Source organism: Pseudotabrizicola formosa (genome assembly GCF_002900965.1).
GTDB classification, from domain to species: domain Bacteria; phylum Pseudomonadota; class Alphaproteobacteria; order Rhodobacterales; family Rhodobacteraceae; genus Pseudotabrizicola; species Pseudotabrizicola formosa.
This window is the reverse complement of sequence record NZ_PJOM01000002.1, coordinates 912187-969857: the sequence shown is the minus strand read 5'-3', so window position 1 is coordinate 969857 and position 57671 is coordinate 912187. Positions and strand designations below refer to the sequence as shown.

49 protein-coding genes (2 of these 49 only partly in view) are annotated in these 57671 nt (G+C 64.1%); 31 read left to right on the top strand and 18 right to left on the bottom strand.

The genetic code is table 11. The annotated features are described in order from the left end of the window. A protein-coding gene (locus CXR43_RS08600; RefSeq protein ID WP_103333576.1) for an Mth938-like domain-containing protein crosses the window boundary here: on the top strand, positions 1 to 17 show its 3' portion. 352 nt of this gene lie to the left of the window's left edge; only the last 17 of its 369 coding nucleotides appear in the window; its start codon lies off the left edge, out of view; the stop codon is at positions 15 to 17. Positions 18 to 80: 63 nt separating this feature from the next. On the opposite strand, the gene CXR43_RS08595 is transcribed toward CXR43_RS08600, so the two are convergent. From CXR43_RS08595 to miaA, 6 genes are all read right to left on the bottom strand, one after another. Then, positions 81 to 2162 (bottom strand): dipeptide ABC transporter ATP-binding protein, encoded by a 2082-nt coding sequence (locus CXR43_RS08595; protein ID WP_103333575.1) that lies wholly within the window; start codon positions 2160 to 2162, stop codon positions 81 to 83. Between the two features lie 90 nt (positions 2163 to 2252). After that, complete coding sequence (locus tag CXR43_RS08590; RefSeq protein ID WP_103333574.1) at positions 2253 to 3404, bottom strand: ABC transporter permease; 1152 nt, start codon at positions 3402 to 3404, stop codon at positions 2253 to 2255. 12 nt (positions 3405 to 3416) lie between these two features. After that, a complete protein-coding gene (locus tag CXR43_RS08585; RefSeq protein ID WP_103333573.1) occupies positions 3417 to 4502 on the bottom strand; it encodes an ABC transporter permease in 1086 nt (361 codons plus the stop codon). A gap of 102 nt (positions 4503 to 4604) precedes the next feature. After that, complete coding sequence (locus CXR43_RS08580) at positions 4605 to 6230, bottom strand: ABC transporter substrate-binding protein (RefSeq protein ID WP_103334131.1); 1626 nt, start codon at positions 6228 to 6230, stop codon at positions 4605 to 4607. A gap of 273 nt (positions 6231 to 6503) precedes the next feature. Continuing rightward, on the bottom strand, positions 6504 to 7328 hold the full coding sequence (locus CXR43_RS08575) for an AraC family transcriptional regulator (protein WP_103333572.1): 825 nt from the start codon (positions 7326 to 7328) through the stop codon (positions 6504 to 6506). Between the two features lie 145 nt (positions 7329 to 7473). Next, a complete protein-coding gene (gene miaA / locus CXR43_RS08570; protein WP_103333571.1) occupies positions 7474 to 8337 on the bottom strand; it encodes a tRNA (adenosine(37)-N6)-dimethylallyltransferase MiaA in 864 nt (287 codons plus the stop codon). A gap of 174 nt (positions 8338 to 8511) precedes the next feature. On the opposite strand from miaA, the gene pyrH reads away from it, so the two are divergent. The 13 genes from pyrH (at position 8512) to lpxB (ending at position 20920) form a co-directional block, all read left to right on the top strand. Beyond that, positions 8512 to 9246: a UMP kinase gene (gene pyrH, locus CXR43_RS08565; RefSeq protein WP_103333570.1), complete on the top strand. Its 735-nt coding sequence runs from the start codon at positions 8512 to 8514 to the stop codon at positions 9244 to 9246. Positions 9247 to 9362: 116 nt separating this feature from the next. Beyond that, on the top strand, positions 9363 to 9926 hold the full coding sequence (gene frr / locus CXR43_RS08560) for a ribosome recycling factor (RefSeq protein WP_103333569.1): 564 nt from the start codon (positions 9363 to 9365) through the stop codon (positions 9924 to 9926). Positions 9927 to 10026: 100 nt separating this feature from the next. Further along, positions 10027 to 10767 (top strand): polyprenyl diphosphate synthase, encoded by a 741-nt coding sequence (gene uppS / locus CXR43_RS08555; RefSeq protein WP_267134634.1) that lies wholly within the window; start codon positions 10027 to 10029, stop codon positions 10765 to 10767. Further along, complete coding sequence (locus CXR43_RS08550) at positions 10764 to 11564, top strand: phosphatidate cytidylyltransferase (RefSeq protein WP_103333568.1); 801 nt, start codon at positions 10764 to 10766, stop codon at positions 11562 to 11564. Before uppS ends, CXR43_RS08550 begins: the two co-directional genes overlap by 4 nt. A gap of 3 nt (positions 11565 to 11567) precedes the next feature. Then, positions 11568 to 12758: a 1-deoxy-D-xylulose-5-phosphate reductoisomerase gene (dxr, locus tag CXR43_RS08545; RefSeq protein WP_103333567.1), complete on the top strand. Its 1191-nt coding sequence runs from the start codon at positions 11568 to 11570 to the stop codon at positions 12756 to 12758. Positions 12759 to 12815: 57 nt separating this feature from the next. Next, positions 12816 to 14153, top strand: coding sequence for an RIP metalloprotease RseP (rseP, locus tag CXR43_RS08540; RefSeq protein ID WP_103333566.1), 1338 nt, complete (start codon positions 12816 to 12818; stop codon positions 14151 to 14153). 71 nt (positions 14154 to 14224) lie between these two features. Next, positions 14225 to 14362, top strand: coding sequence for a hypothetical protein (locus CXR43_RS17880; RefSeq protein WP_168219784.1), 138 nt, complete (start codon positions 14225 to 14227; stop codon positions 14360 to 14362). A 194-nt stretch (positions 14363 to 14556) separates the two neighbouring features. Further along, complete coding sequence (bamA, locus tag CXR43_RS08535; protein WP_103333565.1) at positions 14557 to 16941, top strand: outer membrane protein assembly factor BamA; 2385 nt, start codon at positions 14557 to 14559, stop codon at positions 16939 to 16941. Further along, positions 16941 to 17588, top strand: coding sequence for an OmpH/Skp family outer membrane protein (locus tag CXR43_RS08530; RefSeq protein WP_103333564.1), 648 nt, complete (start codon positions 16941 to 16943; stop codon positions 17586 to 17588). Before bamA ends, CXR43_RS08530 begins: the two co-directional genes overlap by 1 nt. A gap of 100 nt (positions 17589 to 17688) precedes the next feature. Continuing rightward, the gene (gene fabZ, locus CXR43_RS08525; RefSeq protein WP_103333563.1) at positions 17689 to 18162 is read left to right on the top strand and encodes a 3-hydroxyacyl-ACP dehydratase FabZ; all 474 of its coding nucleotides are present in this window, start codon (positions 17689 to 17691) and stop codon (positions 18160 to 18162) included. Between the two features lie 3 nt (positions 18163 to 18165). After that, positions 18166 to 18963 carry an acyl-ACP--UDP-N-acetylglucosamine O-acyltransferase gene (gene lpxA / locus CXR43_RS08520; protein ID WP_103333562.1) on the top strand — a complete coding sequence of 266 codons (798 nt, stop codon included), beginning with the start codon at positions 18166 to 18168 and terminating at the stop codon, positions 18961 to 18963. Further along, complete coding sequence (locus CXR43_RS08515) at positions 18960 to 19772, top strand: LpxI family protein (RefSeq protein WP_103333561.1); 813 nt, start codon at positions 18960 to 18962, stop codon at positions 19770 to 19772. Before lpxA ends, CXR43_RS08515 begins: the two co-directional genes overlap by 4 nt. After that, positions 19769 to 20920 carry a lipid-A-disaccharide synthase gene (gene lpxB / locus CXR43_RS08510; protein ID WP_103334129.1) on the top strand — a complete coding sequence of 384 codons (1152 nt, stop codon included), beginning with the start codon at positions 19769 to 19771 and terminating at the stop codon, positions 20918 to 20920. Before CXR43_RS08515 ends, lpxB begins: the two co-directional genes overlap by 4 nt. Here the strand turns inward: lpxB and CXR43_RS08505 are convergent. Further along, the gene (locus tag CXR43_RS08505) at positions 20905 to 21642 is read right to left on the bottom strand and encodes a DsbA family protein (protein WP_103333560.1); all 738 of its coding nucleotides are present in this window, start codon (positions 21640 to 21642) and stop codon (positions 20905 to 20907) included. The genes lpxB and CXR43_RS08505 overlap by 16 nt on opposite strands. A gap of 91 nt (positions 21643 to 21733) precedes the next feature. On the opposite strand from CXR43_RS08505, the gene CXR43_RS08500 reads away from it, so the two are divergent. From CXR43_RS08500 to CXR43_RS08480, 5 genes are all read left to right on the top strand, one after another. Then, complete coding sequence (locus CXR43_RS08500) at positions 21734 to 22903, top strand: pyridoxal phosphate-dependent aminotransferase (protein ID WP_103333559.1); 1170 nt, start codon at positions 21734 to 21736, stop codon at positions 22901 to 22903. Positions 22904 to 22955: 52 nt separating this feature from the next. Beyond that, a complete protein-coding gene (locus tag CXR43_RS08495; protein WP_246831316.1) occupies positions 22956 to 24158 on the top strand; it encodes an N-acetylmuramoyl-L-alanine amidase in 1203 nt (400 codons plus the stop codon). Between the two features lie 108 nt (positions 24159 to 24266). Next, the gene (locus CXR43_RS08490; protein WP_103333557.1) at positions 24267 to 26831 is read left to right on the top strand and encodes a penicillin-binding protein 1A; all 2565 of its coding nucleotides are present in this window, start codon (positions 24267 to 24269) and stop codon (positions 26829 to 26831) included. A gap of 96 nt (positions 26832 to 26927) precedes the next feature. Further along, complete coding sequence (gene prfB / locus CXR43_RS08485; RefSeq protein ID WP_103333556.1) at positions 26928 to 28052, top strand: peptide chain release factor 2; 1125 nt, start codon at positions 26928 to 26930, stop codon at positions 28050 to 28052. 79 nt (positions 28053 to 28131) lie between these two features. After that, complete coding sequence (locus tag CXR43_RS08480) at positions 28132 to 28923, top strand: DUF2189 domain-containing protein (RefSeq protein ID WP_435530789.1); 792 nt, start codon at positions 28132 to 28134, stop codon at positions 28921 to 28923. A 66-nt stretch (positions 28924 to 28989) separates the two neighbouring features. Here CXR43_RS08480 and CXR43_RS08475 read toward each other — a convergent pair whose 3' ends face one another. The 4 genes from CXR43_RS08475 to bcp form a co-directional block, all read right to left on the bottom strand. Further along, complete coding sequence (locus CXR43_RS08475) at positions 28990 to 29520, bottom strand: bactofilin family protein (RefSeq protein ID WP_103333555.1); 531 nt, start codon at positions 29518 to 29520, stop codon at positions 28990 to 28992. Beyond that, complete coding sequence (locus CXR43_RS08470; RefSeq protein WP_103333554.1) at positions 29510 to 30850, bottom strand: M23 family metallopeptidase; 1341 nt, start codon at positions 30848 to 30850, stop codon at positions 29510 to 29512. Before CXR43_RS08470 ends, CXR43_RS08475 begins: the two co-directional genes overlap by 11 nt. A 180-nt stretch (positions 30851 to 31030) precedes the next feature. Then, positions 31031 to 31852 (bottom strand): ferritin-like domain-containing protein, encoded by an 822-nt coding sequence (locus CXR43_RS08465; RefSeq protein WP_103333553.1) that lies wholly within the window; start codon positions 31850 to 31852, stop codon positions 31031 to 31033. Continuing rightward, positions 31852 to 32325, bottom strand: coding sequence for a thioredoxin-dependent thiol peroxidase (bcp, locus tag CXR43_RS08460; protein WP_103333552.1), 474 nt, complete (start codon positions 32323 to 32325; stop codon positions 31852 to 31854). Before bcp ends, CXR43_RS08465 begins: the two co-directional genes overlap by 1 nt. A 127-nt stretch (positions 32326 to 32452) precedes the next feature. Between bcp and CXR43_RS08455 the strand changes: the two genes are divergently transcribed. From CXR43_RS08455 to CXR43_RS08415, 9 genes are all read left to right on the top strand, one after another. After that, on the top strand, positions 32453 to 35842 hold the full coding sequence (locus tag CXR43_RS08455) for an AsmA-like C-terminal region-containing protein (RefSeq protein ID WP_246831315.1): 3390 nt from the start codon (positions 32453 to 32455) through the stop codon (positions 35840 to 35842). A gap of 14 nt (positions 35843 to 35856) precedes the next feature. Beyond that, positions 35857 to 36888, top strand: a complete 1032-nt coding sequence (gene queA, locus CXR43_RS08450) for a tRNA preQ1(34) S-adenosylmethionine ribosyltransferase-isomerase QueA (RefSeq protein WP_103333551.1) — start codon at positions 35857 to 35859, stop codon at positions 36886 to 36888. 133 nt (positions 36889 to 37021) lie between these two features. Then, positions 37022 to 38275, top strand: coding sequence for an MFS transporter (locus CXR43_RS08445; RefSeq protein ID WP_103333550.1), 1254 nt, complete (start codon positions 37022 to 37024; stop codon positions 38273 to 38275). 51 nt (positions 38276 to 38326) lie between these two features. Beyond that, positions 38327 to 38914: a DUF924 family protein gene (locus tag CXR43_RS08440; RefSeq protein ID WP_103333549.1), complete on the top strand. Its 588-nt coding sequence runs from the start codon at positions 38327 to 38329 to the stop codon at positions 38912 to 38914. A 75-nt stretch (positions 38915 to 38989) separates the two neighbouring features. After that, positions 38990 to 40387, top strand: a complete 1398-nt coding sequence (lpdA, locus tag CXR43_RS08435; protein ID WP_103333548.1) for a dihydrolipoyl dehydrogenase — start codon at positions 38990 to 38992, stop codon at positions 40385 to 40387. A gap of 83 nt (positions 40388 to 40470) precedes the next feature. Beyond that, positions 40471 to 41631, top strand: a complete 1161-nt coding sequence (locus CXR43_RS08430; RefSeq protein ID WP_103333547.1) for an MFS transporter — start codon at positions 40471 to 40473, stop codon at positions 41629 to 41631. A gap of 95 nt (positions 41632 to 41726) precedes the next feature. After that, on the top strand, positions 41727 to 44591 hold the full coding sequence (gene uvrA / locus CXR43_RS08425; protein ID WP_103333546.1) for an excinuclease ABC subunit UvrA: 2865 nt from the start codon (positions 41727 to 41729) through the stop codon (positions 44589 to 44591). A gap of 353 nt (positions 44592 to 44944) precedes the next feature. After that, on the top strand, positions 44945 to 45565 hold the full coding sequence (locus tag CXR43_RS08420; protein ID WP_146036496.1) for a VPLPA-CTERM sorting domain-containing protein: 621 nt from the start codon (positions 44945 to 44947) through the stop codon (positions 45563 to 45565). Positions 45566 to 45858: 293 nt separating this feature from the next. Further along, positions 45859 to 46623 (top strand): VPLPA-CTERM sorting domain-containing protein, encoded by a 765-nt coding sequence (locus CXR43_RS08415; protein WP_103333544.1) that lies wholly within the window; start codon positions 45859 to 45861, stop codon positions 46621 to 46623. A gap of 69 nt (positions 46624 to 46692) precedes the next feature. Here CXR43_RS08415 and CXR43_RS08410 read toward each other — a convergent pair whose 3' ends face one another. Then, the gene (locus CXR43_RS08410) at positions 46693 to 48192 is read right to left on the bottom strand and encodes a CoA-acylating methylmalonate-semialdehyde dehydrogenase (RefSeq protein ID WP_103333543.1); all 1500 of its coding nucleotides are present in this window, start codon (positions 48190 to 48192) and stop codon (positions 46693 to 46695) included. A 91-nt stretch (positions 48193 to 48283) separates the two neighbouring features. Here CXR43_RS08410 and CXR43_RS08405 point away from each other — a divergent pair, with 91 nt between their 5' ends. From CXR43_RS08405 to coaD, 3 genes are all read left to right on the top strand, one after another. After that, entirely contained in the window at positions 48284 to 49201 is a 918-nt protein-coding gene (locus CXR43_RS08405; protein ID WP_103333542.1) for a LysR family transcriptional regulator, read from the top strand. 51 nt (positions 49202 to 49252) lie between these two features. Continuing rightward, entirely contained in the window at positions 49253 to 49687 is a 435-nt protein-coding gene (locus CXR43_RS08400; RefSeq protein WP_103333541.1) for a CBS domain-containing protein, read from the top strand. An 87-nt stretch (positions 49688 to 49774) separates the two neighbouring features. Then, entirely contained in the window at positions 49775 to 50275 is a 501-nt protein-coding gene (gene coaD, locus CXR43_RS08395; RefSeq protein ID WP_103333540.1) for a pantetheine-phosphate adenylyltransferase, read from the top strand. A gap of 13 nt (positions 50276 to 50288) precedes the next feature. Here coaD and CXR43_RS08390 read toward each other — a convergent pair whose 3' ends face one another. The 6 genes from CXR43_RS08390 to CXR43_RS18040 all read right to left on the bottom strand — a co-directional run. Next, the gene (locus tag CXR43_RS08390) at positions 50289 to 52850 is read right to left on the bottom strand and encodes a cation:proton antiporter (RefSeq protein WP_103333539.1); all 2562 of its coding nucleotides are present in this window, start codon (positions 52848 to 52850) and stop codon (positions 50289 to 50291) included. Between the two features lie 137 nt (positions 52851 to 52987). Next, complete coding sequence (locus CXR43_RS08385) at positions 52988 to 53653, bottom strand: VPLPA-CTERM sorting domain-containing protein (protein ID WP_103333538.1); 666 nt, start codon at positions 53651 to 53653, stop codon at positions 52988 to 52990. Positions 53654 to 53868: 215 nt separating this feature from the next. After that, on the bottom strand, positions 53869 to 54870 hold the full coding sequence (gap, locus tag CXR43_RS08380) for a type I glyceraldehyde-3-phosphate dehydrogenase (RefSeq protein ID WP_103334126.1): 1002 nt from the start codon (positions 54868 to 54870) through the stop codon (positions 53869 to 53871). An 89-nt stretch (positions 54871 to 54959) separates the two neighbouring features. Next, positions 54960 to 55109, bottom strand: a complete 150-nt coding sequence (locus tag CXR43_RS17875; protein ID WP_168219745.1) for a hypothetical protein — start codon at positions 55107 to 55109, stop codon at positions 54960 to 54962. Between the two features lie 27 nt (positions 55110 to 55136). Further along, positions 55137 to 56138 (bottom strand): type I glyceraldehyde-3-phosphate dehydrogenase, encoded by a 1002-nt coding sequence (gene gap / locus CXR43_RS08375; protein ID WP_103333537.1) that lies wholly within the window; start codon positions 56136 to 56138, stop codon positions 55137 to 55139. A 177-nt stretch (positions 56139 to 56315) separates the two neighbouring features. After that, positions 56316 to 57671: the 3' portion of a VPLPA-CTERM sorting domain-containing protein gene (locus CXR43_RS18040; RefSeq protein ID WP_103333536.1), read on the bottom strand. The gene runs 63 nt beyond the window's last position; the window shows 1356 of its 1419 coding nt (coding positions 64–1419); its start codon lies beyond the right edge, outside the window; it ends in the stop codon at positions 56316 to 56318.

The following is a 57671-nucleotide window of genomic DNA, read 5'->3' as shown; positions in this document are numbered from 1 at the left end:
TGTCCGTCAAGGGCTGAGGCTTTGGCCTGCGTATCTTTCTGAAAGACGCCCGCCGCAGGTTTCCCACCGCTGCCACGCGGCTATTCGGCGGCCATGCTGATCACCGGCTCCATCGCCGCCAGTTCTTCCGTTGACAGATGGCACTTGATCTGATGCCCGCCCGCCAGCACCTGCACGGGGGGCAGAACGGTGTCGCACAGGTTGCCGGGGACGCGGGTCTTCCAGCGGCAGCGGGTCTGGAACGGGCAGCCAGGCGGCGGGTTCATGGCCGATGGAATATCCCCCTCCAGCACGATCCGGCGCTTTTTCACCCGGGTGTCGGCGATGGGCACGGCGGACAACAGCGCCTCGGTATAGGGGTGGTAGGGCGGGGCAAAGACCTGATCGGTGGTGCCAAGCTCGACCACATGGCCCAGATACATCACCATCACCCGATCAGACAGATAGCGCACAATCGACAGATCATGGCTGATGAACAGCAGCGTGGTGTGGTTCTCGCGCTGGATATCCATGAGCAGATCGGTCACGGCGGCCTGTACGGAAACATCGAGCGCCGAAACCGGCTCATCCGCCACCACCACCTTGGCGCCACCGGCAAAGGCGCGCGCGATGCCGACACGCTGCTTTTGCCCGCCCGACAGCTGGCGCGGCATCCGCTCGGCAAAGGCGCGCGGCAGTTTGACCATGTCGAGGAGGTTCAGCATCATGTCGCTGCGCTCGGCGTCGGAGCTGCCTTTCTGGAAAATCTCCAGCGCGCGGATGATCTGCCGGCCCACGCTCATGCTGGGGTTCAGCGTGTCGAACGGGTTCTGAAACACCATCTGCAGCTTTGACACGGTGTCGGTGTTGCGCGCCTGAATCGGTGTGTCCTGCACGTTTTCGTCAAACAGCATGATCGAGCCAGAGGTCGCGGTTTCCAGCCCCATCAGCACCTTGGCAAAGGTGGATTTGCCACAACCCGATTCGCCGACGATGGCGAGGGTTTCATTTTCATGCGCTTCGAACGACAGGGATTCATTGGCCTTCACCACCTTTTCCGCGCCGCCGCCAAAGGCCCCGGCGCTGACCTCGTAATATTTGCGCAGATCCTCCATCTTGAGCACCAGCCGCCCGCGCGGCAGTTTTTCGGTGACCTTGCCAACCTTGGGGGGCGCGTCCCAGTCGATCTCGCGCCAGCGCAGGCAGCGGGTGGCGTGGCGGTCATGGCCTGGAACCGCGTCCATCGGCACCTCGCCCGCATTGCACAGCCCGTCGCGGAAATAGTCGCAGCGCGGGCCGAAGTTGCAGCCCTTGGGCCGTTCATGTGGCAGGGGGAAATTGCCGGGAATGGCGATAAGGGGGCTGGAGTTCTTGTCGGCACCGGGCAGGGGAATGGAACGGAACAGCGCCTGCGTATAGGGGTGGCGCATCTTGTCGAAGACCTCCACCACATTGCCGGTCTCGACCGCCTCACCGGAATACATCACGCAGAGCCGGTCGCAGACATCGAGGATCAGGCCAAGGTTATGGCTGATGAACAGCATCGAGGTGCCGTATTTGGTGCCCAGATCCTTGACCAGATCGACGATCCCCGCCTCGACCGTCACATCGAGCGCGGTGGTGGGTTCATCCAGGATCAACAGGGCAGGTTTGGCCATCAGCGCCATGGCGATGACAATGCGCTGCTGCTGGCCGCCCGACAGCTGATGCGGATAGGCGCGTAAGATTCGGTCGGGATCGGGCAGGCGGACATCGGCGATGATCTGGCGGGCGAGTTTGAGGGCGGCATCGCGGGTCATGCCCTGATGGATCATCGGCACCTCGGCCAGCTGATCGCCCACACGCATGGCGGGGTTCAGGCTGGCCATCGGTTCCTGGTAGATCATCGCGATTTCCGAGCCACGAATGTGGCGCAGCTCTTCCTCGGTCATATGCGTCAGGTCGCGGCCCTTGAATTTGATACTGCCGCTGGTGATGCGGCCGTTGGTGCCAAGGTCGCGCATGACCGCGAGGGCCACGGTGGATTTGCCACAACCCGATTCGCCCACCAGACCCATCGATTCGCCCGGCATCACGGTGCAGGAAAAATCCATCACCGCCGGGATCTCGCGGGCCCGGGTGAAGAAGCTGATCGAGAGGTTCTCGATCTCGAGGATGGGTTTGGAGGGGTCCCAGTCGGTCATGTGCCAGTCCTTTTGGGGGTGTTCCTTTGGGAAACTTCGGGACCGGGGGCCAGCCCCCGGACCCCCGGGATATTTATGAACAGATAATGGTCAGTCGCGCATGGATTCTTCGCGCAGGCCATCGGCGAGCAGGTTGAGGCCGAGGACAAGGCTCATCAGGGCGAGGGCGGGGACGACGGCGGGGTGGGGGTAGATGGAGAGCAAGCGGCGGCCATCGTCGATGGTGCTGCCCCAGTCAGGGGATTCAGGGGATACGCCGAGGCCGAAGAAGCCAAGGGTGCCCAGCAGGATGGTGGTATATCCGATGCGCAGGCAGAAATCGACGATCAGGGGGCCGCGCGCGTTGGGCAGGATTTCCCACAGCATGATGTACCAGGCACCCTCGCCGCGGGTCTGGCCGGCGGCGACGTAGTCTCGGGATTTGAGGTCCATCACGATGCCGCGCACGATGCGGAACACGGTGGGGGCATTGACGAAGACCACCGAGACAAAGACGTTCAGAAGGTTGGGGTCCATCGACCAGATGCCGGTGGGATCCGCGTTGAAGGCGAGGCCGGAATAGGCCCAGAGGCCGAGGACAAGGGCCACACCGACATAGAGGTTGCGCCGCGCGGGCGTGGTGAAATAGCGGCTGTTCAGCAGCACCGAGACGAAGATCACCGGGAACAGGAAGAGCACGGCGGCAAGGGCGATGGGCACGCCGGTGGAGCGGATTTCCGGCGTGACCAGCAGGTAGAAGAGCAGGATCACCGGGAAGGCCAGCACCAGATTGGCAATGAAGCTGAGGCCGGTATCGAGCTTGCCGCCGAAATAGCCTGCGGGCAGGCCAAGGGTGATGCCGACCATGAAGGCGATGACGGTGGCGGCGGGGGCGATGGTCAGCACCCGGCGCGCGCCCATCACCACGCGGGAAAACACATCGCGGGCCAGATGATCGCCGCCCAGCAGATACCACTGATCGGAGTCCGGCACGGGCGTGCCGGGGACCACGTTCTTGAGCCCCGAAAGCTGTGCGATCGGGTCGAAGGTGATGATCATGTCGGCAAAGAGCGCCGTGAACACCCAGAACATCACGATGACAAAGCCGGTCATGCCGACATTGGAGTCAAACAGCTTGCCATAGAGGCCAAGGCGGCGCCGGAATTGCAGCGACAAGGCCACGGTGACAATCAGCGCCAGCCAGACCGGCCAGAACTGGACGGCCATTTTGGCGAAGATCATTGGCCAGGAGAGGGGTTCCATGCGCGCTATTCCTCAGCTCAGCCGGATGCGGGGATTCAGGAAGACGTAGCCTATGTCGGAGATCAGCTGCGTGACCAGCACGACAAAGACGGCCACCACTGAACAGGCCAGCAGCAGCTGGATGTCATTGTTGCCGGCGGCCTGCACGAGGGTCCAGCCGAAGCCCTTGTAGTTGAAGAGGGTTTCTACAATCACCACGCCGTTCAAAAGCCAGGGGAATTGCAGCATGATCACCGTGAAGGGCGCAATCAGCGCGTTGCGCAGGGCGTGTTTCAGGATCACCTGATGGAAGGCCACGCCCTTGAGCCGCGCGGTGCGGATGTATTGCTGGGTCATCACCTCGGTCATGCTTGCCCGGGTCATCCGGGCGATATAGCCGATGCCGTAGAGCGCGATGGTCATCACCGGCAGGGCGAAGTTCCAGAAGGTGATCTGGTCAATGGCCGATGTGGCCGTGCCCAGAAACAGCGTGCGTCCGTCGATCCAGCCCCATTCGGCGAGCAGGGGCGAAATCCCGGTGGTGGCCGAGGCGAAGATCACCACCAGGATGACGCCCGAGACATATTCCGGCGTGGCCGTGGTGGCGATGGCGAAGGTCGAGAGCACCCGGTCGGTCCGGCTGCCTTCGCGCATGCCCGACATGACGCCGATGATCAGCGAGACCGGCACCATCACCAGCATCACCCAGAGCATCAGCCAGCCGGTCGAGGCCAGCTTGTCCGAGATGGTCTTGGCCACCGGTTCGCGGAACACCGTAGAGGTGCCCCAGTCGCCTTGCAGGATGCCGCAAAAGCGCGGGGCCTCTTCGGCAGTGACACCTTCGGTGATGCAGCGGCCGCGGGTGACGCCCTTGTCATCGGTGCGGGTCCAGCCGGGCACGACACCGAGCCATTGGCCATAGCGGGTGATCATCAGCCCGCCATGGCCGTTGTTGATGATCCATGAGTCCACCGCTTCATCCGACATCCGGACCGAGCCTTCGGTGCGGGCCAGCTTTTCCAGATTGGGGGCAAGGTTGGTCAGGCAGAACACGACGAAACTGAGCGTCAGCGCAGTCAGGATCATCACGCCGACCCGGCGCAGCAGAAACGGCAGCATGGCGTTATCCTTCCCTTGCGAGTGGCGGCAAAGGGTGGCGGGAGGAGGGGCTTGGCGGGGAAGGGGGCTGCGGCAGGCAAACCGCAGCCCCCGAGGGCAGGATCAGGCGTCCATCGACCACTTGTAATGGTGGTGTTCGAACGACGGATGCATGTCGATATTCACCCCGTCGCGGGCGTGCCGGTAAAGCGAGCGCCAGAACGGCTGGATGATATAGCCTTCGTCCTGCAGGATGGTTTGCAGCGTCACCATCACCTCGCGCCGGGCATCGGCATCGGCCAGCGACAGGGCCTGCGCCATGGCGGCATCGAACTCCGGGTTTGCCATGCCGGTCTCGTTCCACGACCCCGTAGAGGTATAGGCTAGCGCCATGTTCTGCACGGCAAGCGGGCGGTGGTTCCAGGTGGTCGAGGAGAACGGATATTTCTGCCAGTCGTTCCAGAAGGTCGAGCCCGGCATCACGGTGCGCTTGATATTGGCGCCCGCATCGCGCAGCTGGGCTGCGATGGCATCGGTCGAGGCGGCTTCCCAGCCGTCATCGAGCGAGATCAGCTCGAATTCGGTGTCGGCCATGCCGGCGGCTTCCAGCACCGGGCGCAGCCCGGCAGGGTCGATGGTCTGCGCCGGAATCTCGGCATATTCCGGATGGACCGGGCAGGCGTGGTGGTTTTCTGCCGTGGTGCCAAGACCGTTGTAGCCCAGTTCCAGAATGATTGCCGGATCAACGGCCTTCTGGATCGCCTGACGCACGGCCTTGTCCTTGTAGAGGTCGCCATTGGCCGAATTCATCCGCGCCACGATGGTCGATGCGGTGACGGCCTCCAGCTTGTTCCAGCCCAGCCCATCCAGCACGTCGATGAACTCGCCGGTGGATTCGTAGTTGCAGTCGATCTCGTCCGATCCGGCCAGCGCCACCATGGCGGCGGGGTCGGTGCCAAAGTCGATGTATTGGATTTCATCGAGCGGTACGGTGCCGCCCCACCAGCTGTGGCCCTCATTGCGGGTGAGGATGGCGCGCTGGCCGACCGAGACTTCGGTCGGCAGATAGGGGCCGGTGCCGATGGGGTTGGCGGATGGGTCCGACCCGTCGACATAGGACGAATGCACCACCGCTGCCGGATAGTCGGACAGGTTGGCGATCACCGCCACATCCGACATCGACATCACCAGCTGCACGGTCATGTCATCGACCTTGACCACTGCGCCGTCGCGCAGCGCGCCGGTGGCTTCATCGACGAGGCCAAGGAAGCGCGAGGCCATGGCATTGCCCTCGACCGAGGCATCGGTCCAGCGGGTGAACATGCGCACCACATCATCGGCGGTGAAGACATCGCCGTTGTTCCAGGTGACCCCGGGGCGGACGCGCAGCGTGTATTGGGTGGCGTCTTCATTCGCCTCCCACGACTCCAGCAGGCGGCCTTCAAAGGTGCCGTCGGGGTTGTATTGCACCAGATATTCCAGCCAGCCCCGGTAGACGTTGGCGATATGCGGCCAGTCGGCGGTGCGCGGGTCTTTCTGGGCTTTCACCTCCATGCCGACGCGCAGGGTGCCACCGGTGGCGGCGGCTTGCGCCTGAACCGGGGCCTCGAGGCCCAGCAGCGCATAGGCGGCTGTCGCCGTGACGCCCAGAGCGGTGGTGCGGGTCAGGAATTCGCGGCGGCTGAGGGCGCCGGCGCGCACATCGCGGGCAAGCAGGGTGGCCGCCGGATGCAGCATCTGGGTCTTCATCGTCATCATATGTCTCCCTGATGGCAGTGCCATCTTGTTCTTGTTTTGACGGTTGCGCCGGACTGTGCCCTGCTGGGGCAATGACCAGTCTGTTCTTGCCCGGCGCGGGCAGGATTGCACCGGGGCATTGGCCCCATTGCGCAATACTTTACGTCAGGCGTCAACGCCCGAAGTCGCCCCTTTGTGCCGCAAAACCGACATCTTGTCGACCGCTGAGAGGAAATTAATCCGAACCATCCCCGGAATTCGGGCCGGGTTTCAAGCCTTTGGGGCTTAAACTTCGCGTCGGAAGGCGGTGGGAGAGCGCCCGGTCAGGTGCTGGAACGACCGTGTGAAATAGGCGGGCGAGGTAAAGCCAAGCGCCTCGCCGATGCGGGCAACCGGCATGCGGGTTTCGGCCAGCAAGCGGCGCGCTTCAAAGATACGGCGGTCCTGCAGCACCTCGATCGCCGACCGCCCGCAGGCGATGCGGCAGCACCGGGTCAGATGGGTGGGCGTGACGCCCAGGGCCGCGGCAAATTCACCCACGCCCGCCCCGGTGCGAAAATCGCGTTCCAGAAGAGTGGTGTAGCGGGCCACCAGACGGCGCGCCGCATCAGGTTTGGGGGTTTCGGGCGCGGCCTTGACCGCCTGGCGTTCCAGCCAGACGCCCAGCAGGCCCAGATAATGCCGGGTGGCCCGGTCATGCGCGGGGATGTCGCTGTCCATCTCGCGTTGCAGCGAATCAAGGATGACGTTGATTTCCTGCTGGGCATGCACCTCGCGGATGCGCAGGTGCTGCGCGGTTTCGGGCAGGGTCACACCGCTGTCACGGCCAAAAAACACCGCTGTCCCAAAGACCTGCGGCCCGACCTCAAACCCGTGCATCACGCCGGGCGGGATGAACACCGCATTATGTGCGGTATAGCCGCGGGTCACACCGGCAATGGTGATGCGACCCTGTCCTTTGGTGAACCACAACAACATCGGCTCGGATATGGCGCGCATCGCCTCAACCCGCCAACGCCCGCCGGCCGCAAGCCGGGGGATGGCAGTGACACGCAACTGCGACAGGGCAGATGCAGCGTTCGGCACGCTTGGGGCAGGGTGTTGGTTCATGGCGTCCTGCTCATTCTTGGCTGGATACAGATAAACAGGGCATGGCAGGCAACCCAAGCAGAATTATGACCTTGTCCACAGAACAACGCCCGACCTGTGGATAACTTGCCGCGTCCCGCCGCCCGCGGGCATCCCGTCCGGGGGGTCACTCCGGCACAACCGCCCGCCAGTCGCGCATGCGGTTGCGCAGCCAGGTGCGTTGGCGTTTGGCATATTGGCGGCTGGCCAGCTTGGCCGCCGCAACCGCGGCCTCCAGCGGCATCTGCCCTTGCAGATGCGCCACCAGGTCCGGCGCGCCGATCGCGCGGGCAGAGGGGCGCAGGGGGTGCCAGTGCGGCAACTCGGCCCGCACCTCTTCCAGCGCGCCCTGCGCCATCATCTGGTCGAACCTGCGGTCGATCCGGGCATTGAGCCAGTCCACCTGCGGGCGCAGCACCAGCGCCTCGGCCTGATTGCGCGCGATCAGCGGAGCAGGCGTGTCGGCCTGCCAGGCGGCCAGCCCCCGGCCGGTGGCACGCAACACCTCCCAGGCGCGCTGCACACGGGCAGGGTTGGCCAGGTCAATCCGCGCCGCTGTGTCCGCGTCCAGCGCCGCCACCATCGCAGGCAGGTCGGCGGCGCGCAGGGCATCGGCCTCGGCGCGGACCTGCGCCGGGATCTCCGGCACCTCGGCCAGCCCCTCGGTCAGCGCCAGAAAGTAAAGTCCCGTGCCGCCGACGATCACCACCGGTCGGTCCAGCCAGCCCGCCACCTCGCGCAGCCAATGGCCCACCGAATAGGCCTGATCCCGCCCGACATGCCCATACAGCGCATGCGGCAGCGCTGCCTCATCCGCCACCGAAGGCCGGGCGGTCAGCAGCCGCCAGCAGCCGTAGACCTGCAAGGCATCGGCATTGACGATCATACGGCCATCGCGCGCCGCCAGCTCCATCGCCAGCCCCGACTTGCCGCTGGCTGTCGGCCCGGCGATCAGCACGGGTGCCTCGCGAGAGATCTCGGCAAGCCTCATTTTCAGTCCTTGAATATCCCACGGGGGTCGCCATGGCTGCGCCATCGGTTCTAGCCCAATGGTGACGGGGTGTGAAACCCCCGCTGCCCGGCCAGTCACAGGTTGAACCCGCCCCCGTTTTGCGACAGTTTGCGCGGCAGTCCAAATGCAAAAACGAAGATGCGGGGAACACCCATGACCATAGCGACCCTTGAAGGTGGCGTGAAATACGACCGTGTGATGCTGAAAATCTCGGGCGAGGCGCTGATGGGCGATCAGGCCTATGGTTTGCACCCCCCCACGGTGGAACGTGTCGCGCGCGAGATCAAGGCGGTACATGATCTTGGGGTCGAGATCTGCATGGTGATTGGCGGCGGGAACATCTTCCGCGGGTTGCAAGGCTCTGCGCAGGGGATGGAGCGGACAACGGCCGATTACATGGGCATGCTGGCCACCGTGATGAACGCGCTTGCCATGCAGGCCGCCCTCGAATCGCTGGGCGTCTATACCCGCGTGATCAGCGCCATTCCGATGGATCAGGTCTGTGAACCCTATATCCGCCGCCGCGCGGTGCGCCATCTGGAGAAAAAGCGGGTCTGCATCTTTGCCGCCGGCACCGGCAACCCCTATTTCACCACCGACACCGCCGCCGCGCTGCGCGCAAGCGAAATGGCCTGCGAGGCGATCTTCATGGGCAAGAATGTCGATGGGATCTATGACAGCGACCCCAAGCTGAACCCGGATGCCAAACGCTATGCCGACATCACCTATGATGATGTGCTGCAGCGCAACCTCAAGGTCATGGACGCCTCTGCCATCGCGCTGTGCCGTGACAACCGGATGCCCTTGGTGGTCTTTGCCCTGTCCGAGCCCGGCGGGTTCAAGGGGATCATGGCGGGGCAGGGCACCTATACGATCGTGCATGACTGACAGGCGGGCACAGGCGGTTGCCCCGGGGGCTATACCCATGGACAGGCTTGGCTTATAGAGCGTAAAAAACGTCCGGTGCGCTGATGCCGCCGGACGCGTGACGAAGGAAAGACCCGATGGCTGACGATTTTGAACTGGATACCGAAGATCTGACCCGCCGCATGGAGGGCGCGATCAACGCCCTGCGCACCGAATTTGCCTCGCTGCGCACCGGGCGCGCCTCTGGCTCGATGCTGGAACCGATCCAGGTGGATGCTTATGGCCAGATGACCCCGATCAACCAGCTGGGCACCGTCAACGTGCCCGAGCCCCGGATGGTGACGGTCAATGTCTGGGACAAGGCGATGGTCAACAAGGTGGAAAAGGCCATTCGCGAGTCAGGCCTGGGCATCAATCCGCAGACCAATGGCACCATCATCATGCTGCCGATCCCCGAGTTGAACGAGCAGCGCCGCAAGGAACTGACAAAGGTGGCGGCGGGCTATGCCGAACACGCGCGGGTGGCGGTGCGCAACCTGCGGCGTGACGGGATGGATCAGATCAAGAAGGCCAAGGGCGACGGGCTGTCGGAAGACGACGTGAAGTTCTGGGAGGCGGAAGTGCAGGAGATGACCGACAAATACATCAAGCTTGTCGATCAGACCCTGGAAGGCAAGCAGGCCGAGATCATGCAGGTCTGACACAAGGTGTGACGGGCGGGGCCTGAGGAGGGGCCGCGCCCGTTGTTGGTTTTGGTATCCGGGACAGTATCCGGGCAGTTTCGGGAAAAGGGACAGGGGCTTGGCTTCCAGCACATCGGCAGATCAAAAGCTGCCCCGGCCGGCAGAACATGTGGCGATCATCATGGATGGCAATGGCCGCTGGGCCACGGGGCGTGGCTGGCCGCGACTGGTCGGGCATCGCAAGGGTGCCGAGCGGGTCAAGGAGATTGTCCGCTGCGCCCCTGATCTGGGCATCCGCTGGCTGACGATCTATGCGTTTTCCACCGAGAACTGGAAGCGCTCCACCGAAGAGGTGGTGGGGCTGATGTCGATCTTTGCCCGCTATATCGAACGTGAGGCCGACCGCCTGGCCGCCGAAGGCGTGCGGATGCGCTTCATCGGCGACCGCAGCGCGCTGAACCCAAAACTGCGGGGGCTGATGGCGGGGATCGAGGCGCGCACGGCCGGATTCTCCCGGCTCAACCTGACGGTGGCGATCAATTATGGCGGGCGCGACGAGCTGACGCGCGCCCTGCGCAGTCTGGCCGCCGATGTGGCTGCAGGACGGCTGGCGCCCGAGGCGATCACCGATGCGCTGATCGGGTCGCGGCTGGACACGGCCGATCTGCCGGACCCGGATCTGGTGATCCGCACCAGCGGCGAGACGCGGACCTCGAACTACCTGCCATGGCAGGCGGCCTATGCCGAATATGAATTCACCCCGACGCTGTGGCCCGATTTTTCGCCGGCCGAGCTGGCGCAAATCCTGTCGCGCTTCGGCAACCGGGAACGGCGCTTTGGCGGGGTGGCCAGCGGATGACAGATGTCATTGCCCGCTGGGGCGATCTGAAAAAGCGGGCAATTTCTGCCGCATTCATGCTGGCGGTCGGTGCCGGAGAGCTGTGGCTGGGCGGGACACCGTTTTCGCTGCTGGTCATCGCCCTGACCGGGGTGATGTTCTGGGAACTGGCCAATATGACAGCGCCGGGGCGGCGCGGGACACCGCTGGCCATGGGGCTGTTTGCCGCCGCCTGTCTGGCCGGGGCCGAGCTGTTCCGCGATGATCTGGCCACGACCCTGCTGATCTTGCCGGGTCTGGCACTGGCCCTGTCGCCGCGCCGGGACCGTCGGATTGCCACGGTTTATGGCATTGCGATCATGGTGGCGGGATATGGGCTGATCGAGCTGCGCAGTCCGGGCATGCCGGCGATTCTGTGGCTGGTGGCGATTGTCATCGTGTCGGATGTGATGGGCTATTTCGTCGGGCGCATCATGGGGGGGCCGAAGTTCTGGCCGGCGATCAGCCCCAAGAAAACCTGGTCCGGCACCGTGGCGGGCTGGGTGGGGGCCGTCCTTGTCTCGCTGATCTTTGTGGCAACCGGCCATGCGCCCTGGTTGGCGGTGGTGCTGGCCCCGTTTGTCGCCCTTGCCGGGCAATTGGGCGATATTGCCGAAAGCTGGATCAAGCGGCGGTCGGGGGTCAAGGATTCCTCGACCCTGATCCCCGGGCATGGTGGATTTCTTGACCGCTTTGATGCGCTGATCGGGGCGGTGGGGCTGGTGATGCTGCTGGGGCTGTTCACCTCGCTGCCGATGCCTGCACCTTTGGGGGGATAGGGTTTGCGCAGCATTTCGATTTTTGGCGCCACCGGGTCGGTGGGGGAAAGCACCTTTGACTTGATCTGCCGGGCGGGCGGGGCGAAGGCGTTCCGCACCGTTGCGCTGACAGGTGCGCGCAATGTTGCGCGGCTGGCCGAAATGGCGCGCGTGCTGCGGGCCGAGGTGGCGGTGTGTGCCGACGAGTCTTGCCTGCCGGACCTGCGTGCCGCGCTTGCAGGATCGGGGGTGCAGGCGGCTGCGGGCGACGCCGCGATTGCTGAAGCCGCCGATCGCCCCGCCGATTGGGTGATGAGCGCGATCGTGGGGGCGGCGGGACTGGTGCCGGGGTTGCGTGCCCTGCGCCACGGCGGCACGCTGGCACTGGCCAACAAGGAAAGTCTGGTGACCGCCGGGCCCTTGCTGATGGCGACCGCCGCGGCGCATGGCGCGCGACTCCTGCCGGTGGATTCGGAACATTCGGCGATTTTTCAGGCCCTTGTCGGCGAAGATATCGCCTCGGTCGAGCGGATCATCCTGACCGCATCGGGGGGTGCCTTGCGCGACTGGCCGCTGCCGGCGCTGGCGCAGGCCACGGTCAAGGAAGCCCTGGCGCATCCGAACTGGGCCATGGGGCAAAGGATTACCATCGATTCGGCATCGATGTTCAACAAGGCGCTGGAAGTCATTGAAACGCGAGAGTTTTTTGGTGTATCGCCTGATCAGATCGAGGTGATCATCCACCCGGAATCGCTGATCCATTCGCTGGTCGGCTTTCAGGACGGTGCCATCATGGCGCATCTGGGCGCGCCCGACATGCGCCATGCCATCGGCTATGCGCTGAACTGGCCGGACCGCGCGCCCTTGCCGGTGGCGCGGCTGGATCTGGCGCAGATTGCGACGCTGAGCTTTCGCGCGCCCGACCTTGCCCGCTATCCGGCGCTGCGGCTGTGCCGCGAGGTGATGGCGGCGCGGGGTCTGGCGGGGGCGGTGTTCAACGCCGCCAAGGAAATCGCGCTGGACCGGTTTCTGGACGGCGGCATCGGCTTTATGGACATGGCGGGCGTGGTCGAAGACACGCTTGCCAGGGTTATGCCGGAGATGTGCCTTGAAACTGACGTGATGACCCTTGAGGACATCCAGGGCGCGGACCATCTTGCGCGGGTGCGGGCTGCCGAGGCCGCGGCCGTGCTGGCGGGACGGCGCGCGACGTGACTGTGCGACCCTCGATTTTGCGGCCTTCTGTGGCCCTCATGGAATGAAGGATAGACCTTGGATCTGATCGGTCTTGTTCCCAGTTTTGGCGGTCTTGTCTGGACCGTGATTGCCTTTGTCGTGGCGCTGTCGATCATCGTGGCGATCCATGAATACGGCCATTACATCGTCGGCCGCTGGACCGGCATCCATGCCGAGGTGTTCAGCCTTGGCTTTGGCCCGATCCTGTATTCCCGTGTCGACAGCCGGGGCACCCGCTGGCAGGTCGCGGCGCTGCCCTTTGGCGGCTATGTCAAGTTTCTGGGCGACAGCAATGCCGCGTCTGGCAAGGATGGCGCGGCGATTTCAACCCTGTCCGAGACGGAGCGGCGGCGCACGATGCATGGCGCACCGCTTTGGGCGCGGTCGCTGACGGTGGCGGCGGGGCCGGTGTTCAACTTCGCCTCGGCACTGCTGATCCTGACCGGGCTGGTGCTGTGGTCTGGCGTGTTCAGCGATGATACCTTGGTGGGCGAGGTCACACCCTTGCCCTTTGAAGGCCAGCAGCTGCAGCCCGGCGACCGCATCCTGGCGATCAACGGCACCGAGACCCCCGACCTGACCCGTCTGGTCGAAGTCTCGAACGACCTGCCTGCGGCGGGTTCGGTGTCATACACCGTCGAACGGGACGGGCAGGAGCTGGCTTTTGACGGCCCGCATCCGTTGCCGGCACTGGCCTCGGGCGTGCAGCCGCAAAGCGCCGCCTTCGACGCGGGTCTGTTGCCCGGGGATGTCATTCTGGCGGTCGATGCGGTGCCGGTCACGGTGTTTTCGGAACTGCCCGCGCTGGTGGCAGGGTCTGAGGGCCGCCCGCTCAACCTGAGGGTCTGGCGCGCGGGCGAAACGTTTGAAACCACCCTGACCCCGCGCCAGATGGATCTGCCCAAACCCGAGGGCGGGTTTGAGACCCGCTGGCTGATCGGGCTGAACGGCGGGCTGGGGTTCGAGCCGGAAACCCGGTATCCGGGCGTGTTCGAGGCGGTGGGCATCGCCGGTGAGCAGACCTGGCGCATCGCCACCACCTCGCTTTCCGGCCTCTGGCATATGGTGGCGGGCAAGATTTCCAGCTGCAACCTGCGCGGGCCAATCGGCATTGCCGAAAGTTCGGGCGCGGCGGCGAGCCAGGGGGTGGAGACGTTTATCCAATTCATCGCGCTGTTGTCGGTGGCGGTGGGGCTGATGAACCTGTTCCCGATCCCGGTGCTGGATGGCGGACATCTGGTGTTTCATGCCTATGAGGCGGTTGCCGGCAAACCGCCGTCAGACCGGGCCTTGCAGGTGATGATGACGGTGGGGCTGGCGCTGTTGCTGTCGCTGATGGTGTTTGCGCTGACCAATGACCTGTTCTGCCCGTAACCCGCGCGATCGGACGCCATATTCGGGCCATATTCGGGCGTTAACCTTTTTGCGGTGCAAGAGGGGGCGTCATGCAGATCGTTGTGCAAAGCTATCGTGGGTTGTCGTTTCTGGTCTGGCTGAATGCTGACCGGATCTTCACGATGGGCACGGTGGTGGCCGGGCTGCTGGCTGGCGCATTTTTTGGCAGCATCCTGATCGAGCCCTGAGCAGGGCCGCGCGCAGACCTGATAGGCCACGGCAGCATGCGGGCCGGCCGGGGCGCGCCGCGCCGCGCGCAGACCATCTGCAGCATGTTGGCAACGCCCGTTAACTGCTGTGGCAAAGCCGCGTCCAACGCTTTGACAAGCCCCGCACTTCCGTCTAGTGAAGACACAACAGTTTGTTGATATGGGGCATTGTCATGCACGATACAGCGGGTGCCGCAGAACGCGTGGCGCATGGCAAGGCGGCCGTCCGCAAGCGCATTCTGACCGCGCTTTTTCTTTCCACCGCAACGGCTTCGGCGGCGATCTTCGCCCCCGCATCGGCGCAGCAATATGCCTTTGATCAGGTTGTGATCGAAGGCAATCAGCGCGTCGACAATGCCACTATTCTTGGCTTTGCCGGAATCAGGCGCGGGCAGGCCCTGAGCCAGGGCGGGCTGAACGATGCCTATCAGGGGCTGGTCCGCTCGGGCCTGTTCCAGACGGTCGAGATCGTGCCGCAGGGCAGGCAGCTGGTGATCCGGGTGCAGGAATATCCGATCGTCAATGTCATCAACTTTGAAGGCAACAAGCGCCTGAATGATGAAGAACTGGCCGGCCTGATCCAGTCGCAGCAGCGCCGGGTCTATTCGCCCAGTGTGGCCGAGGCGGATGCGGCGGCGATTGCCGAAGCCTACCGGGCCCGTGGCCGGATTGCCGCGACCGTGACCCCAAAGCTGATCCGCCGCAGCGAAGGCCGGGTCGATCTGGCGTTCGAGATCACCGAAGGCCGCGTGACCGAGATTGAGCGGCTGTCCTTCATCGGCAACCGCGCCTTCAGTGACCGCCGCTTGCGGCAGGTGCTGGAAACCAAGCAGGCCGGGCTTTTGCGCACCCTGATCCAGCGCGATACCTTCGTGGCCGAGCGGCTGGAACTGGACAAGCAGTTGCTGCGCGATTTCTATCTGGCGCGCGGCTATGTCGATATTCAGGTCACCGACGCCTCGGCCGAAGTGGCGCGCGAGCGCGATGCGGTCTTTGTCAGCTTTGCGATCCGCGAAGGGCGGCAATACCGGTTTGGCGGCGTCACCACCGTGTCCGAGATCGAAGGTCTGGATGCGGCGGAATTCGGCGCGCTGTCGCGGGTGCGCTCGGGCGTGCCCTATTCGCCGCTGGTGGTGGAAAACACCATCGCGCGGATGGAAAATCTGGCGCTGCGCAAGGGGCTGACCTTCGTGCGCGTCGATCCGCGTATCACCCGCAATGACCGGACCGGCACGCTGGATCTGGAATTTGCGCTGGTGCGGGGCGAGCGCGTGTTTGTCGAGCGCATCGATATTGAAGGCAATACCACCACGCTGGATCAGGTGATCCGCCGTCAGTTCCGCAGTGCCGAAGGCGACCCCTTCAACCCGCGTGAAGTGCGCCAATCGGCAGAACGCATTCGCGCGCTTGGCTTTTTCTCGGATGCGCAGGTCAATGCGCGGCCCGGTTCGGCGTCGGATCAGGTGATCGTCGATGTCAACGTGGAAGAGCAGCCCACCGGGTCGCTGTCCTTTGGCGCAAGCTACGGGGTGGATGCCGGGGTCGGGGTGAACATCGGCTTTTCGGAATCGAACTTCCTGGGGCGCGGTCAGGCCCTGTCTGTTGCAGTGTCCACCGCCACCGACAGTACCTCTTCGTCGATCTCGATCACGGAACCGGCCTTTTTGGGGCGCGATCTGTCGCTGTCGCTGGGCGCGTTTTATGACGTGACCGATCAGCGCAATGCCATCTATGACACCGCCCGGGTTGGCGGACGGGTGGCGCTGTCCTTCCCTGTGGGCGAAGTGAGCCGGCTGGAAGTGCGCTACGGTTTGGCGAAGAACACGATCAAAGGGTACGAGGGCCGGGATGTCGACGGCAATGGCACGATCGACCCGGCGACCGAGGTCAACCCGACGCTGCGCGACGAAACCGCGCGGGATGGTGAAATCACCTCGGCCGTTGGCTATACCTACAGCTATGACACGCGGATCGGCGGGCTGAGCCCGGATCGCGGTGTGGTCTTCCGCTTCAGTCAGGATTATGCCGGGCTGGGCGGTGACGCCAAGTATCTGTCTACCGAAGTTCAGGCCTTGGCCGAACGCAAGATCCTGAACGAAGATGTCACCTTGCGCGCGATCTTCGAGGCCGGTGCGATTTCGGCAATCGGCGGATACAACACCCGGGTGACCGAGCGCTTCTTTGGCAACAGCAAGATCCGCGGCTTTGAAGGCAACGGGATCGGTCCGCGCGATACGGTGACCGATGATGCTCTGGGCGGCAACTTCTATGCTGTCGCGCGGTTCGAGGCGGATTTCCCGCTGGGCCTGCCCGAAGAATACGGCATCAGTGGCGGCGTCTTCCTGGATGTCGGTTCGGTCTGGGGTCTGGATGGCACGGTTGTCGACGCCTTGGGCGCGCCGATCGACACCGGATTCAATCCGCGGGCGGCCGTGGGTCTGTCTGTGCTGTGGGATGCGCCGATCGGGCCTTTGCGCTTCAACTTCTCCCGCGCTTTGGTGCAAGAGGACTATGACCTGGAACGGTCTTTCGATCTGACGATCTCCACCCGGTTCTGATGATCTGCGTCCGGTGGTGCGTCTGTCTGTTGCTGGCCCTTGGCTCTGCCGGGCCAGCGCTGGCGCAGGGTGCCCCCGGCAGCGTGCCGCCGGAGGCAGAGCAGCCTGCGGCCAACCCTTCGGCGGTTGTCACGCTGGACCGCGCCCGCTTGTTTGAAGAGTCGCTGATGGGCCGGGCCATTCTGGCACGGGTCGAGACCGCCTCGGCGGACCTGCTGGCGGAAAACCGTCGGCTGGAGGCCGCGCTGGAGGCGGAAGAGCGCGCCCTGACCGAACGGCGGGCGACGCTGCCGATGGACGAGTTTCGCACCCTTGCGCGTGAATTCGACACAAGGGTTGAAGAATTGCGTGTGGCGCAGGAGGCCAAGAGCCGGTCGGTCACCCGCAGCCGCGACGCCGAACAGCAACGGTTTTTCGAGCTTGCGGTGCCGGTTCTGGCCGAGCTGATGCAGGATCTTGGCGCGGTGGCCATCATTGACCGGGCGGCGGTGATCCTGAGCTTTGACCGGATCGACATCACCGAACAGGCGATTGCCCGGCTGGACGCCCGGCTGGGCGATGGGGCCGCAGTGCTGGCCGTGCCAGAACCAGAGGAGCCGCCGCCTGCGGACCCCTCGGTCGCGGGCGGGGACGCGCCCCAGCCCTGAGGCGGGGCCAGGCGCAATCCCTTGCCGGGCTGCGTTGCAATTGGTAGCAAAGTCCAAAGAGCCATGCAGCCCGCATGCAAGACAAAGACGGGGATCGTGAATGACCGACACCACCAAGACCACGGGCCAGACGGCCGATATCGCGCTGATCCAGCGCATCCTGCCGCATCGCTATCCGTTTCTGCTGGTGGACAAGGTGGTTGACATCCAGATCGACAAAAGCTGTGTCGGTATCAAATGCGTGACGATGAACGAACCACAGTTCACCGGCCATTTTCCCGGCGTGCCGATCTTTCCGGGCGTGATGATCATCGAGGCGATGGCGCAGACCAGTGGCATTCTGGTCGGCCTGTCGATGGATCTGGTGGACAAGAATGCCAATGTCTTCTTCATGGGGGTTGATGGCGTGAAATTCCGCCGCAAGGTGGTGCCGGGCGATGTGCTGGAACTGCATGTCACGGCGCTGCGCGGGGGTGGCCGGGTCTGGAAATTCGCGGGCCGCGCCATGGTCGGGGACGAGCTGGCCTGCGAGGCCGAGTTCACCGCGATGTTCGATGTGCCGAAAAGGGCCTGAGTCATGACCATTGACCCATCCGCCCGCATCCACCCGATGGCCGTGGTCGAGCCCGGTGCCGTGATCGGGGCCGGGGTCGAGGTTGGCCCTTTTGCGGTGATCGGGGCCGAGGTGACGCTTGCTGCGGGCGTGGTGGTGAAATCGCATGCCGTGGTGACCGGCTGGACGGATGTGGGCGAAGACACGGTGATCTTCCCTTTCGCCTGCGTGGGCGAGGTGCCGCAGGATCTGAAGTTCAAGGGCGAACGCACCCGGCTGATCGTGGGCGCGCGCTGCCGCATTCGCGAAGGGGCGACGCTGAACACCGGCACCGAAGGCGGCGGCGGGGTCACGCGGATTGGCGATGATTGCCTGTTGATGACGGGCGCCCATGTCGGCCATGATGCCAGCATGGGCAACCGGGTGATCCTGGCCAATCAGGCGGCGATTGCCGGGCATTGCCAGATCGGGGACGATGTGATCGTTGGCGGTCTGTCGGGCGTGCATCAATGGGTGCGGGTGGGGCGCGGGGCGATCATCGGGGCGGTTACCATGGTGACCAATGACGTGCTGCCGCATGGGTTGGTGCAGGGGCCGCGCGGGGTGCTGGACGGGCTGAACCTTGTGGGGCTGAAGCGCCGCGGGGTGGAGCGGTCGGAAATCACCGCCTTGCGCGCAGGCTACCAGATGCTGGCCCAGGGAGAGGGGTCTTTCGTGGACCGCGCGCGTCGGCTGTCGGAAGAAACGGAATCGGCGCATGTGCGCGAGATGACCGATTTCATCCTGTCGGCCAGCGACCGCAGCTTTCTGACCCCGAAATGACCGGCCCGACCCTGATCCGCACGGCGATCATTGCCGGGACCGGGCGGCTGCCCGCTGCCGTGGCGGCAGAGCTGGATGCGCCGCTGATCTGCGCACTTGATGGGTTCGTGCCAGAGGGTCTGGCCGTCGACATGGTGTTCCGCGTCGAACGGCTGGTGCCGTTCTTTCATGCGCTGGAAGAGGCTGGGGTCACCCGGGTGACCTTTGCCGGGGCGGTCCAGCGGCCAAGGCTGGACCCGGCGCTGTTTGATGCGGGGACGGCGCAACTGGTGCCGCGCCTGATGGCGGCGATGGCGCAGGGCGATGATGCGACCTTACGCGCGGTGATTGGTCTGTTCGAGGACGCCGGTTTCGCGGTGGTCGGCACCGCCGAGCTCGCGCCGGGTCTGGTGCCGGGGGCGGGGGTGCTCTGCGGCATGATAGGCCCGCAGGATGAGGCGGACGCCACGCGCGCGGCCGCGATTGTCGCGGCCCTTGGTGCGGTGGACGTGGGTCAGGGCTGCGTGGTGGCGCAGGGCCTGTGTCTGGCGGTAGAGGCTTTGCCGGGCACCGATGCCATGCTGGCGGGGGTTGCCGGCGTGCCACCGCGATTGCGCCCCAGCGGCACGCGCGGCCTGTTCTACAAGGCTCCAAAGCCTGGGCAGGATCTGCGCGTCGATCTGCCGACCTTGGGGCCAGAGACGGTGGCGCGGGTGGCGCAGGCGGGGCTTGGCGGCATAGTCTGGCAGGCGGGCGGGGTGATCTGCCTTGATCTTGATGCGATGATTGCTGCGGCCAGGGATGCGGGCCTGTTCCTGTGGGCGCGCTGAATCTGTTCCTGATTGCGGGGGAACCGTCGGGCGACCGGCTGGGGGCGGCCCTGATGTCAGGGCTGGCCGCGCTGTCGCCCGGGGTGAAATTTGACGGTATCGGCGGGCCGCTGATGCAGGCCGAAGGCCTGGACAGCTTGTTCCCGATGGAAGAATTGTCGGTGATGGGGCTGGTCGAGGTGCTGCCCCGGTATTTTGCGCTCAAACGCCGGATTGCGCAGGCAGCGGCGGCGGTGCTGGAGTCAGGCGCGCAGGCGCTGGTGACCATCGACAGCCCCGATTTCTGTTTGCGTGTCGCGGCCATTGTCAAAGCCGCGCGCCCCGGTTTTCCGGTGATTCATTATGTCGCCCCCTCGGTCTGGGCCTGGCGCCCCGGGCGGGCGGCCAAGATGGCGCGGGTCGTCGATCATGTGCTGGCACTGTTGCCGTTCGAGCCGCCCTATATGACAGCCGCCGGGATGACCTGTGATTTCGTCGGCCATCCGGTGGTGGCAGAGCCTTTGGCGACAGAGGTGGAAACTCAGATGATGCGCGGCCATGGCCCGCTGATCTTGGCGCTTCCGGGGTCGCGCAAGGGCGAGGTCGCGCGGCTGGCCCCGGTGCTGGGGCAGGTGGTGGCGCGGATCAAGGCGGTGCATCCCGATGCGCGGGTGGCCTTGCCCACAGTGCGGGGCGTGGCCGGTCTGGTGCAGGATCTGACGGCGGATTGGGCGATTGCGCCACAGATCATTCAGGATGCCGCCACCAAACGCGCGGCTTTCGCGGCGGCGGATGTGGCGATTGCGGCCTCGGGCACGGTCAGTCTGGAACTGGCGGCCAATGATTGCCCGATGGTGATCGCCTATGACATGAACCCGGTGACCCTGTGGCTGATGCGGCGCGCGGCGTTGATCGACACGGTGACGCTGGTCAATCTGGTGTCGGAAACCCGGACGGTGCCGGAATTCATCGGGCCGGACTGCCGGGCGGAGAAGATCGCGCCTGCCGTGTTGCAGTTGCTGCGCAGCGGCGACGCGGCGCAGCGTGAGGCGATGCGCCTGACGATGCAGCGCCTGGGGCAGGGTGGCCCACCGCCGGGGCAGCGGGCGGCGCAATCGGTGCTGGATTTTCTGGCCGGGCGCGGTGTGATCGGTCAGCCCGCCCGCTGACCGGCGACGATCTGGCGCATGCCTTCGAGCGGCACATAGCCGCGCACCATGGTTTCATCGATCACAAAGGTCGGGGTGCCGTTGATCTCCATCAGCCCGCCAAGCGCGTGGTTGGTGTCGATGATCGCCTGCACCTCGGGCTTTGCCATCTGATCGGCGATGGCGGCAGGGTCATGCCCCAGATCTGAGGCCAGACGCGCCAATGTTTCCGGGGTCGCATCGCCGCGCAGGGCAATGAGCGCGTCATGCGCGGCCTTGTAGGCATCATCGCCATGCAGCTGGCGCACTGCGATGGCAAACTGAGACGACAACAGCGATTGTTCGCCAAGGATCGGGAATTCCTTGAGCACAAGACGGATATTGCCGTCCGATTCTACCAGATCTGCCACCTCGTCATGCGCGCGGCGGCAATAGCCGCAGCGGTAATCGACAAATTCGACGATGGTCAGGTCGGCCTCCAGATTGCCGCCGGCCCAGGAATTGGGGTCGCGGTAAATCAGATCGGCATTGTCGCGCAGCATGGCCAGATCGCGCTCGGCGGCCTGCATTTCCTGCTGGCCTTGCAGCACCTCCATCGCCTCGACCAGCACTTCGGGCTCTTCGAGCAGGAAGGCGCGCACCTCGGCCCGGAACGCCTCACGCTCGGCCGGGGTCATTTCGGCCAGGGCGACGGTTGAGGTCATCATCATTGCGGTGATGCCGATCAGGGTTCTGAGGATCATGGGCTTCTCTGGCTGGGGTGAAGGGGAAAGGCGAAGGCTTGACCTTGCCCCGCGAACCGGGACACTGCGCCAAGACCATAGAGGGGCGGGCATGAAGAGTTCAAGACGGGGTGATGTCGATCCCTTCATTGTGATGGATGTGATGGAAGAGGCGCGTCTGCTGGAGGCAGCGGGGCGGTCGGTGATCCATATGGAGGTGGGACAGCCCGGCACCCCGGCTCCGGCTGCGGCGCGGGCGGCTTTGACGCAGGCGATGGCGGCGGGGCCGTTGGGCTATACCGTGGCGCTTGGCGTGCCGGAGCTGCGCGCCGGAATCGCGGCACTCTACCGGCGCTGGTACGGGGTGGATCTGGACCCGGCGCGGGTGGTGGTGACCTCGGGATCGTCGGCGGCCTTTCTCTTGGCCTTCACCGCACTGTTTGATGCGGGCGACCGGGTGGGTCTGGGCGAGCCGGGCTATCCAAGCTATCGCCAGATCCTGCGGGCGCTGTCCTTGCAGCCGGTGGGCATTGCCACCCATGCCGCGAACCGGTTGCAACCGGTGCCGGCAGATCTGGAGGGGGTGGATATGGCAGGGCTGATCGTGGCCTCGCCCGGCAATCCCACGGGCACGATGCTGGATCATGCGGCCCTCGCGGCGCTGATCAGCCATTGCGCGGCGCGCGACATATCCTTTGTGTCGGACGAGATTTACCACGGGCTGCACTATGGCGCGCGGGCGGTGTCGGCGCTGGAAATCACCGATGACTGCTATGTGATCAATTCCTTTTCCAAATATTTCAGCATGACCGGCTGGCGTGTCGGCTGGATGGTGGTGCCGCCCGACCATGTGCGCACAGTGGAGCGGCTGGCGCAGAACATGTTCATCTGCCCGCCGCATGCCAGCCAGATCGTGGCGCTTGCGGCGCTGGAGTGTATGGATGAGCTGGAGGCCAACCGTGCCATCTATGCCACCAATCGCGCGCTGATGCTGGAGGGGCTGCCGCTGGCCGGGTTCACGAAAATCGCCCCGCCCGATGGTGCCTTCTACGTCTATGCCGATGTGGCAGAGCTGACCCCGGACTCGCTGGCCTTTGCGCGCGAAATCCTGCAAAAAGCCGGGGTGGCGGTGACCCCGGGGGTGGACTTTGACCCGGTGCGCGGGCGGCAAAGCTTGCGGTTTTCCTATGCGCGGGGGACGGCGGATATTGTCGAGGGGCTGGCGCGGTTGCGGGCGTTCATGGTGGCGCGCGGGCTGGCCGGCGGGAACGCAGGGGGCTGAGGTGCGCCTCCGGCGGGGATATTTGGAAACAGATAATGGGCTGGGCGTTAGGGTGAGGGTTTGGCTGCTGATCCTTGTGGGGGTGCTGTGGTCCGGGGCGGGCGCGGCACAGGACTTGTCGGCGCTGGCGCGGCTGGTGCCGGAGGCCTCGGTGGTGGAGGACCGGCAGGGCGGGGTGGCGGTGGATCTGGCGCTGAGCCAGCCGGTGCCCTGGCGGGTGCGGGTGCTGGACGCGCCGCCCCGTCTGGTGCTGGACATGCGCGAGGTGGACTGGACCGGGCTGGATGCGGTGGACCGCGGCGCGGATGCGGTGGTCGACCTGCGCGCCGGGGTGGTGCGGCAGGGTTGGTCGCGGCTGGTGATGGAGCTGGCGGGGCCGCATCTGGTGGCGCGGGCCGAGATGGTGACGGGCGACGGCGGGGCGCGGGTGCGCTTGCAGCTGGACCCTGCAAGTGCCGCAGCCTTTGCCGCAGCCGCGGCCCAGCCCGAGCCAAAGGCTTGGGCACTGCCGCGGGGGACTGATCTGCCGCGCGCGGCGGCCCCGCGCGGGACCGGGCCGCTGGTGGTGGTGCTGGACCCCGGCCATGGCGGCATCGATCCGGGGGCGGAACGCGACGGGCTGACCGAGGCCGGGTTGATGCTGGGCTTTGCGCGCGAGCTGAAAGACCTGTTGCTGCGCGATGGCGGATTTCAGGTCATCCTGACCCGCGAGGAAGATGTCTTCGTGCCGCTGGAGGCGCGGATTTCCATCGCGCGGGCGGCGGGGGCCCATGTCTTCCTGTCGCTGCATGCCGATGCTCTGGCCGAGGGCGAGGCGGTGGGCGCGACGCTCTATACCCTGTCGGATGAGGCGAGTGACGCCGCGTCACAGGCCCTGGCGGAACGGCATGACCGGGATGACCTTTTGTCCGGCGTCGATCTGACCGAGCAGGATGATCTGGTGGCGTCCGTGCTGATGGACATGGCGCGCACCGAGACCGTGCCGCGCATTGAACGGCTGACGCTGGCGCTGGAAGGTGCGATCAAGGCGGCGGGGCTGCGCATGCACCGGCATCCGCGCCAGACCGCAGGGTTTTCCGTGCTCAAATCGCCCGACATTCCATCGGTGCTGGTGGAACTGGGCTTCATGTCTTCGACACAGGATCTGGCCCGGCTGATCGATCCGGACTGGCGGGCCACGATGGCATTGGCGCTGCGCGATGGGTTGAAAGCCTGGGCCGCGGAAGATGCGGCGTTGTCGGCGCTGCGCCGCTAGGGGCGGCGCAGTGACGATTGCGCGAGCCGGTGCCTGCGACGGGGCGTTCGTTTTGACCGCAGGGCACGGCCCATGTATAAGGCCCCGACAGGATACGGGAGTTGTCGGTTGGTCCGCTTCATAGGCTCATTCTTTGGTGGCATCTTCACCATGATCACCATGGGGGTGCTGTTTGCCGCCCTGTCGGTTGGCGCGGTTTTCTATATGTATTCCCGTGACTTGCCCAGTCATGAGCGGCTGGCGCAATATGCGCCGCCCACCATCAGCCGAATCTATTCCGGCGAAGGCCAGATCATCGACGAATTCGCCAAGGAGCGGCGGCTGTTCGTGCCGATCGAGGAAATTCCCGATCTGGTGAAACAGGCCTTCATCAGCGCCGAGGACAAGAACTTCTATTCCCATGCCGGCTATGACGTGACGGGCATGGCATCGGCGCTGCGTGACGCGGTTGTCAGCCGGGGCCAGAATGTGCGCGGGGCCTCGACCATCACCCAGCAGGTGATGAAGAACTTCCTGCTGTCGAGCGACCGCACCGGCGAGCGCAAGATCAAGGAACTGATCCTGGCCAGCCGGCTGGAAGAGACGCTGAGCAAGGACAAGATCCTTGAGCTTTACATGAACGAGATCTTCCTTGGCCAGAACAGCTATGGCGTGGCGGCAGCGTCGCAGACCTATTTCAACAAGCCGCTGACCGATCTGGCCCCGCATGAGGCCGCGATGCTGGCCGCGATGCCGCAGGCCCCGGGCCGCTACCATCCGGTGACGGCCAAAGAGCGGGTGACAGAGCGCCGCAACTATGTGCTGCGCGAGATGTGGCAGAACGGCTATATCACCGAGGCAACCTATGAGGCAGAGCGGGTCTTGCCGCTGAAATCGGTACAGAACGGCGATTTTCCGGCCTTCCGCGATGCCTTGCCGCCGCGCGATTATTTCACCGATGAAATCCGTCGCCAGCTGTCGGGCAGCTTTGGCGAGGAAGAGTTCTTTGGCGGCGGTCTGTCGATCCGGGCCACCGCAGACCCCGAAATGCAGGGCGCGGCAGCCGAGGCGCTGCGCCGGGGGCTGGAGCGCTATGACCGTGATCAGGGTGTCTGGCGCGGCACGGGGCATAGCGTGCCGGTGGATCAGCTGACCTCGGAAGACAGCTGGCGCGCGGCTTTGGCCGGCGTGGCGGTGCCGCGCGACGTGGCGGGCTGGTTCCCGGCGGTGGTGCTGGAAACCGGTGACCGCGCCGCCCGCATCGGGATTGAAGGCCAGCCGGAAGACGACGACGGCCATTTCATCCCGGCCGAGGACGTGACCTGGGCGCGCAAGCGGCGGGCAGATGGCAGCCTGGGGCCACGGGCGCAGCGCGCCAGTGATCTGGTCTCGGTGGGCGATGTGGTCTTGGTGCGCGCGGTGACCAGTGACTCCGACGGCAGCTTTGTGCGCTGGTCCTTGCGGCAGGTGCCCGAGGTGCAGGGCGGCTTCATGGCGATGGATGTGAACACCGGCCGTGTGCTGGCGATGCAGGGCGGGTTCTCCTATGAGGATTCGGTGTTCAATCGCGCCACACAGGCCACACGCCAGCCCGGGTCGAGCTTCAAGCCCTTTGTCTATGCCGCCGCCCTGGATTCCGGGTTTACCCCCGCCACCATCGTGGTTGACGCCCCGATCGAGGTGAACACGCCGCAGGGTCTGTGGCGGCCCAAGAACGCGTCGAACCGGTTTTATGGCCCCACCACCATCCGCACCGGGATCGAGCAGTCGCGCAACCTGATGACGGTGCGGATTGCCGAGGAAATCGGCATGGATACGGTGGCAGGCTATGCCGAACGCTTTGGCGTCTATGACCGGATGCCGGCGTTTCTGGCCAATTCGCTGGGCTCGCAGGAAACCACGCTGTTCAAGATGGTGGCGGCCTACGCGATGTTTGCCAATGGCGGCGAGCGGGTGGAGCCGACGCTGGTGGACCGGGTGCAGGACCGCTTTGGCCGCACGGTGTACCGCCATGACCAGCGGATCTGCGAAGATTGCCAGCTGGCCAGCCTCAACCCGGGCGATGCGCTGCGGGTGACGTCAAAGCGCGAACGGGTGATGAATGCGATCACCGCCTATCAGCTGACCTCGATGATGGAGGGTGTGGTGCAGCGTGGCACGGCGCGCGGCATCAATCTGCCCGTGCCGGTGGCAGGCAAGACCGGCACCACCAATGACAACAAGGATGTGTGGTTCATCGGCTATACCAGCAATATCGTGGCAGGCTGCTATATCGGTTATGACCAGCCGCGGACGATGAACGGTGCCTCGGGCGGCGGGTTCTGTGGCCCGGTGTTTGAACAGTTCATGCGCACCGCCATCAAGAAATACGGCGGCGGACAGTTCAAGGTGCCACCGGGGGGCTATTTCATCAATATCGACCGGTTCAGCGGGGCCCGGCTGCCCGATGATGCCAGCGGCGACGCTGTGGTGGCGGAATATTTCCGCGAGGGTGAAGAGCCGATCTTTGGCTTGGGCGCGATGGTGGATGGCGGCTTTACCATGGGGGGCAACCTGCCGCTGTTCGCCTATGGCGAAACCGATGGCGGCGGCGGCGGCGGCGGTGCGGCCACCGTGACCACCGCGACCGGCGAGCGCAAATCCGTGCCCGCCAAGGCCGATTTCGGAACGCTGAGTTCCGGCGGATTGTATTAACCCGACAGCTGCGGGGCCGGGGGCACAGGGCCATGCCCTTGCCCCCAGGCCCCGTTTTCGCTATGTGCCGGGCACCAGCCCGAAGGATCAAGACCCATGCGCGCCGAGACGCAGAACAATGTGACCACCATCGAGAAATCGCTGAAACTTCTGGCCCAGCGCATGGACCGGGAAACCGCGCCACACCGGCTGGAAGAATTCAACGCGATGATCGAAGATCCCAACCTGTGGAACGATCCTGCCAAGGCGCAGAAGCTGATGAAAGAGCGTCAGGCGCTGATGGAGTCCATCTCTACCTATGATCTGATCGCATCGGGCCTGCGCGACAATGTCGAGCTGATCGAGCTGGGCGAGGCGGAGGGCGACGCCGAGATCGTGACCGAGGCGGAAACCGCGCTGCGCGACCTGACCAAGCTGGCCGCCGCCAAGGAGCTGGAAGCGCTGCTGGATGGCGAGGCCGACGGCAATGATACCTTCCTTGAGGTGAACGCCGGCGCTGGAGGCACGGAATCCTGTGACTGGGCCAGCATGCTGGCGCGGATGTATGTCCGCTGGGCCGAGAAAAAGGGTTACAAGGTTGAGATGCAATCGGAAACCGCAGGCGAAGAGGCGGGAATTCGGTCGGTTTCCTACAAGATTTCCGGGCATAATGCCTATGGCTGGCTGAAGTCGGAATCCGGCGTGCACCGTCTGGTGCGGATCAGCCCCTATGATTCCGCGGCCCGGCGGCACACCTCGTTCTCATCCGTATGGGTCTATCCGGTGGTGGATGAGAATATCGAGATCGACATCCCGGACCGTGACATCCGCATCGATACCTACCGGTCCTCCGGGGCCGGTGGCCAGCACGTGAACACCACCGACTCGGCGGTGCGGATCACCCACTTGCCGACCAATATCGTGGTCACCAGTTCGATGAAATCGCAGCACCAGAACCGGGAGATCTGTATGAACGCGCTGCGCTCACGCCTGTACCAGATGGAGTTGGACAAGCGCAACGCCGCCATCAACGCCGCCTATGACAACAAGGGCGAGGCGGGCTGGGGCAACCAGATCCGATCTTATGTGCTGCAGCCTTACCAGATGGTTAAGGATCTGCGCACCAGTGTGGAGACATCCGATACGCAGGGCGTGCTGGATGGCGATCTGGACCAGTTCATGGCGGCCACGCTGGCGCTGGACGTGTCGGGCAAAAGCCGCGCCGAGGCGAATGCGGAGTAAATCCGCAATTGCCTCGCTGAAATACATCTTTGAGCCTGCTGCCGTTTCCGCTTAGCCTTGCCGCAGGGCAGGAGGCGTTATGGACGCAGGCGAGATGAGGGCCGGGGCCAACCCGGCCAGTGACATTGCAGAGCTGGATCTGTCGGATTTGCGGGCCGCATTGGCGGCGGGCTGGCGGGATTTTTGTCGCGCCCCGGTTTATGGTCTGCTGTTTTCAAGTGTCTATGTCGCGGCGGGCTGGCTGATCAGCTATGCGCTGCTGGCCAAGGGGCAGGTGTGGTGGACCATCATCGCCGGTGCGGGCTTCCCCATTCTGGGGCCGTTCATCGCGTGCGGGTTTTATGAGGTGTCACGCCGGCTGGAGGCCGGGCAGGCCCTCGACCTGGCCGAAGTGGCCGGGGTGATCTTTTCCCAGAAAGACCGGCAGATTCCGTCGATGGCGGCGGTCGTGGTGGTGTTCTTCCTGTTCTGGAATTTCCTCGGCCACATGATCTTTGCGGTATTTCTGGGCAATGCCACAATGACCAATATCACCAGCAGTCTTGCCGTGTTCCAGACCGCTGAAGGCGTGATGATGCTGGCGGTGGGCACCGTGGTTGGGGCAGGCTTTGCTGGCACGCTTTTTGCGCTGACCGTGGTCAGCCTGCCATATCTGCTGGACCGCGAGGTGGATTTCATCACCGCAATGATCACCAGCTTTTCCGTGGTCAGCCAGAACCCCGGCGTGATGCTGGTCTGGGGGCTGCTGATTGCGCTGCTGCTCTTTGCCGGGATGGCGCTGGGGTTTCTGGGCCTGTTCGTGGTGCTGCCGGTGCTGGGGCATGCGACCTGGCACCTGTACCGGCGGGCGCTGCTGTTCGACGCAGACTGAGCGGGCAGATAGGAAAAAGCGCGCCCGGATGGGACGCGCTTTCTGTACTGCGGTGCAATCGAAAGATCAGACGCCGTCGCCGGGCTTTTGCGCCGGAGCATTGGCCCCCAGTGGCGGGGCCAGCTGGGCCTGCGGGGTCGGCGCCGAGATCCGGCCCTGCGCCAGCGGATCTTCCTGCCGCTGGACCGAGCCTTCGAAATGGGCACCGGATTCGATGGCGATGGTCTTGTGGATGATGTCCCCCTCAACCCGCGCGGTGGCGGTCAGGCGGACCTTGAGCCCGCGCACGCGGCCAATGACGCGGCCATTGACCACGATGTCATCGGCAACGATTTCGCCGCGGATCGTGGCGCTTTCGCCCACGGTCAGCAGATGGGCGCGGATATCGCCTTCGACCGTGCCTTCAACCTGAATGTCGCCGGTGGTGCGCAGATTGCCGACGATGGTCAGATCAGAGGACAGGACGGAAGCTGAAACTTTGCCCTTGGGGGCCGATGGCGTAAAGTCCATGTTCGGTTTCGAAGCCTGAGTTTCGGGGGCCTTTGACTTGTCGTCTGCCTTTGGCCCGGGTTCATTGATTCGGCTCTTAGAAAACATGGTTCGCTGCCTTTATGAAGGTCATCGGATTCACGGCTCTGCCGCCGATGCGGATTTCGTAATGGAGGTGGGTCCCGGTGGACCTGCCTGTGTTGCCCATAGCACCGATCTGCTCGCCGCGCGATACCCTTTCGCCGACCTTAACATTGATCGCTGACATGTGAGCATAGCGCGTCTCGATTCCGAACTCATGCCGGATCTTGACCAGGCGGCCATAGCCCGAGGACCAGCCGGCAAAGGTGACCACACCGTCGCCGGTGCTCAGGATCGGCATGCCATGCGGGCCCGCCATGTCGGTGCCTTCATGCATGCGGCGGCCCATGCCCTTGGGGTCGTTGCGATGGCCAAAGCCGCTGGTCCAGCGGAAATTGCCTTTGACCGGCATGGCGAAGGGGGCCTTGTAGGCGGCCAGACGGTACAGGTTCATCCGGTCCAGCCCTTGCAGGATTGCATTGGCGCGCTGTTCATCCGCGTTGGAGACCGAACCACTGGTCGACAGGGTCAGGGGCGAAAGCGGCCCCCCTTGACCATTGTAGCCGCGGCGCACCTGGCTGAGCAGGTCATCAGGCGACATGCCGGCGGCGCGGAACATCTTGTCCAAGGGTTCCATGGAGACGGAAACCGCCTCTTCCAGCTTGGCGAAAATCTCGTTGTTGCGGGCCTGCAGGGCCTTTTTCTCGGCCATGACGGTTTCGACCCGCTCGGCCGATTTCGTGGCGGCCCCTTCCATCAGATCACGTTCCTGCGCGGTGGCAGACAGGGCGCTGGTCAGGATATCCACCGTGGCCATGGCATCCCGGGCGCGTCCGGCATCAGATTTGGTGGTGCCGTTTTCGGCCACCTGTGCCACCCCGGCGGCTTCGGCCTGGGCCCGCGCCTCATCCCGTTCCTTGATGGTCCGGCGCAGCGTGTTCTGGATCACGTCGATCCCGGTTTCCAGCTCGCGGCGGCTGTCTTCGGACGCCAGCAGACGGGCCTGCATTTCGGCCACCTGGGTCAGCGCAAGGTTGAAGCGTTCCTGCGCCCCGGCAGCCTCATCGGCGCGGGCATCGCGATCGATGCTCAGGGCGTTCAGGCGCTGTTCATACAGGGCTTGCTGGCGCAGGGCCTGATCGCGGCCGGACCCGGCGCTGATCGAGTCCATCAGGATGATGGCGGTGGCAAGGATGGTCCAGCCCAGCACCAGCGCCCCGCCGGTCAGGGCAATGGCCTGCGTGGTGGGGCGCAGACGGATGAAACGGGTTTCGGTGTCGGATTTCAGAAAGAGACGTTGTTCGGGAAAGTACCGTTCAAGTCCATGGTGGATGCGATAGGTCAGTCGCGTGAGCACTGCTGGCGTTCCGTTCGTGAGAGACAGGAAGGGCGAATGCCCGCTCCTCCCATGCGGGGGGCAAGCGCTTTCTGATTAGCCATCGCTTTACAGTCCCGCAACATTTTTGACCGCCGGGTGCCGCCAACCCGCCGTTTTGGCTGCCCGATCGGCGAGTTCCCGCCGATTTTGCGCCTCTGCCTAGAGTTGTTTTTCCGTGTTTTCTGTCAGGGGCCAGTAGAAATCGGGCGGCAGGCCGGCATCGGCGCGCTTTTCTTCGTTGAACGGCGGCTTCAATGTGCCGTGGAAATAGTGGCGCACAAGACGGTGGAACACCTCTTTGGGGTCAGACCCGTCGCGGCCGCAGAGCCAGTTGAACCATTTCGACCCATAGGCGACATGGGCCACCTCTTCGGCATAGATCACCTCCAGCGCGGCGACCGGACCGGCCTCACCGGCCTTGCGGAACAGGTCGATCATGCCGGGGGTCACATCCAACCCGCGCGCCTCCAGCACCATCGGCACCACGGCCAGACGGCCATGCAGGTCATCGGCCGTGTCGCTTGCCGCGCGCCACATGCCGGCATGGGCGGGCATGGCACCGTAATGGCTGCCAAGCGCTTCAAGACAGTCGCACATCAGGTTGAAATGCTTGGATTCTTCATCCGCCGCTTTTACCCAGTCATCATAGAACCCCATGGGCATCGGATGATCAGTGAAGCGGGCGATGATATCCCAATGCAGATCGACCGCGTTCAGCTCGATATAGGCCACCGCATGCAGCAGGGCAATACGCCCGGTGGGGGAACCGGGCCGGCGGCGCGGCACGTCGCGCGGGTCGAGCAATTCGGGTGTCGCAGGGCGCGCGGGCGCATCGGGCGGCGCCGCCTTGCCGATGGGCAGTGGTGTGCCCGCCGCCCGCGCCGCCCGCCAGTCGGCGGCATGGGCACGTGACAGCGCGGCCTTGGCGCGCCCGTCGGCGGTGGTCAGCACCTGCACCGCCCGTTCGGCAAGGCTGATCATCACAGCGCTTTTGCTGCCGCCAGCACCTCATCGGCATGGCCCTTGACACTGACCTTGGGCCAGACCTGCGCGATCTTGCCTGCGCCGTCGATCAGGAAGGTCGCGCGGGTGATGCCCATATAGGTCTTGCCATACATGCTCTTTTCCGTCCAGACGCCATAATCCTCGCAGGTCTGGCCAGCCTCATCACTGGCCAGAATGATCTGCAGCCCATGCTTTTTGCAGAATTTGTCATGCGCCTTGACGCTGTCCTTGCTGATCCCGATGACAGTGGTGCCAGCGGTGGCAAACTCGGCCGCGCGGGCCGTGAAATCCTGCGCTTCCAGCGTACAGCCGGGGGTGTCGTCCTTGGGATAGAAGTACAGCACCACCTTGCCGGGGCGGAAGGCGGACAGCGTAACGGTTTCCCCGCCATCGCGTGGCAGGGTGAAATCGGGCGCGATGGTTCCTGTTTCGGGGATCTGGTCAGACATCTGGGCGGCTCCTTGCCTTGCGGGTCACTAATCTTTGCGTTTTAGTTGCCGATCCGCGAAGATAAAGGCAAGTCCAGGCAACACCTGGAAAAGAGGGACCGGCATTGGGCGGAAGGGCACAGGCGCAATGACAGACCTGTCAGCGCAGGACAAGCCGGTTGCGGGGGAGGGCGGGGCCGATCGCTCCCCGCTGCCGCGCCCGGGCGTGCCGCGCTCGCCCCTGCGTCGGGCCGGGCGCACCGGGCTGCTGACGGTGATGGTGCTGGCGGTGCTGGCGGCGCTGTCACTTTTGGCGGTGCTGGCACTGACCGGCAAGCCGATCCGCCTGCCGGTCTGGACCGTGGCCGAGATCGAAACCCGCGCCAACGCCGCCTTGCAGGACGCGCTGCCCGGTGCCTCGGTCTCTGTGGGCGGGATCGAGATCATGCTTGATCCGGACTGGACACCGCGCCTGCGGCTGGAGGATCTGCGGCTGTTGCAGGCACCGGGTACGACAGTGTTTGCGCTGCCCGACCTGCGGCTGAGTTTCGACGCCCGCAGCTTTCTGACCGAACGCGCCTTGCGCCCGGCGTCCGTGCGGCTCATCGGCGGGGCGGTGGTGCTGAACCGGCGGGCGGATGGCCGTCTGGACCTGCGGATCGGCGCGGAGGCAGCGCCGCCGATCAGCAGTCTGAACGATCTGTTCGCGCAGATCGACCGCGCGCTGGAGTCCCCGCTGCTGTCGGAACTGGACCGGATCGAGGCGCAGGGGGCCAGCCTGACGCTGATCGACGCGCGGCTGAACCGGACCTGGACCGTGGGAGATGGCAGGATCACGCTGGACAACCGCGCCGATGCTCTGGCGGCCGAGGTGGGTCTGACGTTGGCCTCGGACAGCGGTGCTCCGGCGCAGGCGCTGGTCACGCTGATCCGCCCCAAGGGGCAGGCGGTGCTGCGGGTCTCGGCGATGGTGGAAGGTGTGGCGGCGGCAGATATTGCGGCGCAGACCCCCTTGCTGGGGGTGCTGGGCGTGCTGGACGCGCCGATTTCAGGACAGATTGCGGCGGAACTGAGCGCCGAAGGGCTGACTGCGCTCGACGCACAGATTGCCTTGGGCGCGGGGGCGCTGCACCCTGACCCGGCAACCAAGCCCATCGGCTTTGACGGGGCGGCCCTGACCCTAGGCTATGATCCGGCGCGGGGCCGGGTGGTGATCAGCGATCTTTCGGTCGAAGGCCCGACCTTGCGGCTGAAAGCCTCGGGCCATTCCTATCTGCTGGGGGAGGCGGGCGATATTCTGACCGGGCCGCTGGGGCAGCGCCTGCCTGCCGGGTTTCTGGGGCAGGTGCAGATTTCCGACGCGCAGATCGACCCTGAAGGTCTGTTCGAGCGCCCCTTGCGCTTTTCGGCGGGTGCGATGGATGCGCGGCTTACGCTCAACCCGTTCCGGCTGGAAATCGGCCAGATCTCCTTGATCGAGGAGGCCGGGCGGCGCCTGACCCTTGCGGGTGGCGTGACGGCACTGGCAGCGGGATGGCAGGTGGCGCTGGACCTCACTCTGGATGCCATCGCGCATGACCGGCTGTTGCAGATCTGGCCCAAAAGCGCTGTGCCACGCACCCGTGACTGGGTGGGGCAGAATGTGGCGCAGGGCCTGCTGACCGATGTGAAGGCCGCCTTGCGCATTTCGCCGGGAACCGAGCCGCAGCTGGCGCTTGGCTATGAATTCGACGGGGCCGAGGTGCGGTTTCTGCGCACCCTGCCGCCGATCCGCAACGGGCGGGGCCGGTCATCGATCGAGGGCACGGCCTATACGGTGGTGCTGGATGGCGGCACGGTGGATGCGCCTTTGGGGGGGCAGATCAATGCTGCGGGTTCGGTGTTTTCGGTGCCGGATGTGACGGCAAAGCCGGCGCGCGCCGACATCCGGCTGCGCACCGAAAGCTCGCTGACCGCCGCGCTGTCGCTGCTGGATCTGCCGCCCTTCGGCTTCATGACCAAGGCCGGGCGCGGGCCGGATCTGGGCCAGGGCCGGGCGGTGATGGACACGCGCCTGTCGTTGCCACTGGTGCGGCGGGTGTTGCTGCCCGATGTGGATTATGCAGTGACCGGGCAGATCCTTGGCCTGTCATCGGATGTGCTTGTGCCGGGCCGGACCATCACCGCCGAGGGGCTGATATTGACTGCCGACCCCACCGGGTTGCGGATCGAAGGGCCGGGCCGGATTGGTCAGGTGCCATTCGATGTGGCCTATACTCAGGGGTTCGGCCCCGATCAGCGGGGCAAAAGCCGGGTTGAGGGCACGGCCAGCCTGTCGCCGGCGACGGTTGCCGAATTCGGGCTGGGCCTGCCGCAAGGCATGGTCAGCGGGGCCGGCACGGCAGATGTGGCGATAGATCTGACCCGTGACGCCCCGGCGCGGCTGCGGCTGACCTCCGATCTGGCCGGAATAGGCCTGACCCTGCCCGCCGTGGGCTGGACCAAAAGCCCGGGCAACAGCGGGCGGCTGGAGGTGGAGGCAACACTTGGCCCGGTGCCGCAGATCTCCCGTCTGGCGGTTGAGGGCGGCGGGCTGGAGGCGACGGGCGCGATCACGCTGGCGGATGGCGGCGGGTTGCAGGAGGCGCGGTTTGATCAGGTGCGGCTGAACGGCTGGCTGACGGGCGGCGTCACCCTGACCGGGCGGGGGCAGGGCCGGGCCCCCGATGTGGCGGTGACAGGGGGCACGGTCGATCTGCGCAGGCTCTCCATTCCGCAGGGCGGACAGGGGGCCGGAGGGCAGGCGCAGACACAGGGCGCGCTGTCGCTGAGCCTTGACCGGCTGATCGTCAGCGACGGCATCGCACTGACCGGATTCCGGGCCGATCTGTCGCAGCGTGGCGGGCTGAATGGCCCGTTCCGCGCCAGTATCAATGAGGCGGCTGCGGTCAATGGGGTGGTGGTGCCCTCGCGCCATGGCACCGCGGTGCGGCTGCAATCGGCCGATGCCGGGGCGGCGTTGCGGGCGGCGGGCATCTTCCGCTCGGCCGGGGGGGGCACGCTGGATCTGCGGTTGACCCCGCGCGCGCAAAAAGGCGTCTATGACGGGCGCGCCGAGATATCACAGGTGCGGGTGCGCGATGCCAATGTGCTGGCCGAACTGCTGTCGGCCATTTCAGTGGTCGGCCTGCTGGAGCAATTGGGTGGCGAAGGCATTCTGTTCAGCACGGCAGAGGCGGATTTTGTCATCGTGCCCGGCGCCATCGAGATCACCCAAGCCTCGGCCATGGGGGCCTCTCTGGGGGTGTCGATTGCCGGGCTTTTTGGCACACAAAGCAAGCGGCTGGCCTTGCAGGGGGTTGTGTCGCCGATCTATCTGGTGAATGGCATCGGCGCGGTGCTGACCCGGCCGGGCGAAGGGGTGTTCGGCTTCAACTATGCGCTGACCGGCACGGCAGAGGCACCGCAGGTCAGCGTCAATCCGCTGTCGATTTTGACTCCCGGCATGTTCCGCGAGATTTTCCGCAGCCCGGCCCCCCAATTGCCGCGCCGCAACTGAGCTTAAGGCCCGTGATGAAACTGTCTGACTTCGATTTTGACCTGCCCGAGGCGCTGATCGCCACCCGGCCCGCCCGCCCGCGCAGCTCTGCCCGGCTGCTGCTGGCGGAAGGCGACAGCCTTCGTGACCTGCATGTGCGCGATCTGGTCGAGGTGTTCCGCCCCGGCGACCGTCTGGTGCTGAACAACACCCGCGTGATCCCCGCGCGGCTGACCGGGCAGCGCCGCCGGGGAGGGGCCGTGGCAAAGGTGGAGATCACCCTGATGGAGCCGGCAGCCTCGGGCTGGCGGGCCATGGCCAAGCCCTTGCGCAAGGTGCTGCCGGGTGAGGTGCTGGTATTTTCGCCCGACCTGTCGGCCACAGTCGTGGAAAAATCCGACACCGATCTGCGACTGGAGTTCAACCTGACCGGCGACGACTTTGATGCCGCTCTGGCGCAGGCGGGGGCCATGCCCCTGCCGCCCTATATCGCCGCCAAACGCGCGCCGGATGCGCAGGACGCGGATGATTACCAGACCGTCTTTGCCCGGCACAGCGGGGCCGTCGCCGCCCCCACCGCCAGCCTGCATTTCGATGCCGCCTTGCTGGAGGCCCTGCGCGCCAAGGGCGTGGCCTTCACCGAGGTGACGCTGCACGTCGGCGCGGGCACCTTTTTGCCGGTGAAGGTCGAAGATGTGACGACCCACCGGATGCACGCCGAATGGGGGCAGGTGAGCGCGCAGGCGGCCGAGCAGATCAACGCGACCCGCGCGGCGGGGGGGCGGGTGATCCCGGTCGGCACCACCGCGCTGCGCCTGATCGAGACGGCGGCGCGCAGCGGTAGGGTCGAGCCGTGGGAGGGGCCCACGGATATCTTCATCTACCCCGGGTTCACCTTCCACGCGACCGATGCGCTGATGACCAATTTCCATCTGCCAAAATCGACGCTGTTGATGCTGGTCTCGGCCCTGATGGGCAAGGACCGGATGGACCGGATCTACGCTCATGCCATCGCGCAGCACTACCGGTTCTTCAGCTATGGCGATGCGTCGCTGTTGATCCCGTAACACACGGCATTGTCGCTTGCATCTGACCGGCAGGCATAGCAAAGGCCGCTTTTCGCGTCGGGGGTGCCGTCTCTGACATGACTTCGACACGCCTGTTGCCTAGACTGGGCGGATTGACCAAAGGACGCTGCACATGCTGACCGTTTTGCGCAACACCTGGGCGCTTTTGCTGGGGCTTGGCCTGCTGATGCTGGGCAATGGCATGCAGGGCACATTGCTGGGTATCCGCGGCGGGATCGAGAATTTTTCGACCTTCCAGATGTCTCTGGTGATGTCGGCCTATTTCGTGGGGTTTCTGTTCGGCAGCCGTCTGGCCCCGCTGATGATCCGCCGTGTCGGGCATGTGCGGGTGTTTGCCGCGCTGGGGTCGCTGATTTCGGCGGTGCTGATCCTGTATGCGGCGGCCCCTGACTGGATGATCTGGGCGGCGTTGCGGGTGATCATCGGGTTTTCGTTTTCGGGCGTGTATATCGCCACCGAAAGCTGGCTGAACAATGCCTCCACCAATGAAAACCGCGGTCAGGCACTGTCGCTGTATCTGATCGTGCAGATGATCGGGATCATTGCGGCGCAACTGTTGCTGAACGTGGGCGATGCTTCGGGCTATATCCTGTTTGTCATCCCGTCGGTGCTGGTGTCGCTGGCCTTTACCCCGATCCTGCTGTCGGCCAGCCCGGCGCCGGCCTTCGACTCCACCAAGCCGATGTCGTTCCGTCGGTTGTACGAGGCGTCCCCCCTTGGCTGTGTCGGCATGTTCCTCTTGGGCGGCGTGTTTTCGGCCCAGTTCGGGATGGCGTCCGTCTGGGGCACGCAGGCGGGGTTGAGTATTGCGGATCTGACGATCTTCGTCTCGGCGATCTATGTCGGCGGTCTGGTGCTGCAATATCCCACAGGCTGGCTGTCGGACCGGATCGACCGGCGCATCGTGGTGCTGTGGCTTGCCGTTCTGGGGGCGGTGGCGCTGATGATACCGGTGCTCTTTGATCCGCCGTTCTGGGTGCTGGTCGGCGTGGGTGCGATCTGTGGCGGGGTGTCGAACCCGCTCTATTCGCTGCTGCTGGCCTATGTGAACGACTATCTGGACAAGACCGATATGGCCGCAGCCTCGGCCGGGCTGATGTTCATCAACGGGTTGGGGGCGATTTCCGGCCCGGTGATCACCGGTTGGATGATGGGCGTCATCGGGCCATCAGGGTTCTTTCTGTTCATGGGCATTCTGTTTGCGGTTCTGGCGCTTTACACCGTCTGGCGGATGACCCAGCGCCGCGAAACGCCGATGGTCACCTCGGGCTATACGCCGGTTTCGCCGACAGCGTCGGTGGTGGCGGTGGAAACCGCCGCCATGGTCGAGGCCGAGGATGCGCAGCAAGTCAAGGCGCGGAACTGATTTGCCTTTCCGGGATTGGCCTGTCAGGCTGAGGCAAAACAGGGGGGCGGCATGTCTGATCCGATAGAGGTTCTTGATTTCTGGCTGGGCGAGATCGGCTCTGAGGGCTGGTACAAGGGCAGCGAAGAGATCGACGATGCCTGCGCCACGCGCTTTGGCGCCTTGACCGAGGCGCTTGGCAATGACGGGCTGGAGCATTGGGTGGATGGCGCGGTCGGCACATTGGCCTATCTGATCGTGGCCGACCAGTTTTCGCGCAACATCCATCGCGGCACGGCGGCGGCCTTTGCCAATGACGCCCGTGCCCGGGCTGCGGCCCGCCGCGCGCTGGAGGCGGGCTGGGACATGCAGGCCCCGGTGCCCGAACGGCAGTTTTTCTACATGCCGTTCGAGCATTCCGAAGACATCGCCGATCAGGATCTGGCGGTCAGCCTGATGGAGACCCGGATGGAGGGCGATGCCGAGCTTTTGCTGCATGCCCGCGCGCATCGTGACATCATCGCGCGCTTTGGCCGGTTTCCGTTTCGCAACGCGGCCCTTGGGCGGGACACAACGCCGCAAGAGCAGGCCTTTCTGGACGCAGGGGCCTATGCGGCGGTGGTCACCGCGCTGCGCAACAGCCATGCGTCAGACGCATAGGGTGCAGGCGTCAGCTTCGTTGCTTGAATTTCAGGAATAGTTTAAGGGTAAACCACTTTTTCCAGGGAGGGACGAATGGCAGGTTCAGGCTTTGATGTGATCGTGGTGGGCGCAGGCCCCGGCGGCTATGTGGCGGCGATCCGCGCCAGCCAGCTTGGCCAGAAGGTCGCAATCGTCGAGCGCGAACATCTGGGCGGCGTCTGCCTGAACTGGGGCTGCATTCCGACCAAGGCCATGCTGCGCAGTGCCGAAGTGTTCCATTTGATGGAGCGGGCCAAGGAATTTGGCCTCAAAGCCGACGGGATCGGTTATGACTTGCCTGCCGTGGTGGCGCGGTCGCGCGCGGTGGCCAAGCAGCTGTCGGGCGGCATCGGGCATCTGATGAAGAAGAACAAGGTCACGGTCTTCATGGGGGCGGCGACGCTGCCAAAGCCGGGTGTGGTGTCTGTCAAGACCGACAAGGGCACCGAAGAGCTGACGGCCAAGAACATCATCCTCGCAACCGGCGCGCGCGCCCGCGAATTGCCGGGGCTGGAAGCGGATGGCGATCTGGTCTGGTCTTACCGCCATGCGCTGGTTGCCAGCCGCATGCCGAAAAAACTGCTGGTGATCGGGTCGGGCGCCATCGGCATCGAATTTGCGTCCTTCTTCAACACGCTGGGGTCCGACACCACCGTGGTTGAGGTGATGGACCGCATCCTGCCGGTGGAAGATGCGGAAATTGCAGCCTTTGCCAAGAAGCAGTTCATCAAGCAGGGCATGAAGATCATGGAAAAGGCGGCGGTCAAAAAGCTCGACCGCAAGCCGGGTGTTGGCGTGACCGCGCATATCGAGGTGGGCGGAAAGATCGAGACGCATGAGTTTGACACGGTGATTTCCGCTGTCGGCATCGTCGGCAATGTCGAGAACCTGGGGCTGGAGGCTTTGGGCGTCAAGATCGACCGCACCCATGTGGTGACAGATGAATATTGCCGCACCGGGGTGCCGGGCCTGTTTGCCATTGGCGACATTGCAGGCGCGCCATGGCTGGCGCACAAGGCCAGCCATGAAGGCGTGATGGTGGCCGAACTGATCGCGGGCGGTCATCCGCATCCCATCAAACCGGGCAGCATCGCCGGCTGCACCTATTGCCACCCGCAGATCGCATCGGTGGGGATGACCGAGGCCAAGGCCAAGGAGGCCGGGCATGAGATCAAGGTCGGGCGCTTCCCCTTCATCGGCAATGGCAAGGCGATTGCGCTTGGCGAGTCGGAAGGCATGATCAAGACCATCTTTGATGCCAAGACCGGCGAGTTGCTGGGCGCGCATATGATCGGTGCGGAAGTGACCGAGCTGATCCAGGGCTATGTGATTGGCCGCACGCTGGAGACCACCGAGGAAGACCTGATGAACACGGTCTTCCCGCATCCGACCCTGTCCGAGATGATGCATGAATCGGTGCTGGACGCTTACGGTCGTGCGCTGCACATGTGACCGGCGGCGTCAGGGGGGCTTTCCGCCCCCCTCGGCTTCGCCTCACCCCCCGAGGATATTTGTGAACAGGAAATGAGCCGGTCATGCGGGCTGTGGTGACGGTGCTGGCGATCTGGGCCGCGGGCCTGGGGGCTGCGGCGCAGTTCGGCAAGATTTCGGTGCTGTTCGGGGCTTTGGCCGATCAATATGCCGGGGCCTCGCCGGTGGCGTTGGGGCTGATCGTGTCGATTGTCGGCATCGTCGGGCTGGTGTTCGGCACCACGGCGGGGCTGTTCGTGGCGCGGATCGGGCCGCGCCGGGCGATTGTCGCCGCGCTTGCAATGGGGGCCTTGATGAGCGCGCTGCAATCGCTAGGCCTGTCCTATCCGGTGATGATCGCCAGCCGGGTGATCGAGGGTGTCTCGCATCTGGCCATTGTGGTGGTGGGGCCGACGCTGATTGCGGGGCTGGCGGCAGAGCGGTTTCGCGGGCTGGCGATGACACTGTGGTCAAGTTTCTTTGGCGTGACCTATGCGGTATTGGCCCTGGCCGCGCCGCCCCTGCGCGATGCCTATGGTGCGGCGGGGATCTATCTGGCGCATGCGGGCTGGATGGCGGGGATGGCGCTGTGTCTGGCGCTGATCTTACCAAGGGACCCGGCGGCACCGCGCGGGGCCCAGTCTGGGGTGCTGGCGCAGCATGCGGCAATTTACGCCTCACCCCGGGTATCGGCCCCGGCGCTGGGGTTCTTTTGCTACACCTTCCTTTATGTTGCGCTGCTTACGCTGGTGCCGCCCGATGTGCCGGTGGCTCAGCGGGCATTGGCGGCGGCGGGCATGCCGCTGATTTCCATTGCGCTGTCGCTGACGCTGGGGGTTTGGCTGCTGGGGCGGGTCTCGGCGGTGCGGGTGGTGCAGGGGGGCTATCTGGCGGCGGTGCCGGGGATTGTGGTTCTGGCGCTGTTCTGGGGGCAGGGAGCGGGAATGGTGCTGGGGGCGCTTTGGGTCGCGGCAGCGCTGGGGATCGTGCAGGGCGCGAGTTTTGCCGCGATCCCCGAGTTGAACGCCACATCGACGGCGCGGGCGCAGGCCGCGGGGGCGATCGCGCAACTGGGCAATCTGGGCACCACCACCGGCACACCGGTGCTGGCGGCGCTGCTGACCGGTGCGGGGCCATGGGGGCTGGCGCTGGTGGCAACACTCGCCTGCGCCCTGGGGATTGGCCTGCATGTGGTGCAGGCACGGCGGCGGGGGCGGGGGGCGTGAGCGGCTTTTTCGCATGTTCTTAATCTGTTCTTAATTTCACCTTGGAGACTCGCGCGAAAGCCCCTATCTGTGGTGCGGCAGTGCGGGGTGAGACTATGGCGGAACAAAAGTTCATCGAGGTGCGCGGTGCGCGCGAACACAACCTCAAGAACATTGATGTGGATATTCCCCGTGATCAGCTGGTGGTGATCACCGGGCTGTCGGGGTCTGGCAAATCGTCGCTCGCCTTTGATACGATTTATGCCGAAGGCCAGCGGCGCTATGTCGAGAGCCTGTCGGCCTATGCCCGCCAGTTTCTGGACATGATGGGCAAGCCCGATGTCGACCACATCTCGGGCCTGAGCCCGGCGATTTCCATCGAGCAGAAGACCACCAGCAAGAACCCACGGTCCACCGTCGGCACCGTGACCGAGATCTACGATTATCTGCGCCTGCTGTTCGCCCGCGTCGGCACGCCCTATTCGCCCGCCACCGGCCTGCCGATCACCGCGATGCAGGTGCAGGATATGGTCGATGCGGTGATGGCGATGCCCGAGGGCAGCCGCGCCTATCTGCTGGCCCCGATCGTGCGCGACCGCAAGGGCGAGTACAAGAAGGAGTTCCTCGATCTGCGCAAGCAGGGGTTTCAGCGGGTCAAGGTGAATGGCGCGTTCTATGAGCTGGAAGAGCCGCCGACGCTGGACAAGAAATTCCGCCACAACATCGACGTGGTGGTGGACCGGATCGTGGTGCGTGAGGGGCTGGAGACCCGGCTTGCCGACAGCTTCCGCACCGCGCTGAACCTCGCCGATGGCATCGCCGTGGTGGAAACGGCCCCTGCCGAAGAGGGGGCTGAGGGCGAACGCACCACCTATTCCGAGAAATTCGCCTGTCCGGTTTCCGGCTTTACCATTGCCGAGATCGAGCCGCGTCTGTTCTCCTTCAACGCGCCCTTCGGGGCCTGTCCGGTTTGTGACGGTTTGGGCGTAGAGCTGTTCTTTGACGAGCGTCTTGTGGTGCCCGATCAGGGGCTGACGCTGATGCAAGGCGCGATTGCGCCGTGGTCAAAGTCGAAATCACCTTACTTTACGCAGACCATTGATGCGCTCGCCCGGCATTACGAGTTTGACAAGAAGAAGAAATGGAAAGACCTGCCCGCCCATGTGCACCAGTTGTTCCTGCATGGGTCACATGGCGAGGAGATTGATTTTTCCTATGACGAGGGCGGGCGCGTCTACAAGGTGCGCCGGGTGTTCGAAGGCGTGATCCCCAATATGGAACGCCGCTACAAGGAGACCGACTCCGCCTGGTCGCGCGAAGACATGGAGCGGTTTCAGAACAACCGCGATTGCGGTGCCTGTGGCGGCTATCGCCTGCGGCCCGAGGCTCTGGCGGTCAAGATCGGCGGATTGCACATCGGGCAGGTGGTCCGCATGTCGATCCATGAGGCGCATGACTGGATTCAGACCGTGCCCGCGGCGCTGACCGGGCAGAAGAATGAAATCGCACGCGCGATCCTCAAGGAAATCCGCGAACGGCTGGGGTTTCTGGTCAATGTGGGGCTCAATTACCTGACGCTGTCGCGCAATGCGGGCACGCTGTCAGGCGGCGAGTCGCAACGCATCCGGCTGGCGAGCCAGATCGGGTCGGGGCTGACCGGCGTGCTCTATGTGCTGGATGAACCCAGCATCGGGCTGCACCAGCGTGACAATGACCGGCTGCTGACCACGCTGAAAAACCTGCGCGATCAGGGCAATACCGTGCTGGTGGTCGAACATGACGAGGATGCGATCCGCGAGGCGGATTATGTGTTCGACATCGGGCCGGGGGCCGGGGTGCATGGGGGCCGGGTGATTGCGCATGGCACGCCGGCACAGGTGGCGGCGGACCCTGCCAGCCTGACCGGGCAATACCTGTCGGGCGCGCGCGAGATTGCGGTGCCCAAGGTGCGGCGCAAGGGCAGCGGCAAGAAGCTGACCGTGGTGGGTGCCACTGGCAACAACCTGCAAAATGTCACCGTGACCTTCCCCTTGGGCCGGTTCGTCTGCGTCACCGGCGTGTCGGGCGGGGGCAAATCGACGCTGACCATCGAGACCCTGTTCAAGACCGCCGCCGGCAAGCTGAACGGCGCGCGCGAGACGCCGGCACCCTGCGAGACGATCACCGGGTTCGAACACCTTGACAAGGTGATCGACATTGACCAGCGCGCCATTGGCCGCACGCCGCGCAGCAACCCGGCCACCTATACCGGGGCCTTTGGTCCGATCCGTGACTGGTTTGCCGGGCTGCCGGAATCCAAGGCGCGCGGCTATCAGCCGGGGCGGTTTTCCTTCAACGTCAAGGGCGGGCGGTGCGAGGCCTGTCAGGGCGATGGCGTGTTGAAGATCGAGATGAATTTCCTGCCCGATGTCTACGTGACCTGCGAAACCTGCAAGGGCAAGCGCTACAACCGTGAGACTTTGGAAATAAAGTTCAAAGACAAGAGCATATCAGACGTTCTTGATATGACATGTGAAGAGGCTTTGGGGTTCTTTCAGGCGGTGCCCGCGATCCGCGACAAGATGGATGCGCTGTGTCAGGTGGGGCTTGGCTATATCAAGGTCGGCCAGCAGGCGACCACGTTGTCGGGTGGCGAGGCGCAGCGGGTGAAACTGTCCAAGGAACTGTCGCGCCGCGCGACCGGCCGCACGCTCTATATTCTCGATGAGCCGACGACGGGTCTGCATTTCGAGGATGTGCGCAAGCTGCTGGAGGTGCTGCACGAATTGGTGGAGCAGGGCAACACCGTGGTGGTGATCGAGCACAACCTTGATGTCATCAAAACCGCTGACTGGATCATCGACATCGGCCCCGAGGGTGGCGATGGCGGCGGGCAGGTGGTGGCCGAAGGCACGCCAGAAGATGTGGCAAAGGTCGCGGCCAGCCATACCGGGCGCTATCTCAAAGACATGCTCAAACCCCGGCGACTGGCGGCAGAATAGGCATTTGGCGGCTGCTGGTCAGATCAGCTTGCCTCCAATCCGGCCTTTCCAGATGGGCAACAATCGCAATTGGCGCAGCGCCGCGGGCTGAACCGCGCCTGCGTTCCGGGATGATTCGCTTTGAGCGTCGTCTGTGTGGTTTCGAATATGTAAACAATTCGTAACCGTAGCGTGTATTTGTTTTTCCGGTCCCGCAGACCTTTCAACCCGTGCTTGCAACTGCGCGTATTTTTGCGATTTGCTTAGGGAAGCGGCGTCAAACAAGGCAGAATTGAGGCACGAGACCATTTTCACAGGCTGCCCGGTGCAATGTGACTGGAACGCCAATCAACATATAAGACGGAGGGCTGAAATTGAGAGTTACATCTTACGTCATGGGCGCAGGGGTGGGGTTGGCCCTGGCCTTTGCCGCCTCGGTGGCATCCGCTGCAACCTGCGGCACCTCATCCGGGCTTGACACCACCAATGTGATCATCACGTCGATCGACTCTTCCCCAGCTTCGATCGCGGCATCTGATTGCGCAGGGGTGTTTGCCGGCAACGACACCGGCAACCAAGGAACACTGCTGTCAAACCTGAACAGCGGCATCTTTGCCGGTTTCATCGGTGACTGGTCGATCTACGGCAAGTCGGATGAAGACGCGAGCGTCAGTGCAAGCGAAACAAATAACGGGTCGTGGAGCATTGATTACCTGACCAAGTCCTATTCCGTGTTTGCCCTGTCGCTCAAGGCAGCCAATGGCTATGCCGTCTATCTGTTCGACCTCAGCCCTGGCAGCGCGATGGATCTTGCGGGCACGTTCAAAACGCTCGGCTTTCAGGCGGGCAATAGCCCAAATTCACCAGATCTGTCGCATATGACCGTCGCCGTGTACGGCGATGGTGTGTCTGCGGTGCCACTGCCGGCGGCAGGATGGCTGATGCTGGCGGGGATCGGTGGACTTGCCGCGCTTCGCCGCCGCAAGCGCAGCTGACGGTCAAGACATTTTATGAAGACAAGGGCGGCCTCTCAAGGCCGCCTTATTTTTTGCGCCTATGCCTTGGCCCCGGTGCTGAGACTGTGCCGAGACCGCTGCTATTCAGGTGCCTTGTCATGCCGTTTCAGTTTCAGAAACACTGTGTCGCCGCGCCAGGGGCCGCAAAACACCTGCCAAACATAGCATTTGAATCACCTTTATGTCATTTAAGACCCACGGATCAGACTGGGGTAATGGGCATCGTCGGGTCACGAAACGTTTAACCAGTCAGAAATGTATCGGAGCTGACAATGATTGACACAAAATGGGTGGCCGCTGCGGCGGTGACCGTCTGCATGGCTGCTGGCACCGCGCAGGCTGCGACCTACACGTTTGATTTCACGGACTCGACCAGCGGATGGCAAAACACCCTGTCTTTCGCATCGCTTGAGGATCCGACGGTCAAGGTCACGGCAAGCGCCGGAACCTACAGCAACAGCAATGTGGTGACTGCCGGTGATGCGAGGGTGCGGACCTGGGCAGGCGCAGGCCTTGGCGTCTGTGGCGATGTGGCTGGCAAGAGCAACAACTGCAAGGACAAGGATCATCGGATCGACGGCAACGATACCAATGATCTGGCGATGTTTGTCTTTGAAAAGGCGATGCAGGTCACCTCGATTTCCTTCTCGTATTTTGACAGTGTCTTTGTGCCGGCCAAGTACAAAATCGAAAAAACCACCTGCAAGAGCGTCAAGTGGGGCTATTGCACAAGCTGGAACTACACCTACGTTCTGGAAACCCCGTCCGAAACCATTGTCGACATGTTCGACCTGTTCCTTGGCACCGAATATGCCACGACGGATGTGGTCGAGGGCAGGGTGACGTTTTCCGATCTGCCGACTGTGCTGTCCTTCGGTATCGGCGCATCAGGCAAGCATGACGCGTTCAAGATCACCGGCATGACGGCCGCGCATATCGAAACGCCAGCTGCAGTGCCGCTGCCCGCCGGCGGGTTGCTGCTGCTGACCGCGATGGGTGGCATGGCCGCGCTGAAGCGTCGCCGCAAGGCCGCCTGAGCCGCAACGCCCCGGCACGGGGCATGACGGAATGGAAAAGGGGTGGTCCTGCGACCACCCCTTTTTGCTTCACTCCATCTGTTTGAAGTTCAGGCTGGCCCCTTCCTTGATGCCCGAAGGCCAACGCGAGGTGATGGTCTTGGTCCGCGTGTAAAAGCGGAAGGCATCCGGCCCGTGCTGGTTCAGATCGCCGAAGGAGGATTTCTTCCAGCCGCCAAAGGTGTGATAGGCCAGCGGCACCGGGATCGGCACGTTGATGCCGATCATCCCCACATTGATCCGGTGCGCAAAGTCGCGCGCCGTGTCGCCGTCGCGGGTGTAAAGCGCGATGCCATTGCCGTATTCATGGTCCATGGCATAGCCGATGGCTTCCTCATAGGTTTTCGCCCGCACGGTGGACAGGACGGGGCCGAAAATCTCCTTGCGGTAGATGTCCATGTCGGTGGTCACATGGTCAAACAGATGCGGGCCGACGAAGAAGCCGTCCTCATAGCCTTGCAGGTTAAAGTTGCGGCCATCGACCACCAGTTTTGCGCCCTGCGCGATGCCGGACTCCACCAGCTTCAGGATATTGGCCTTGGCCGCGGCGGTGACCACCGGGCCATAATCCACATCATTGCCGGCGGTATAGGGGCCAACCTTCAGCGCTTCGATCTTGGGGATCAGCTTTTCGATCAGCCGGTCAGCGGTTTCATCGCCCACCGGCACCGCGACCGAAATCGCCATGCACCGCTCACCGGCCGCGCCGTAGCCTGCGCCGATCAGCGCATCGGCGGCCTGGTCCAGATCGGCGTCGGGCATGATGATCATGTGGTTCTTGGCACCGCCAAAGCACTGCACCCGCTTGCCATTCGCACAGCCGCGCCCATAGATGTATTCCGCAATCGGGGTCGATCCGACAAAGCCCACGCCCGCAATCTCCGGATTGTCCAGAATGGCATCCACCGCGTCCTTGTCGCCGTTGATCACCTGCAACACGCCATCGGGCAGGCCGGCCTCTTGCATCAGCTCGGCCAGCATCATCGGCACCGACGGGTCACGTTCCGATGGTTTGAGGATGAAGGCGTTGCCGCAGGCGAGCGCGGGGCCCATTTTCCACATCGGGATCATGGCGGGGAAGTTGAAGGGCGTGATTCCGGCGGCCACACCGATGGGCTGGCGCATGGAATACATGTCGATGCCGGGGCCGGCGCTGTCGGTGAATTCACCTTTCAGCAGATGCGGCGCGCCGATGCAGAATTCCATCACCTCCAGCCCGCGCTGGATATCGCCCTTGGCGTCGGGAATGGTCTTGCCGTGTTCAGACGACAGTGCTTCGGCAAGCTTGTCCATGTCGCGATGCAAAAGCTCGACAAACTTCATGATCACCCGCGCGCGGCGTTGCGGATTGGTGGCACCCCATTTGACCTGCGCCTTTGCAGCATCAGCGGTGGCGCTGTCCAACTCGGCCTTGGTCGCAAGCGCCACACGGGCCTGCACTTCGCCGGTGGCGGGGTTGAAGACATCGGCAAAGCGGCCCGAGGTGCCGGGGGTGTGCTTGCCGTTGATCCAGTGACCGATTTCTTTCATCGTGGTCTCCCTTTGGTTTGGCGGCAGGATAGCCTTGCACAAAAGCAGGATAAAGCGGCAATATATCAAAAAGGTTTTGCAGGATTGCAATATGGACTGGGATGATCTGCGGGTGTTCCTTGCGGTCGCGCGGGCGGAAAGCCTGTCGGGCGCGGGCAAACGGCTGGCGCTGGACCCGGCCACGGTGGGGCGGCGGGTGGCGCGGCTGGAGGTGGGGGCAGGCGCGCGCCTGTTCCTGAAATCCCCGCTGGGCTATGCGCTGACCGAAGAAGGCGCACGTCTGGTGCCGCATGCCGAAGCGGCCGAAGCCGCGTTGATGGCGGCAGAGGAAGCGATCACTGGCGGCGCGGGGGCAGGGCTGTCAGGGCAGATCCGGCTGGGGGCACCGGATGGCTGCGCAAATTACATCCTGCCGCAGGTGATCCGGGCGATCTGTGACGAAAATCCGGGGCTGGAGGTGCAGATCGTGGCCCTGCCGCGGGTGTTCAACCTGTCACGACGCGAGGCGGATCTGGCCATCGGGGTCAGCCGACCACAGGCGGGACGGTTGACGGTACAGAAGCTGACCGATTACCGGCTGCATCTGGCGGCGCATCCCGAGTATCTGGCCGCCGCCCCGCCGCTGCGGACCCTGGCCGATCTGGCAGGGCATCGGGTGGTGGGCTATATCGCCGACATGATCTTTGACAAGGAGTTGGATTATCTGACCAGCCTTGGCGCAACGGCCCCGGCGATGGCGTCGAATTCGGTATCGGTGCAGTTGAACCTGCTGCGCGCGGGCGCGGGCGTGGGGGTGGCGCATGACTTTGCACTGCCCTTTGCGCCGGAACTGGTAAAGGTGCTGCCGGCAGAGCTGTCGCTGACCCGCGCCTTCTGGCTGATCCGGCATGAGGGGGATGCCCATTCTGCCCGGCTGGCCCGGTTCGCAGACCGGTTGGCACAGGGCATTCGCCGCGAAGTTCAACGGCTTGAGGCGCAGAGCCCAGCTGTCGCCGCACAGGATGCTTGACAGAGTGTCACAGTCGGCGGACGCTTTGAGGACGCGTCAAGGGAGGATGCCATGATCGTTCAGCAAATTCTGAAACTGAAAGCCAGCAGCGACGTCACCACTGTGCCGCCAGAGGCTGATCTGCGCCATGTGGCTGAAATTCTGGCGGCGCGCAAGATCGGCACCGTGGTGGTGACACAGGATGGCAACACCATTCTGGGCATCGTGTCAGAGCGCGACATCGTCAAGGAAGTGGCGCAGAACGGGGCGGCCAGCCTGACCCAGCCGGTGGAAACGATCATGACCAAGGTGGTGCAGTGCTGCAAAGCGGCGGAAAGCGCGGATTCGGTGCTGGAGCGGATGACGGCAGGCCGGTTCCGCCACATGCCGGTGCAGGATGGCGATCAGATGGTCGGGCTGATTTCGATCGGCGATGTGGTCAAGGCGCGGCTGATGGAGCTTGCGGCTGAAAAGGACGCGCTGGAGGGGATGATCAAAGGGTTCTGACGCAGGGTCGTGCCGGCTCTTTCGCGCTTGCAATCTTCTGCCCGATATTGTTGCGTTTCATCAGTTTAAACGGCGGAAGAAGACCCTATGCGCATCGGCCTCTATCCCGGCACCTTTGATCCGATCACCCTGGGTCATGTCGATATCATCCAGCGGGCCATGGCGCTGGTGGACCGTCTGGTGATCGGGGTGGCGATCAACCGTGACAAGGGCCCGATGTTCAGCCTGGAAGACCGGGTGCGCATGGTGCAGGCGGAATGTTCTGCCATCACAGCCCGTACCGGGGGCGAGATCATCGTGCATCCCTTTGAAAACCTGCTGATCGACTGCGCCCGCGATGTGGGGGCCTCTGTCATCGTCCGTGGTCTGCGGGCGGTTGCGGATTTTGAATATGAATTCCAGATGGTCGGCATGAACCGTGCGCTGGATTCCAGCATTGAAACGGTGTTCCTGATGGCCGATGCGCGGCGGCAGGCGATTGCGTCCAAACTGGTCAAGGAAATCGCGCGGCTGGGGGGTGATGTGTCGAAATTCGTGACCCCGCCGGTAGATGCCGCCCTGCGCAACCGCTTCGGCACCCGGATCTGATCTGCCCGCGGGCCTATCTGGCCAGGCTGGTCACCCTGCGCAACCAACCGGTTCGGCTCAGGGCGACAGTCCCCGCCTGCGGCAGCTGGCTGGCATCCAGCGCCACGCCGCGCTTCTCGGCGCTGGTCTGCACCGCGGTGCACAGCTGCGGCGCACGGCGCAGCAGATCCAGAAAGCGTGATTCCTCGAGCGACAGCAGGGTGGTATGGCTGATCGCGGTCACCCGCGCCCGGCGCGACCGGCGCAGCAACAGCGACAGCTGGCCAAACATTTCACCCCGGCCCAGAAGAAAGCGGCTGCCGGCCTGTTCCGCCTCGACCGCGCCGGAGGCAATGAACCAGACCCTGTCGGGCTTGTCATCCTTGCGCATCAGGATGTCGCCGGGTTTGGCATAGACCGTCTTCATATGCTTGGCCAGTTGCGCCAGTGATGCAGGATCCAGATCGGAAAACAGGGGAAAGCTGCGCACGATATCGGTGCGTTGCAGGCGCAGGTCCAGCCGGGGGCGCAGCGCAAGGGCATCGCGTTCGGCTGCGGTCTGGCTGCGCAAGGACAGGCGCAGTTCCGGACCGATCAGACCATCGGCGGTCATCTGGTCATATTCCGCCTCTTCGCGCTGCAAGACCAGACGCCGGATCAATCGGCGTTCCAGCTCTTCGGCATAGCCGGGGAATTGGGTCCGCAACCCCTCCATCTCGCGGTTGGTGTCCTCGATCCGGCGCTTGATCAGGTCGTGCAGCAGCCCCGCCACCCGGCGCGAATGGATGCGCAAAATGCGGGTTTCGATAAAGCCGGTCAGTTGGCGTAGCATCTGCCGATGCGCCACCAAAGCCTCGAACCGGTCTTCGGTCATCCGGGCCAGCGGCAGCTTGATGCGGAACCGGTTGTGCAGCCATTCCGCCGTGCGCAAGGTGCGCCCCGCCGTCAGCGCCCGGCGCGCCTGCGCGCGATAGCCGGCGCGGCCTTGGGTCAGCGTGGCTTCGATCAGACGGTCGGCATCGGCCAGCATCCGGTCGGCCAGCCGCGCCGACATCAGGTTTTCCTGAAACGCCTCCAGGATCAGATCGCGTTCATGGCCGGCAAGCGCCAGCAGGCCCAGCGTCACCCGGTCTTTTTCCAGAATGTCGCGCGCCTCATCGGCGCGTTCAACCGCCGTGTTGAGCCTTTCCCCAAAGCGGACCGCCTCATCGCGGACAATGGCAGGGGTCAGGTCCATCTCGCGCGCGGTTTCGGCCACGGTTTCGCGCACCTCCTGCAAGGAGACCGCCACCACCTGATCCGACAGCGCGCGGTCCAGCGGCGACAGCCGGTCAAGCCCCAGCTTGCCGATCACCCACCGCAGCGTGGTGCCCTGCACCAGCAGGGTAAAGAGCACAAAGCCGGTGGCGACGATGCCCACCTGCCGCTTGGTTTCGACAAAGATGCCGGGGTTTTCGGTAACGGCAAGCGCCAGGGCCAGCGTGACCGCGCCGCGCAGCCCCCCCCACAGAATGGCGATGCGGTAGGGCGGGTCTACCTGTGGCGACAGCCCGGCAGAGGTCAGCAGCGGCAGGATGCCATAAAGCACGATGGCCCGGGCCACAAAGGCTGCGATCACCGCAACAAGGATCAGGCCAAGATCTGTGGGCCGCAACCCCTCCAGCACGCGCGGCACCAGAAGGGCGGCCAGCACAAAGATCAGCCCGCCAGCCCAATAGGCGATCAGCGACCAGGCATCACGCAACTGCGCCAGTGCAGGGGGCGAGATGCGGCCGGGGGCGGAAAAGTTCACCGTCATGCCTGCGACCACCACCGCCACAACGCCCGAAGCGCCAACCACCTGATCCGCAAGCAGGAAGGTGGCAAAGGGCGTGACAAAGCTGATCGACACCTGCGCCAGTGGCCAGGGGTTCATCCAGCCCATCACCTGTACCGCAAGCCTGCCCACGAACCAGCCGACAAAGGCCCCGGCCACGATCAGCCAGGGCAGTTGCAGCAAGGCGAGGCCAATGTTCGGCTCGGTATCGCGCGCGGCGACGGCGACCAGAAACACCGAGGTCAGGGCGATGGCGGCGGCGTCATTCAGCAGGCTTTCGCCTTCGACGATGCGGGCCAGACGCTGCGGGGCAGGGGTGGCGCGAAAGATGCTGACCACCGCCGACGGATCGGTGGTCGAGACAATCGCGCCGATCAGCAGACAGGCAATCAGCGGCAGGGGGGTAAAGGGTTTCAGCGCCATGCCGATCACGAAGGTCGCCACCACTACGGCCACCACCGCCAGCACCAGCACCGGCACCCAGTCATCCAGCAGGCGCCGCAGGTTCAGCGTGAGCGAAACCTGAAAGATCAGCACCGGCAAGAAGATGTAGATGAACAGATCGGAAGAGATCGGCAGCGACAGGATCGCCAGCGCCAGCGGGTTCAGCGCATCGGTAATGTCGGTGCGGAAGAACCACGCCGCCGCCGCCCCGATGGCACTGCCAACGGCCGCGAGGATCACGGTGACAGGCAGCCGCAGCCGCGCCGCAAGCGGCTCGGACAGGGCGATGGCCAGAAACAGGCCAGACAGGATGGCGAGGAAGACAATCAGATCCATGACGCCCTCATAACCCGTTGCCGAGACAATAAAAAGCGAGGGCCGGTCACAAAACGTGACCGGCCCGAAACATGCCTGAGCTCAGGCGTGTTCTCGCACCCTGCCGTTCACGGCAAGGGCGCCAGGACCATTGCGCCTCAGGCGGTGGTGCGGCGGCGGCGCGCCAAGGCACCAAGCGCCCCCACACCGGCCAACATCATCCAGCCCGCAGCCGGCAGCGGTACGGCGGGCGGCGTTCCCGGATCGACTGCGGCTACCGAATAGAGGATATTGGAAATACCCACGTTCCAGGCATCGGGGCCAAGATTGATCTGAATGCCCGAGGCCGAGGTCCAGGACCCGTTGAACGAGGTCACTTCCCCTGTGGCAAGCGGTGTAAAGCTCTGGTTCACCAGCAGAGTGTTGGCGGCGGTGTCGATGACCTGCACCAGCGTATCCGAAATAGAGCTTGCATAAGGTGCGATCTCAAAGCCCGAGACAGTGACTGCAAAACCCGCAAGCGGCTGGAACAGAATAGACAGACCGCCCCCCACAAATTCGCCATAGGCGACATGGGGCAGGGTCTCATATCCGCCAGCCCAATGACGAACGTCAAAGAGCCCGGCATTATCGCGCGAACCGTCATAAATGACATCCAGCTGCCCGGCGATATCACCGTATGACTGCCCGATGAACGATCCGTTGCCGCAAACCGTGTCAGCGGCCGCACCACAAATGCTGCCGCTGAAATCAAGGATGAGAGGGGCTGCCTGCGCCATAGGGGCAAGACAGGTTGCAAGGGTAAAGGCGAGAGCGTAGCGCATTTTTCCTCCATGAACAAAAACCCGGACAGGCCGGAAACACCAAAAGAAGGAAAACGCTAGGATCGTCTGATGATTCGCTCAACCGGCAATATGTCTTTGCCATGCATGATTTGGGTACAAGCAAGGCAAGAGCGGGCCGACTATGTGGCGGCTCGAGCTTTCTTGCCTGCGCCCAGTGGAGATATCCCGCTTGTCCGCGGCCCGCCCGTGCGGGATCAGATCAGCTTGCCCATCGCCACTGCGGTATCGGCCATCCGGTTGGAAAAGCCCCATTCATTGTCATACCAGGTCAGGATGGAACAGAACGTGCCATCCATCACCTTGGTCTGATCCATATGGAACACCGAAGAATGCGGGTCGTGGTTGAAGTCTGACGAGACGTTCTTGTACTCGGTATAGCCCAGAATGCCCTTCAGCTTGCCATCCGCGGCCGATTTGATCGCGGCATTTATCTCCTCCACCGACGTTTCACGCTTGGCGATGAACTTCAGGTCAACGACCGAGACATTCGGCGTCGGCACGCGGATGGCAAAGCCGTCCATCCGGCCCTTCAGTTCGGGCAGCACCAGTCCCACGGCCTTGGCCGCCCCGGTGCTGGTGGGGATCATCGACAGGGCGGCGGCGCGGCCCCGGTACAGATCCTTGTGCATGGTATCCAGCGTCGGCTGGTCGCCGGTGTAGCTGTGGATCGTGGTCATCATGCCTTTTTCGATGCCGATCACGTTGTTCAGCACGTATGCCACCGGCGACAGGCAGTTGGTGGTGCAGGACGCGTTGGACACGATGATATCATCCGATGTCAGCGTGTCATGGTTCACGCCGTAGACGATGGTCTTGTCTGCACCATCACCTGGGGCCGAGATCAGCACGCGTTTCGCGCCGTTTTCCAGATGGGCCTGGCATTTTTCCTTGCTGGTGAAGATGCCGGTGCATTCCATCACCACATCGACATCCGACCATGGCAGATCGGCCGGGTTGCGCAGGGCGGTCACCCGCATCTTGCCGCGGCCCGCGTCGATCCAGTCGTCGCCAGTGGTCACGGTGCCGGGAAAGCGGCCATGCACCGAATCGAAGCGCAGCAGATGCGCGTTGGTTTCAACCGGGCCCAGATCATTGATCGCAATGACCTCGATATCCGTGCGGCCCGATTCGATGATGGCGCGCAACACATTGCGCCCGATGCGCCCGAACCCGTTGATGGCAACTTTGACCGTCATGGCAATCTCCTGATGAAAAGCGACTCGCATGTCACGTTTAGCGCTAACATCACCAGTCAGCGGCAAAAATCAACGGCAGACTGGCGCATTCAGCGCCAGAATGCCGACCATTCCACCATATCCGCGAATTTCATCGAGAGAAACAGCAACGCGCTGGCGTCGTTCCATGCAATGTCCGCGCCTGCCGCCGCGATGATGATCAGGCCAAGGCTCAGGGCAATCCGGTCGGTCACATTCATCCCCAGTCGGGGCGCACCTTCCCCCGGTCAGTGCAGCAGCCGCCCCATCACACCGGCCACATCGGCCATGCGGCAGGAAAAGCCCCATTCATTGTCATACCAGGCCAGAACCCGCACCGAACGGCCAACAACGCGGGTCTGGTCCGGGGCAAAGATAGACGACTGCGTGGTGTGATTGAAGTCGATAGAGACCTTGGGTTCCGGATCATAGGCCATCACCATGCCCATATAGCCGGCGCAGGCCTCGCGCACGATCGCATTCACCTCGTCCACCGTCACCGATTTCGCGGCGATGAAGGTCAGATCTACCGCGCTGACATTGGGGGTGGGCACCCGCAGCGAGGTGCCATCCAGCTTTCCGGCCAGTTCCGGCAACACTTCGCCCAGCGCCTTGGCCGCCCCGGTGGTGGTGGGGATCATCGCCATGCTGGCCGCGCGGGCGCGGTACAGATCGGCATGGCGGCGGTCCAGCGTGGGCTGGTCGCCGGTGTAGCTGTGGATGGTGGTCATGATGCCCGACTCGATGCCGATGGCGTCATTGAGCACCTTGGCCAGCGGTGCCAGACAATTGGTGGTGCAAGATCCGTTGGATACCACGTGATGGTCGGGCGTCAGGGCGCGGTGGTTGACGCCGTAGACCACCGTCATGTCGGCGCGCTTGGCGGGCGCGCTGACCAGCACCCGCTTGGCCCCCCGCGTCAGGTGCACGGCGGCACGGTCACGGTCGTTGAACTTGCCCGTGCATTCCAGCACCACATCCACACCGTCCCAATCCAGCTCGGACGGATCATAGCTGCTTTGCACCCGGATCGGCCCACGCCCCAGATCCAGCGTTGTGCCGCTGACCTTGATCACGCCGGGAAAGCGGCCATGCACCGAGTCATATTTCAACAGATGCGCGTTGGTTTCAATCGGCCCGGTCGCGTTGATGGCCACCACCTGCACATCATTGCGGTTTGATTCCGCAATATGGGCCAGAGTGCAGCGCCCGATGCGGCCAAAGCCATTGATGGCGACGGTGATGGTCATGGCGCGCTCCTGCCTGAATGCTCCACGCTCAGATACAGGGCGCAAAGCACTGTGCAAAGATCAAAAACGCATTACAATCATGATGTTAGCGCAAACCATTGATGTTTGCGCTAACGATGCCGCGCCCTTGGGCAAGGGGCCGAATCCCGGTGCAAACCGGATGCGGCCCGCGCAGGTTCAGGCTGTGCGGCGGCGCAGCAGCGCCAGCCCGCCCAGCGCAGCAAGCATCAGCGGCAGGCCGGCAGGCAGCGGTACCGGCGCGAATTGGGCGGCCAGATCGCGGGTGGCATAGCGGGTGCCATCCCCCAGCAGCCAGGTGTCGAAGTTGACGAAGCGTCCCAGCGTCTCGCCCGCCACGCTGGTCAGCGCAAACTGCACCACACCATCGACAAGCGAGAAGCTGGCAATATCGGCCAGCAGGTAATCGGTCAGCCGCAAAGTGTTCTGCCCCGCGCCGCCATCGGCCTGCCCGTCAAACAAAAAGCCCGCGCTCAGCGCCTTGATTTCCAGCACATCATTGCCACCACCAAACAGGATGTCGCCAAACACCTGGCTGTCACGGCTCAGCGAAACCAGACTGTCGCCTTGCATCGGTGCCAATGCTATGGCGGGGCTGTCCCGTCCAACCAGCGTGCCGCTGTTGTAGACCTCCACGCGGTTCTGCGCGGCCGGGTCGGTGCCGATGGCCGAGGGGCCTTCGATGTAACCGGCGTTGATGATGGTGACCGTGCCGGAGGGGCGGAGCGGATCGCGGCTGTTGTCAAACTCCGGGTCGATGTCGATGCCATTGCCACCGGACCCGGTGGTGATGATGCGCCCGGTCGCGGTGTTGGTGATCGTGCCTTCGTCGATGTCGATGCCGTCGTCGCTGCCCTGAATAAGACCGTGGTTGAGGACAGTGCCAGAGGCGAATTGCACGCCATCCTGATCTTCCACCCCGTCACGGATCTTGATGCTGCCGTAATTGACCAGACTGAAATCGTCCCGCGCCTCGATCACCTCTTCGCCGCCGATCAGCGTGCCGTAATTGGTTACGCTGGTGCCCTGGCCCCGCAATTGCAGAGCGCGGCCTTCCAGCGAAGAAATGGTGCCGTAATTGGTCACGACCGAACCGGGGGCCGAGCCTTCGGTGCGGATGGTCTGGCGGCGCGAGGTGATTTCCCCATCGGCAAGGTTGGTCACCACCAGCCCGCCGCCAAAGCCGTCCAGCGCGTGAATGGCGCGGTCGCCACTGGATATCTTGCCCGAATTCACGATGGTCAGGCCGCTGCCGGTGGCCTGGATGGCATCTGTGTTGTTGCGGGTGTCAGAGTTGTCGATGATGCCGTCATTGACGACGCTGACAGTGGTGCCGCCGAGGGCCAGCGGAGGGGTGTTGCGGTTGGTGCTGGTCACACTGCCAGTGCTGGTGACGACAACCGCCAGACCATCTTGTGCCGAACTGACCGGATCGCTGTCCGGCGCGCCGCAGGTGACCGTGGGGGCAAGCGGATCAATGCCAAAGCTGCAGGGCGCAGCATGGCCCGCCTGGGG

Bases quoted from the DNA above. Each gene is read 5' to 3' on its own strand.
- CXR43_RS08595 (WP_103333575.1), bottom strand. From the start codon at position 2,162: ATGACCGACTGGGACCCCTCCAAACCCATCCTCGAGATCGAGAACCTC.
- CXR43_RS08590 (WP_103333574.1), bottom strand. From the start codon at position 3,404: ATGGAACCCCTCTCCTGGCCAATGATCTTCGCCAAAATGGCCGTCCAG.
- CXR43_RS08585 (WP_103333573.1), bottom strand. From the start codon at position 4,502: ATGCTGCCGTTTCTGCTGCGCCGGGTCGGCGTGATGATCCTGACTGCG.
- CXR43_RS08580 (WP_103334131.1), bottom strand. From the start codon at position 6,230: ATGAAGACCCAGATGCTGCATCCGGCGGCCACCCTGCTTGCCCGCGAT.
- CXR43_RS08575 (WP_103333572.1), bottom strand. From the start codon at position 7,328: ATGAACCAACACCCTGCCCCAAGCGTGCCGAACGCTGCATCTGCCCTG.
- miaA (WP_103333571.1), bottom strand. From the start codon at position 8,337: ATGAGGCTTGCCGAGATCTCTCGCGAGGCACCCGTGCTGATCGCCGGG.
- pyrH (WP_103333570.1), top strand. From the start codon at position 8,512: ATGACCATAGCGACCCTTGAAGGTGGCGTGAAATACGACCGTGTGATG.
- frr (WP_103333569.1), top strand. From the start codon at position 9,363: ATGGCTGACGATTTTGAACTGGATACCGAAGATCTGACCCGCCGCATG.
- CXR43_RS08550 (WP_103333568.1), top strand. From the start codon at position 10,764: ATGACAGATGTCATTGCCCGCTGGGGCGATCTGAAAAAGCGGGCAATT.
- CXR43_RS17880 (WP_168219784.1), top strand. From the start codon at position 14,225: ATGCAGATCGTTGTGCAAAGCTATCGTGGGTTGTCGTTTCTGGTCTGG.
- bamA (WP_103333565.1), top strand. From the start codon at position 14,557: ATGCACGATACAGCGGGTGCCGCAGAACGCGTGGCGCATGGCAAGGCG.
- CXR43_RS08530 (WP_103333564.1), top strand. From the start codon at position 16,941: ATGATCTGCGTCCGGTGGTGCGTCTGTCTGTTGCTGGCCCTTGGCTCT.
- fabZ (WP_103333563.1), top strand. From the start codon at position 17,689: ATGACCGACACCACCAAGACCACGGGCCAGACGGCCGATATCGCGCTG.
- lpxA (WP_103333562.1), top strand. From the start codon at position 18,166: ATGACCATTGACCCATCCGCCCGCATCCACCCGATGGCCGTGGTCGAG.
- CXR43_RS08515 (WP_103333561.1), top strand. From the start codon at position 18,960: ATGACCGGCCCGACCCTGATCCGCACGGCGATCATTGCCGGGACCGGG.
- CXR43_RS08505 (WP_103333560.1), bottom strand. From the start codon at position 21,642: ATGATCCTCAGAACCCTGATCGGCATCACCGCAATGATGATGACCTCA.
- CXR43_RS08500 (WP_103333559.1), top strand. From the start codon at position 21,734: ATGAAGAGTTCAAGACGGGGTGATGTCGATCCCTTCATTGTGATGGAT.
- prfB (WP_103333556.1), top strand. From the start codon at position 26,928: ATGCGCGCCGAGACGCAGAACAATGTGACCACCATCGAGAAATCGCTG.
- CXR43_RS08480 (WP_435530789.1), top strand. From the start codon at position 28,132: ATGGACGCAGGCGAGATGAGGGCCGGGGCCAACCCGGCCAGTGACATT.
- CXR43_RS08475 (WP_103333555.1), bottom strand. From the start codon at position 29,520: ATGTTTTCTAAGAGCCGAATCAATGAACCCGGGCCAAAGGCAGACGAC.
- CXR43_RS08465 (WP_103333553.1), bottom strand. From the start codon at position 31,852: ATGATCAGCCTTGCCGAACGGGCGGTGCAGGTGCTGACCACCGCCGAC.
- bcp (WP_103333552.1), bottom strand. From the start codon at position 32,325: ATGTCTGACCAGATCCCCGAAACAGGAACCATCGCGCCCGATTTCACC.
- CXR43_RS08455 (WP_246831315.1), top strand. From the start codon at position 32,453: ATGACAGACCTGTCAGCGCAGGACAAGCCGGTTGCGGGGGAGGGCGGG.
- queA (WP_103333551.1), top strand. From the start codon at position 35,857: ATGAAACTGTCTGACTTCGATTTTGACCTGCCCGAGGCGCTGATCGCC.
- CXR43_RS08445 (WP_103333550.1), top strand. From the start codon at position 37,022: ATGCTGACCGTTTTGCGCAACACCTGGGCGCTTTTGCTGGGGCTTGGC.
- CXR43_RS08440 (WP_103333549.1), top strand. From the start codon at position 38,327: ATGTCTGATCCGATAGAGGTTCTTGATTTCTGGCTGGGCGAGATCGGC.
- lpdA (WP_103333548.1), top strand. From the start codon at position 38,990: ATGGCAGGTTCAGGCTTTGATGTGATCGTGGTGGGCGCAGGCCCCGGC.
- CXR43_RS08430 (WP_103333547.1), top strand. From the start codon at position 40,471: ATGCGGGCTGTGGTGACGGTGCTGGCGATCTGGGCCGCGGGCCTGGGG.
- uvrA (WP_103333546.1), top strand. From the start codon at position 41,727: ATGGCGGAACAAAAGTTCATCGAGGTGCGCGGTGCGCGCGAACACAAC.
- CXR43_RS08415 (WP_103333544.1), top strand. From the start codon at position 45,859: ATGATTGACACAAAATGGGTGGCCGCTGCGGCGGTGACCGTCTGCATG.
- CXR43_RS08410 (WP_103333543.1), bottom strand. From the start codon at position 48,192: ATGAAAGAAATCGGTCACTGGATCAACGGCAAGCACACCCCCGGCACC.
- CXR43_RS08405 (WP_103333542.1), top strand. From the start codon at position 48,284: ATGGACTGGGATGATCTGCGGGTGTTCCTTGCGGTCGCGCGGGCGGAA.
- CXR43_RS08400 (WP_103333541.1), top strand. From the start codon at position 49,253: ATGATCGTTCAGCAAATTCTGAAACTGAAAGCCAGCAGCGACGTCACC.
- coaD (WP_103333540.1), top strand. From the start codon at position 49,775: ATGCGCATCGGCCTCTATCCCGGCACCTTTGATCCGATCACCCTGGGT.
- CXR43_RS08390 (WP_103333539.1), bottom strand. From the start codon at position 52,850: ATGGATCTGATTGTCTTCCTCGCCATCCTGTCTGGCCTGTTTCTGGCC.
- CXR43_RS08385 (WP_103333538.1), bottom strand. From the start codon at position 53,653: ATGCGCTACGCTCTCGCCTTTACCCTTGCAACCTGTCTTGCCCCTATG.
- gap (WP_103334126.1), bottom strand. From the start codon at position 54,870: ATGACGGTCAAAGTTGCCATCAACGGGTTCGGGCGCATCGGGCGCAAT.
- CXR43_RS17875 (WP_168219745.1), bottom strand. From the start codon at position 55,109: ATGAATGTGACCGACCGGATTGCCCTGAGCCTTGGCCTGATCATCATC.
- gap (WP_103333537.1), bottom strand. From the start codon at position 56,138: ATGACCATCACCGTCGCCATCAATGGCTTTGGCCGCATCGGGCGCTGC.